The sequence below is a fragment of the Cupriavidus sp. 01L45 genome (genome assembly GCF_056399885.1).
Genome location: NZ_JBFTSG010000063.1, coordinates 1 through 55398 on the forward strand (window position 1 = coordinate 1; position 55398 = coordinate 55398).

At 65.1% G+C, this 55398-nt stretch carries 51 protein-coding genes, 1 tRNA gene, 1 rRNA gene and 3 pseudogenes; 20 read left to right on the top strand and 36 right to left on the bottom strand.

Annotated elements, in window-relative coordinates:
• Positions 1-573: pseudogene (locus AC1DT6_RS33235) on the top strand (hypothetical protein); the annotation flags it as partial.
• Between the two features lie 346 nt (positions 574-919).
• Complete coding sequence (locus AC1DT6_RS33240) at positions 920-1129, top strand: hypothetical protein (protein ID WP_441630729.1); 210 nt, start codon at positions 920-922, stop codon at positions 1127-1129.
• 18 nt (positions 1130-1147) lie between these two features.
• On the opposite strand, the gene tam is transcribed toward AC1DT6_RS33240, so the two are convergent.
• Positions 1148-1918: a trans-aconitate 2-methyltransferase gene (gene tam, locus AC1DT6_RS33245; protein ID WP_045239950.1), complete on the bottom strand. Its 771-nt coding sequence runs from the start codon at positions 1916-1918 to the stop codon at positions 1148-1150.
• 61 nt (positions 1919-1979) lie between these two features.
• Positions 1980-2279, bottom strand: a complete 300-nt coding sequence (locus AC1DT6_RS33250) for a hypothetical protein (RefSeq protein ID WP_441630731.1) — start codon at positions 2277-2279, stop codon at positions 1980-1982.
• Between the two features lie 104 nt (positions 2280-2383).
• Between AC1DT6_RS33250 and AC1DT6_RS33255 the strand changes: the two genes are divergently transcribed.
• Positions 2384-3298, top strand: a complete 915-nt coding sequence (locus tag AC1DT6_RS33255; protein ID WP_441630733.1) for a LysR family transcriptional regulator — start codon at positions 2384-2386, stop codon at positions 3296-3298.
• Positions 3299-3389: 91 nt separating this feature from the next.
• Positions 3390-4284 (top strand): annotated as a pseudogene (locus AC1DT6_RS33260) (methyl-accepting chemotaxis protein); the annotation flags it as partial.
• Between the two features lie 131 nt (positions 4285-4415).
• Here the strand turns inward: AC1DT6_RS33260 and AC1DT6_RS33265 are convergent.
• Positions 4416-5027 (bottom strand): hypothetical protein, encoded by a 612-nt coding sequence (locus AC1DT6_RS33265; RefSeq protein ID WP_441630734.1) that lies wholly within the window; start codon positions 5025-5027, stop codon positions 4416-4418.
• Here AC1DT6_RS33265 and AC1DT6_RS33270 point away from each other — a divergent pair.
• A complete protein-coding gene (locus tag AC1DT6_RS33270; protein ID WP_477115262.1) occupies positions 5026-5331 on the top strand; it encodes a LuxR C-terminal-related transcriptional regulator in 306 nt (101 codons plus the stop codon). The genes AC1DT6_RS33265 and AC1DT6_RS33270 overlap by 2 nt on opposite strands.
• A 425-nt stretch (positions 5332-5756) precedes the next feature.
• A complete protein-coding gene (locus AC1DT6_RS33275; protein ID WP_441630738.1) occupies positions 5757-7961 on the top strand; it encodes a TonB-dependent siderophore receptor in 2205 nt (734 codons plus the stop codon).
• Between the two features lie 83 nt (positions 7962-8044).
• Here the strand turns inward: AC1DT6_RS33275 and AC1DT6_RS33280 are convergent, their stop codons facing one another.
• The 4 genes from AC1DT6_RS33280 to AC1DT6_RS33295 form a co-directional block, all read right to left on the bottom strand.
• The gene (locus tag AC1DT6_RS33280; protein ID WP_441630740.1) at positions 8045-8368 is read right to left on the bottom strand and encodes an FmdB family zinc ribbon protein; all 324 of its coding nucleotides are present in this window, start codon (positions 8366-8368) and stop codon (positions 8045-8047) included.
• A 115-nt stretch (positions 8369-8483) separates the two neighbouring features.
• On the bottom strand, positions 8484-9716 hold the full coding sequence (fmdA, locus tag AC1DT6_RS33285; protein WP_035873612.1) for a formamidase: 1233 nt from the start codon (positions 9714-9716) through the stop codon (positions 8484-8486).
• Positions 9717-9833: 117 nt separating this feature from the next.
• Complete coding sequence (locus AC1DT6_RS33290) at positions 9834-10346, bottom strand: AmiS/UreI family transporter (RefSeq protein ID WP_035873613.1); 513 nt, start codon at positions 10344-10346, stop codon at positions 9834-9836.
• Positions 10347-10648: 302 nt separating this feature from the next.
• Positions 10649-11842, bottom strand: a complete 1194-nt coding sequence (locus AC1DT6_RS33295) for a LuxR C-terminal-related transcriptional regulator (RefSeq protein ID WP_477111498.1) — start codon at positions 11840-11842, stop codon at positions 10649-10651.
• Positions 11843-12150: 308 nt separating this feature from the next.
• On the opposite strand from AC1DT6_RS33295, the gene AC1DT6_RS33300 reads away from it, so the two are divergent.
• Positions 12151-14901 carry an ATP-binding protein gene (locus AC1DT6_RS33300; protein WP_441630745.1) on the top strand — a complete coding sequence of 917 codons (2751 nt, stop codon included), beginning with the start codon at positions 12151-12153 and terminating at the stop codon, positions 14899-14901.
• The gene (locus AC1DT6_RS33305; protein WP_441630747.1) at positions 14898-16208 is read left to right on the top strand and encodes an EAL domain-containing response regulator; all 1311 of its coding nucleotides are present in this window, start codon (positions 14898-14900) and stop codon (positions 16206-16208) included. Before AC1DT6_RS33300 ends, AC1DT6_RS33305 begins: the two co-directional genes overlap by 4 nt.
• A gap of 380 nt (positions 16209-16588) precedes the next feature.
• Here the strand turns inward: AC1DT6_RS33305 and AC1DT6_RS33310 are convergent, their stop codons facing one another.
• On the bottom strand, positions 16589-17020 hold the full coding sequence (locus tag AC1DT6_RS33310) for an RNA ligase family protein (protein WP_477104230.1): 432 nt from the start codon (positions 17018-17020) through the stop codon (positions 16589-16591).
• Between AC1DT6_RS33310 and AC1DT6_RS33315 the strand changes: the two genes are divergently transcribed.
• A complete protein-coding gene (locus AC1DT6_RS33315) occupies positions 17014-17955 on the top strand; it encodes an energy transducer TonB (protein ID WP_441630751.1) in 942 nt (313 codons plus the stop codon). The genes AC1DT6_RS33310 and AC1DT6_RS33315 overlap by 7 nt on opposite strands.
• A 119-nt stretch (positions 17956-18074) precedes the next feature.
• The gene (locus AC1DT6_RS33320) at positions 18075-18443 is read left to right on the top strand and encodes a hypothetical protein (protein ID WP_441630753.1); all 369 of its coding nucleotides are present in this window, start codon (positions 18075-18077) and stop codon (positions 18441-18443) included.
• A 151-nt stretch (positions 18444-18594) separates the two neighbouring features.
• Here AC1DT6_RS33320 and clpB read toward each other — a convergent pair whose 3' ends face one another.
• From clpB to AC1DT6_RS33375, 11 genes are all read right to left on the bottom strand, one after another.
• Entirely contained in the window at positions 18595-21183 is a 2589-nt protein-coding gene (gene clpB / locus AC1DT6_RS33325; RefSeq protein ID WP_441630755.1) for an ATP-dependent chaperone ClpB, read from the bottom strand.
• A gap of 199 nt (positions 21184-21382) precedes the next feature.
• Positions 21383-22300, bottom strand: a complete 918-nt coding sequence (locus AC1DT6_RS33330; RefSeq protein ID WP_441630757.1) for a MaoC/PaaZ C-terminal domain-containing protein — start codon at positions 22298-22300, stop codon at positions 21383-21385.
• The gene (locus AC1DT6_RS33335; protein WP_441630759.1) at positions 22300-24465 is read right to left on the bottom strand and encodes a D-(-)-3-hydroxybutyrate oligomer hydrolase; all 2166 of its coding nucleotides are present in this window, start codon (positions 24463-24465) and stop codon (positions 22300-22302) included. The genes AC1DT6_RS33330 and AC1DT6_RS33335 overlap by 1 nt, the downstream gene beginning before the upstream one ends.
• A 113-nt stretch (positions 24466-24578) precedes the next feature.
• Positions 24579-26126, bottom strand: coding sequence for an acyl-CoA synthetase (locus tag AC1DT6_RS33340; RefSeq protein ID WP_441630761.1), 1548 nt, complete (start codon positions 26124-26126; stop codon positions 24579-24581).
• 92 nt (positions 26127-26218) lie between these two features.
• Positions 26219-27295: a branched-chain amino acid ABC transporter permease gene (locus tag AC1DT6_RS33345; RefSeq protein WP_035872314.1), complete on the bottom strand. Its 1077-nt coding sequence runs from the start codon at positions 27293-27295 to the stop codon at positions 26219-26221.
• 15 nt (positions 27296-27310) lie between these two features.
• Positions 27311-28342 (bottom strand): branched-chain amino acid ABC transporter permease, encoded by a 1032-nt coding sequence (locus AC1DT6_RS33350; RefSeq protein ID WP_045239967.1) that lies wholly within the window; start codon positions 28340-28342, stop codon positions 27311-27313.
• Positions 28343-28440: 98 nt separating this feature from the next.
• On the bottom strand, positions 28441-29178 hold the full coding sequence (locus tag AC1DT6_RS33355) for an ABC transporter ATP-binding protein (RefSeq protein WP_035872323.1): 738 nt from the start codon (positions 29176-29178) through the stop codon (positions 28441-28443).
• A complete protein-coding gene (locus AC1DT6_RS33360) occupies positions 29171-30016 on the bottom strand; it encodes an ABC transporter ATP-binding protein (RefSeq protein ID WP_477115263.1) in 846 nt (281 codons plus the stop codon). The genes AC1DT6_RS33355 and AC1DT6_RS33360 overlap by 8 nt, the downstream gene beginning before the upstream one ends.
• A complete protein-coding gene (locus tag AC1DT6_RS33365; protein ID WP_035872326.1) occupies positions 30016-31200 on the bottom strand; it encodes a substrate-binding domain-containing protein in 1185 nt (394 codons plus the stop codon). The genes AC1DT6_RS33360 and AC1DT6_RS33365 overlap by 1 nt, the downstream gene beginning before the upstream one ends.
• 112 nt (positions 31201-31312) lie before the next feature.
• Positions 31313-32092 (bottom strand): enoyl-CoA hydratase/isomerase family protein, encoded by a 780-nt coding sequence (locus tag AC1DT6_RS33370; protein ID WP_441630767.1) that lies wholly within the window; start codon positions 32090-32092, stop codon positions 31313-31315.
• Positions 32089-32694, bottom strand: coding sequence for a TetR/AcrR family transcriptional regulator (locus AC1DT6_RS33375; protein WP_006161576.1), 606 nt, complete (start codon positions 32692-32694; stop codon positions 32089-32091). Before AC1DT6_RS33375 ends, AC1DT6_RS33370 begins: the two co-directional genes overlap by 4 nt.
• A 232-nt stretch (positions 32695-32926) precedes the next feature.
• On the opposite strand from AC1DT6_RS33375, the gene AC1DT6_RS33380 reads away from it, so the two are divergent.
• Positions 32927-33835, top strand: coding sequence for an alpha/beta fold hydrolase (locus AC1DT6_RS33380; RefSeq protein ID WP_441630769.1), 909 nt, complete (start codon positions 32927-32929; stop codon positions 33833-33835).
• Between the two features lie 10 nt (positions 33836-33845).
• On the opposite strand, the gene crcB is transcribed toward AC1DT6_RS33380, so the two are convergent.
• The 7 genes from crcB to AC1DT6_RS33415 form a co-directional block, all read right to left on the bottom strand.
• Positions 33846-34226 (bottom strand): fluoride efflux transporter CrcB, encoded by a 381-nt coding sequence (gene crcB, locus AC1DT6_RS33385; protein WP_441630771.1) that lies wholly within the window; start codon positions 34224-34226, stop codon positions 33846-33848.
• Positions 34226-34756 (bottom strand): molybdopterin synthase catalytic subunit MoaE, encoded by a 531-nt coding sequence (gene moaE / locus AC1DT6_RS33390; RefSeq protein ID WP_441630773.1) that lies wholly within the window; start codon positions 34754-34756, stop codon positions 34226-34228. The genes crcB and moaE overlap by 1 nt, the downstream gene beginning before the upstream one ends.
• 1 nt (position 34757) lies before the next feature.
• Positions 34758-35015 (bottom strand): molybdopterin converting factor subunit 1, encoded by a 258-nt coding sequence (moaD, locus tag AC1DT6_RS33395; protein WP_035872339.1) that lies wholly within the window; start codon positions 35013-35015, stop codon positions 34758-34760.
• A 14-nt stretch (positions 35016-35029) separates the two neighbouring features.
• Positions 35030-36271, bottom strand: a complete 1242-nt coding sequence (locus AC1DT6_RS33400; protein ID WP_441630776.1) for a molybdopterin molybdotransferase MoeA — start codon at positions 36269-36271, stop codon at positions 35030-35032.
• Between the two features lie 189 nt (positions 36272-36460).
• Positions 36461-37909, bottom strand: a complete 1449-nt coding sequence (gene thrC, locus AC1DT6_RS33405) for a threonine synthase (RefSeq protein WP_441630778.1) — start codon at positions 37907-37909, stop codon at positions 36461-36463.
• 8 nt (positions 37910-37917) lie between these two features.
• Positions 37918-39228 carry a homoserine dehydrogenase gene (locus tag AC1DT6_RS33410; protein WP_441630780.1) on the bottom strand — a complete coding sequence of 437 codons (1311 nt, stop codon included), beginning with the start codon at positions 39226-39228 and terminating at the stop codon, positions 37918-37920.
• A 64-nt stretch (positions 39229-39292) separates the two neighbouring features.
• Positions 39293-40525, bottom strand: a complete 1233-nt coding sequence (locus tag AC1DT6_RS33415) for a pyridoxal phosphate-dependent aminotransferase (RefSeq protein ID WP_477115264.1) — start codon at positions 40523-40525, stop codon at positions 39293-39295.
• A 315-nt stretch (positions 40526-40840) separates the two neighbouring features.
• On the opposite strand from AC1DT6_RS33415, the gene AC1DT6_RS33420 reads away from it, so the two are divergent.
• From AC1DT6_RS33420 to AC1DT6_RS33440, 5 genes are all read left to right on the top strand, one after another.
• Positions 40841-41221 carry an Mth938-like domain-containing protein gene (locus AC1DT6_RS33420; RefSeq protein WP_035872350.1) on the top strand — a complete coding sequence of 127 codons (381 nt, stop codon included), beginning with the start codon at positions 40841-40843 and terminating at the stop codon, positions 41219-41221.
• 143 nt (positions 41222-41364) lie between these two features.
• A complete protein-coding gene (locus AC1DT6_RS33425; protein ID WP_035872353.1) occupies positions 41365-41826 on the top strand; it encodes a peroxiredoxin in 462 nt (153 codons plus the stop codon).
• A 382-nt stretch (positions 41827-42208) separates the two neighbouring features.
• Positions 42209-43933, top strand: a complete 1725-nt coding sequence (locus AC1DT6_RS33430) for a PhoH family protein (RefSeq protein ID WP_441630785.1) — start codon at positions 42209-42211, stop codon at positions 43931-43933.
• Between the two features lie 167 nt (positions 43934-44100).
• Positions 44101-44583 (top strand): hypothetical protein, encoded by a 483-nt coding sequence (locus tag AC1DT6_RS33435; protein ID WP_477115265.1) that lies wholly within the window; start codon positions 44101-44103, stop codon positions 44581-44583.
• 71 nt (positions 44584-44654) lie between these two features.
• The gene (locus AC1DT6_RS33440) at positions 44655-45314 is read left to right on the top strand and encodes a C40 family peptidase (protein WP_477115266.1); all 660 of its coding nucleotides are present in this window, start codon (positions 44655-44657) and stop codon (positions 45312-45314) included.
• Positions 45315-45402: 88 nt separating this feature from the next.
• Here AC1DT6_RS33440 and AC1DT6_RS33445 read toward each other — a convergent pair whose 3' ends face one another.
• The 8 genes from AC1DT6_RS33445 to AC1DT6_RS33480 form a co-directional block, all read right to left on the bottom strand.
• Positions 45403-46413, bottom strand: a complete 1011-nt coding sequence (locus AC1DT6_RS33445) for an inorganic phosphate transporter (RefSeq protein WP_045239979.1) — start codon at positions 46411-46413, stop codon at positions 45403-45405.
• A 13-nt stretch (positions 46414-46426) separates the two neighbouring features.
• Entirely contained in the window at positions 46427-47053 is a 627-nt protein-coding gene (locus AC1DT6_RS33450) for a DUF47 domain-containing protein (RefSeq protein ID WP_035872371.1), read from the bottom strand.
• 211 nt (positions 47054-47264) lie between these two features.
• The gene (locus AC1DT6_RS33455) at positions 47265-48656 is read right to left on the bottom strand and encodes a replicative DNA helicase (protein WP_035872375.1); all 1392 of its coding nucleotides are present in this window, start codon (positions 48654-48656) and stop codon (positions 47265-47267) included.
• A gap of 241 nt (positions 48657-48897) precedes the next feature.
• Positions 48898-49350: a 50S ribosomal protein L9 gene (rplI, locus tag AC1DT6_RS33460; RefSeq protein WP_441630790.1), complete on the bottom strand. Its 453-nt coding sequence runs from the start codon at positions 49348-49350 to the stop codon at positions 48898-48900.
• A 31-nt stretch (positions 49351-49381) separates the two neighbouring features.
• Positions 49382-49660 (bottom strand): 30S ribosomal protein S18, encoded by a 279-nt coding sequence (rpsR, locus tag AC1DT6_RS33465; RefSeq protein WP_006163606.1) that lies wholly within the window; start codon positions 49658-49660, stop codon positions 49382-49384.
• A 3-nt stretch (positions 49661-49663) separates the two neighbouring features.
• Positions 49664-49963, bottom strand: coding sequence for a primosomal replication protein N (gene priB / locus AC1DT6_RS33470; protein WP_017228959.1), 300 nt, complete (start codon positions 49961-49963; stop codon positions 49664-49666).
• 74 nt (positions 49964-50037) lie between these two features.
• Positions 50038-50412: a 30S ribosomal protein S6 gene (rpsF, locus tag AC1DT6_RS33475; protein ID WP_006163598.1), complete on the bottom strand. Its 375-nt coding sequence runs from the start codon at positions 50410-50412 to the stop codon at positions 50038-50040.
• A 101-nt stretch (positions 50413-50513) separates the two neighbouring features.
• The gene (locus tag AC1DT6_RS33480; protein WP_441630792.1) at positions 50514-51512 is read right to left on the bottom strand and encodes an asparaginase; all 999 of its coding nucleotides are present in this window, start codon (positions 51510-51512) and stop codon (positions 50514-50516) included.
• Between the two features lie 224 nt (positions 51513-51736).
• Between AC1DT6_RS33480 and lexA the strand changes: the two genes are divergently transcribed.
• The 3 genes from lexA (at position 51737) to AC1DT6_RS33495 (ending at position 52915) form a co-directional block, all read left to right on the top strand.
• Positions 51737-52393, top strand: a complete 657-nt coding sequence (gene lexA, locus AC1DT6_RS33485) for a transcriptional repressor LexA (RefSeq protein WP_477115267.1) — start codon at positions 51737-51739, stop codon at positions 52391-52393.
• Positions 52394-52502: 109 nt separating this feature from the next.
• Entirely contained in the window at positions 52503-52670 is a 168-nt protein-coding gene (locus AC1DT6_RS33490) for a hypothetical protein (protein WP_200876818.1), read from the top strand.
• A 169-nt stretch (positions 52671-52839) separates the two neighbouring features.
• Positions 52840-52915, top strand: a tRNA-His gene (locus tag AC1DT6_RS33495).
• Positions 52916-53113: 198 nt separating this feature from the next.
• On the opposite strand, the gene AC1DT6_RS33500 is transcribed toward AC1DT6_RS33495, so the two are convergent.
• Positions 53114-53389 (bottom strand): hypothetical protein, encoded by a 276-nt coding sequence (locus tag AC1DT6_RS33500; RefSeq protein WP_441630795.1) that lies wholly within the window; start codon positions 53387-53389, stop codon positions 53114-53116.
• A 783-nt stretch (positions 53390-54172) separates the two neighbouring features.
• Here AC1DT6_RS33500 and AC1DT6_RS33505 point away from each other — a divergent pair.
• Positions 54173-55113, top strand: a pseudogene (locus AC1DT6_RS33505) (DUF808 domain-containing protein).
• Between the two features lie 199 nt (positions 55114-55312).
• Here the strand turns inward: AC1DT6_RS33505 and rrf are convergent.
• Positions 55313-55398 (bottom strand): 5S ribosomal RNA (gene rrf, locus AC1DT6_RS33510); the annotation flags it as partial.

Sequence of the window (55398 nt, forward strand, 5' to 3'; positions counted from 1 at the left end):
AAGGGCGACCTGGTGCTGGTGCGATACCGGGCCGCGCCCCATCATCGTTCCCCTTATGGGGATCGCAACCCGCTCATGCTGTCGCCCCAGGAGCGTGCCGGGGCCAACCTGATGCAGGTACTCGCCGCCAATATGGCCAAAGCGTTGACGCCGTTTGAGACCGCTGCGATGTCGCACTTTGAAGATCCTGTGCCGCCGCCGGATGGCTGCCATGCGCTGTTCGAGGACCACATGCATGACTCGCTGGCGGGCTTCTACATGGCAGGGGCCGTGACCGAGCTCGATCGCAACACGGCCATCGAGAATGTGTGCCGCAAGCATGCGGCCAACCGGCCGCTCAGCGGGTTCGAGCTGAAGATCTACAAGGAAAACCGGGCCTGGATCGACCGCCGGATGACGCCGCCGGAGGTTGACCAGGGGCCGAATTGCAAGGCCGAGATTGGCGCCGTCTTCCCGGTGCAGACCGATGCGGATGTCGGAGACCTGCGCGACTGGGTGATCGTGAGCCAGACCAACACGCGGCGGGAGGGCGGTGGCTACCTGCGGGACCGAGCCATCTTTAGCGAGCTGTAACGGGGACCAGTCCCGGCCGGCGCGGCAGGCACCCATTTTTTGAATGGTGTTCGGCACCGATTGGCGAACAATGTGCCGACCGGGTTGCCGTGACCGGAGCACGGTCTGTTAAATGCGGGCGTCATCGCCGAGGATCGAGGTATTGGGCACGAGCCGATCGTGTCCATCTATTCGATCAGGAAAATGATCGGCGGACTAGTCAAAGCCAACGCCAGCAAACCGGCGAAGTCACGCCAGCGCCAGTAACCTAACGGCATGCCTTCAGCTGCCGCCGCCGATATGCGGTCTGCCAGGGTCTATATTCCTTGGGCAACATGCGCCAACCGCAACCGGAGCGCAGACGCTGTTGGTTGCCGTCCCGGTTCTCGTGTTCGCGTTCCTCGCTGCGATGTCGGCGACCGGCTACGCGTGGCTGGATTGGCGGACTTACACGGTCGTCATGCCTGTCACGGTGCATGAGGATATCGTCGATGTGCCTTCGTCCGCTTTGGTTGATGAAAAACCGATCGTAGTCCTCGCTCCAGCTACCAAATGCAAGCTGACAGCGGGCCGCTGAAGCCCGCCTGTTTCACCGCTAACGTGTCGCCACGATAAAGAACCTCGGGAACGGCAGCAGCACGGAGCCGTCCGCCATCGGCGGATAGGCTCGCGCCACTTCCGCCGTATAGCGCTCCAGGTAGGCCGCCCGCTCCGCTTCGTCCAGCGGATCCAGGAACGGGCGCAGGCCGGTACCCTTGAACCACTCCACGATCGCGGCCGGGCCATCCGCCAGCGCGTGATGGTAAGTGGTGTGCCACACATCGACCGTGGCACAGTGCGCGCGCAACAGCGCGTAGTACCAGGCCGCGCCCGGCAGTGCGGTGCGCGCCTGCGCGGCGGCGGCCAGCTTGCCGGCCCACGGGCCGTCGGCGGCGACGTCGCGCATCAGGCGGTGCGCCGGCGTGTCCAGCGTGTCCGGCACCTGGATCGCCAGGCTGCCGCCCGGCGCCAGCTTGGCGGCGAGCGCGGGCAGCAGGCGCGCGTGGTCGGGCAGCCATTGCAGCACGGCGTTGGCGAGGATCACATCGTAGGGTCCCGGGTCGTCCCAGGTTTCGATGCTGCTGACTTCGAACTTCAGCTCCGGCAGCCGCTTGCGCGCGGCCTCGACCATGTCGGCCGAGCTGTCCAGCCCGGTCACGCGGGCGCCGGGAAAGCACGCGGCCAGCACCTCGGTCGAGTTGCCCGGGCCGCAGCCGATATCCACCGCCACGCGCGGCTCGCGCCCTGGCACGGCGGCCAGCAGGTCCCGGACCGGACGGGTCCGTTCGTTCTCGAATTTCACGTACTGCCTGGCTGACCAAGTCATTGCTGCTCCTTTGCGGGTTCGGTTCCGGTGCTTGGTGAATGCGTCGATACGCTGGCGTTCTTCACGCCGATGGCGGCCTCGCCCGGCGCAGCACGGCCTTGCCCTTCGCGGTGAGCAGGACCACAGCCTGCGCGCGCGGCACGCCCGCCGCGCACTCCATGTCGACCAGGCCGGCCGCGTTCGCGTCCTCCCACGCGGAAAGCCGCGGGCAGGAAGTGCGCCATGCCTCCATGGTGTCGGCATAGGTGCGCGGCCCGGCTGCCAGCCAGGCCAGGAATTCCAGCAGATTGCCTGCATGCGACGCGGCAGGCAAACCGGCATCCCCGGCCTGATCCTGCCCTCCAACCCTGTCTTGCTGCATGGCCGTGCTCCAGCGCGATGCGATTCACGCCGTCAGCATAGGCCCGAACTGCTATGATTTCCAATGCATCCTGAGTACAAAATCCATACCCTGAGAGTATCGCAATGATCGAGCTACGCCGGCTGCGCGCCTTCGTCGCGTTGGCCGAAGAAGGACACGTCACCCGCGCCGCCGAGCGCCTGGGCATGCAGCAACCGCCGCTCACGCGCTTGTTGCGCGGCCTGGAGGCCGAACTCGGCGTATTGCTGATGCGGCGCCTGCCGCGTGGTGTGCGGCCTACCGAGGCCGGGCTGGCGTTGCTGGAGGAAGCCCGCGCGGTGCTGGCGCGAGCCGAAGGCGTGGCCGAGGTGGTGCGCCGTGCCGCGGCCGGGGAGCAAGGGCGGCTCGCCGTCGGCTTCACCAGTTCCGCCGCCTCGCACCCTTTCGTCCCCGCCGTGCTGCGCAGGTTTCGCGAGAGCGTGCCGGGCGTTGCCGTCACGCTGGAGGAAGCCGGCACCAGCGAACTGGTGGACGCGATCCTGCATGAGCGGCTCGACGCGGCCTTCGTGCGCTCGCCGGTGGGCAGCACCACCGGGCTGTTGCTCGATGCCGTGCTGGAGGAGCCGATGCTGGCCGCGCTGCCGGCCGGGCACCCGCTGGCAGCGGATGCCGGCGCCTTGCCGCTATCGGCGCTGGCGCGCGAGCCGTTCATCCTCTACCGCCGCCCGGCCGGGCCGGGGCTGTACGACGCCATCCTGACCGCATGCCGCGCGGCGGGCTTCAGCCCGCTGGTGGCGCAGGAAGCGCCGCGCCTGCCCGCCACGCTGAGCCTGGTGGCGGCAGGCCTTGGTGTTTCTGTGGTACCCGCCTCCATGCGCCGCCTGGGCGGCGACGACATCGCCTACCGCGCGCTTGCCGGCAGCCCGTCGCTGACTGCCCCGCTGCACCTGGCGATGCGCCAGGCCAACCTGCCGGCAGCCGTCATGCGCTTGCGCGCGCTGGTGTACGAGATGCTGCCGCCGGAAGGGCCGGCCGCGTGAAGACCGGCATCATGGCCTGATTCGCGGGCATCCCTGATCTGCCCGGCAGACAACAGGCCCTGAAGAGCGGATTTCCGGTGCTCCGGCGCTGGTACACCAGCCCTCCGTAAGCGCCTTTCCGCCATCGCGGACGGCTACCGCGGGCGATCTGAGCCGGCCGGTCGAAATCCGCTCGCAAGATGAGATGGGCCAGCTTCTGTCGGGCATCTCCCAGATGCAGGACGGCCTGGCGCAAACCGTGCTGTCGGTACGCACCGGCAGCGAAACGATCGCGGCGGCAACCAGGCAAATCGCCGCGGGCAACGTCAACCTGTCATCGCGCACCGAGCAGCAGGCCGCCTCGCTCGAAGCAACCGCGGCCAGCATGGAAGAGCTGACCACCACCGTGAAGCAGAACGCCGATAACGCGCGCCAGGCCACGGTGCTGTCGGCAACAGCAACGCAAACCGCCAACCACGGCGGCGAAGTGATCCGCAACGCGGTCGCGACCATGGGCGAGATCAACGAAAGCTCCACCCGCATTGCCGACATCATCAGCATCATCGAGGGCATCGCCTTCGAGACCAATATCCTGGCGCTGAATGCGGCTGTGGAAGCGGCTCGCGCGGGCGAACAGGGGCGCGGCTTTGCCGTCGTCGCCGGCGAGGTGCGCACTCATGGGCGAGATCTCCGCCGCATCGGTCGAACAGAACAGCGGCATCGACCACGTCGCGCACGCGGTGAGCCAGATGGACGAAGTGACGCAACAGAACGCCTCGCTGGTCGAGGAGGCGGCAGCCGCCGCGCAATCGCTGGAGGAGCAAGCCAGCAGGTTGAAGGACACGGTGGCCGTCTTCAGGCTGGGCAACCAGGCCGTGGCCAGCGCCGCCAGCCGCGCGCCCGCGCCGAAGGCCGTCACTGTCTCGCCGCGGGGGGTTGCGCCGCGTGCAAGCGCTGCGGCTGCGCCGGCGGCATCCTCATCGGCTTCGGACTGGTCGTCCTTCTGAAGCCGATGCACGCTCGCCCGCGTCAGTGCCTGGCCAGTTCCCATGCGCTGCGCGACCGCCTGGCGTTCGCGGCAAGCCAGCCGCGCAAGGTGCGCGGGTACCTGAATGCGCGTCCGGATCAGTCCGGCGACCTAGTTCTCGCCGGCCACAAGCGACTTCGTGATCCGTTCGAGCACTGGCAGCCATGTGCCGCGCCCCGCGTCGCGGCAGGCCAGGATCAGCAGAAGCTCCTGGTCTGGCGTATAGATGTCGAAGTGCTGCACGTAAATCGTGCCCTGGTCGCCGCTTCGAGTGTAACTGATGGCAATGGCAGGCCAGCCGCCAACCGTCTCAAGTCGCGGACTGGTGATCGACAGCAATTGCCTGCCGGACTTCCTGAGCGAATCCCGGATCAAGCGTTCGAAGCCTGCGCCGAACGCCTTGAGCATGTCCTCATCGAATTTGCGCACCTGCCTGAACGAAACGCCCGGCGGCTGAATCGAGTTGATCACGACGGCTGCATACGGGCCACTGGGGTTCGACACGGCGTGAAGGAGGTTCAGCCGGTCCCCCCCCGATGCATGGCGCGTGATGTCGGTCGCGGCATCGAGCGTCACCTCGCGGCCCCGGCTTTGCGCCTCCGACAACAGCGTCCATCCCTTCGGCAACTGAATCTCAACGTGCCGCGGGAGCTTGACGGGCAATAGCGCTACGTCCTCGCCGCCCAGCCCGGACGCGGAATACGCGAGCACGCAGGCAAGCATGCCTGCCTGGATGAGCCTGCTGCAAAACCGTGCCATTCGGCCCCCTCCGCTCGCGACGCGTTGGTCTCGCAAGGCAATTCTAGGCCATGCCAGCGACGGCCGGTTCCGCGGTTTCAGGGAACACCGGGCGTCCCCGGACGCCAAGGTGCTTTCCGGCCTCGTCGCCGGACAGTCGCCCGCTGAATTCGCCGTGCAGAACGGCGTATCCGAGAACACGGTCCGCAAGCAGGTCGCCTCCCTGAAGTTCAAGATGAACGGCAGCCGGAGCGTGGAACTCGTAAGGCTCGCGCTCATGCACCGTTAATCGCGCTGGCGACGGCCACCGCCTCGCCAGACACGCCCCCTTCCGCCTCGTCGATGCCTCGTACCGAGGTCAGGCTTCGGCAACCGGGGGCGACGCGGCCATCCTTGCTCCACCTCCCCCTGCGCAGCGCGATCGCCTGCCTATCCCGCTGACGCGGCAAGTGGCGGTCTGCCGCCGCGCTGCGTCTCGCGCGCGTTTTCCGCTTCCACTTCAAGGGAGCCCGGGGCGCGCGCAGGCCCGCGCCGGTAAGCCAATGCGGCCGGCAGGCCAATAACCCTGTCGCGCTATCACCTTTGTATTCTTTTCGACACATTCAGTTACAATGCAAACGATATTGATAATGATTTGTATTTCTATTTATAAAGCAACAGGCCAACGGTTTCCCGCCATCTCCCCGGCCGTCTCGAAACATCCTGAAAATACCGATGAACCTGAACATGCCGAAGCGCGCCGCACTCCGCCAACCCCGCCGGAGGCGCCACACCGTTTCCCTGACCACCGTGGCATTGAGCCTCCAGGCCATCGGTACGGCCTTCGCCCAGGCGCCGGCGGCCCAGCCGTCAGTTGGCAAGGCGGATGCAGCGGAGCTGCCAGCGGTGACGGTGCGGGCCAGCAACGCCGACGAAACGCCGACCGGCCCGGTGCACGGGTTCGTGGCCAAACGCAGCGCGACAGCGACCAAGACCGACACTCCCTTGATGGAAACGCCGCAGTCCATCTCCGTGATCACCCGCGACCGCATCGAAGCGCAAGGCGCCCAGTCGGTGCAGCAGGCGCTGGGTTACAGCGCCGGCGTCTATGCCGGCCCGTATGGCAATGACAACCGGGGCGACTGGGGCAAGTTCCGCGGTACGGACTTCACGCAATACCAGGACGGTTTGCTCAACCAGGTCGGCTTCTATAACAACGTGCGCACCGACGTCTACGGGCTGGAACGCATCGACGTGCTGCGCGGCCCGTCGTCGATGCTGTTTGGCCAGGGCGCGGTCGGAGGGATCCTGAACCTTGTCAGCAAGCGCCCGCAGGCCGAAGCCGCCCGCGAGATCGGCGTGCAGTTCGGCAACTACAACCGCAAGCAGGTCCAGGCCGACCTGACCGGGCCGCTGGATGCCGACGGCAAGTGGCTGTACCGGCTGGTGGCCCTTGCGCGCGACAGCGATACCCAGGTCGACTACGTCAAGGACAACCGCTACCTGATCGCGCCCTCCCTCACATTCCGGCCCAGTGCCGACACGTCGTTCACTTTGCTTGCCAACTTCCAGCGAGATGAAAGCGGCACGTCGGTGGGCTTCTATCCCTGGCGCGGGACGCTGTACTCCAACCCGGCGGGCCAGATTCCCGATCACCTGTTCAGCAGCGAACCGGGCTTCGACCGGTACACCGCCGAACAGGCCTCCGTCGGCTACCAGTTCGAGCACAAGGCGAGCGACACCTGGACGGTGCGCCAGAACCTGCGCTATTCGCACAGCACGGTCGACTACCGCAGCATCTATGCGGCGGGCTTTACCGGCGCGACGCATGGCTGGGTGCCGGGCAGCGATACGCTGATGCGCCGCACGGTCTACCTGAACCAGCCCACGCTGAACGCATTTGCCATCGATAACCAGGCACAGGCGACATTCCGGACGGGCAGCATCGGCCATCGGCTGCTCACCGGCCTGGACTACCAGCACGCCGAGATTACCGGCCGCACCGGCGTGGGCGGCACCGCCGCGCCGCTCAACGTATTCAATCCCGTCTACGGCAACTTCGTCGCGCCGGCATCGACACGCGATCTCAACCCCAGCACACAGGCGCAGACCGGCATCTACCTCCAGGACCAGCTCTCCTGGAACAAGTGGCTGCTGATGCTTGGCCTGCGCTACGACTGGTCGCGCGCATCGCAGGACAACACGCCGTCGGCCTCGCGCGACGACAACGAACTGACTAAGCGATTCGGCCTGATGTACCAGTCCGACATGGGCCTGAATCCATACGTGAGCTACTCGGAATCCTTCCAGGGCCTCGCCGGTTTCAACAAGGCCAACCAGGCCTTCAAGCCGCTGCGCGGCTCCCAGTGGGAGGCCGGGATCAAGTACCAGCCGCCGGGCAAGAACGCCATGCTGACCGTGGCCGCCTTCGACATGCGGGAAAAGAACCGCAAGACCGCCGGCGTGGTCAACGGCATGCCGGACACCGTGCAGGTGGGCGAGGCGCGTACGCGCGGCATTGAAGTGGAAGCCACGGCCTCGCTGTCGAACCGGCTCGACGTGATTGCCAGCTACACCTACCTGGACGCCCGCGTGACCGAAGGCAGCGCCGCCGAAATCGACAAGCGCCTGGCCAGCACGCCGTCGAACATGGCCTCGCTGTGGGCAACCTACAAGTTCAACCTGTTCGAACTGCCGGGCTTCGCCGCCGGCGGCGGCGTGCGCTATGTCGGCCCGAGCTACGACGGCACGGACCAGAACAAGGTCAGCGGCGTGACGCTGTTCGATGCCATGCTCGCCTATGACCATGGCCCGCTACGCGTCGCGCTCAACCTGACCAACCTGTTCGACAAGCAATACGTCACCACTTGCCTGGCACGTGGCGACTGCTACTTCGGCGCGCGGCGGACCGTTGTGGGCAGCGTGACCTACCGCTTCTGAATCCGGCCGCGGGGGTGCCAGGCCGCGCGCTTGCTGCCTTCCTTCGATCCGTGCCTTGCGTAGCCCGTCGCCAGATGGCGTCGCTAATGGCTGATCATCCAGGGCCGCGTGCCGGGAAAGGACTTGGCGCCGTCCGGCTTGCCGGCCAGCCGGGCACTCCCCCCCGAGCAGCCGCAGCCGGGCCCGTGGCGGTGCCCCTGCGAACTGACCGGCGCATGGGCGCTGCGCTCGTTACCGGCATGCGCGGCACGCCGGGCCGACGGCATCAGCGCCAGCATCGTCGCCGTGACCATGCGCGGCGCTTCCTGGCCGCAGCCGGGACACGCCTGAGGCGCATCGCGATCGTCGATGCGCCGCACCGCGCTGAAGGTGCCGCAATCCACGCACGCGTATTCATAAATGGGCATTCAGGTCTCCGCTCGGTTGGAACCGGCCGGCGCGGTCCGTGCGAATACGGGAATCCGCGCCGGCCGCCGGTTGCTTCAGATCGCTTCACATCGACCCGGCGCTCGTCAGGCTACGTCAGGCCAGGTCGGGTGAGAGGAGCACATCGGCACCTCCCTTGATATGCACAGTGGGTCCATTGGCCTCCGGCCGGATATCGAAGTCGAAGATCTGCGTCGGTATCCATAGCGTGGCGCAGGAGTTGGGTATGTCCACGACGCCACTGATATGCCCCTGCACAGGCGCCGTGCCCAGGATGGCGTAGGCCTGCGCGCGCGAGTAGCCGAACTTGGTCAGGTATTCGATCGCGTTCAGGCAGGCCTGCCGGTAGGCGACGTTGACATCCAGGTAGTGCTGCTTGCCGCTTTCATCGACCGAGATCCCCTCGAAGATCAGGTAGTCGTTGTAGGTCGGCGTGATCGGGCTGGGCTTGAAGATGGGATTCTTGATGCCGTACTTCGCCATCCCCCCCTTGATCACGTTCACCCGCATGTGCACCCACCCCGCCATCTCGATGGCGCCGCAGAAGGTAATCTCGCCGTCGCCCTGGCTGAAGTGAAGATCGCCCACCGACAGCCCCGCGCCATCCACATACACCGGGAAATACACCCGCGAGCCGCGCGACAGGTCCTTGATATCGCAGTTGCCACCGTGCTCACGCGGTGGCACCGTGCGCGCGCCCTCTGCCGCCGCCCGTTTCGCGCCGTCGCCCTGGAGCTTGCCCATGTGCGCGGTCGCGGCGAACGGCGGGTTGGCCAGCGGCGGCACGCGGTCCGGGTCGGTCTTGATCAGGCCTACCTCGCGTTCGTTCCAGGTCTGCAGCAGCTTGGGATCGGGCAGGCAACCGATCAGCCCCGGGTGGATCAGCCCCGCGAACTGCACGCCGGGCACGTGGCGCGACGTGGTGTAGACGCCGTGGAAATCCCAGATGGACTTCTGCGCCTGCGGGAAATGGTCCGTCAGGAAGCCACCGCCGTTCTTCTTCGAGAAGAAGCCGTTGAAGCCCCACTGGCTCTCCTGCTTGGCGCCCACGTCGAGCAGGTCGACCACCAGCAGGTCCCCCGGCCCGACGCCATGCACGCCCACCGGCCCGGACAGGAAGTGGACGATCGACAGGTCGATGTCCCGCACGTCGTCCGCGGACTCGTTGTTCTTGATGAAACCGCCGGTCCAGTCGTAGGTTTCCAGGATGAACTCGTCGCCGGGATTGACCCAGCAGGCCATCGGGATATCCGGGTGCCAGCGGTTGTGCACCTTCTCGTTCTCGTACGCCGACTGCGCGAGATCGACCTTGATAAGGGTATCTGCCATTTGCCTGTCTCCTTGGTGTGGATCCGGTCAATCGCCGGATTGCGGCCGTGAAACCATGCAGCCGTGGTGGCTGCCTGAACCCGCTTCGTCGTGCGCGATTACGCGCCCCGTTGCTGTCTATTTGAATGACTCGCTCAGCAGCAGATAGCCCGGCAGCCAGCCGGTCGCGATGCCTGCCAGGACCGTGGCGAAACCGGTGAACTTCAGGATGGGGCGCTGCATCGCGAGCAACAGGAAATACAGGAACCACAGCACGCCCCAACCGACCCAGCACCAGGCGAACCAGGTGTCCCAGACGGAGTTCGCGTTGCGCAGCGCGTCGATGGCGACGGGAATCACCGTGACCGAGACGAACAGGCTGAACCAGCCAAGGCCGCGCCCGTCGGCACCATTGAAGCGGTTGAGCGCAACCCACAGGTAGGTGAAGGTGAACAGCAGCGTCAGCGCGCCGGCCTTGATCGATGCGCTATCCGCCTCGCCGCCAAAAATGAGCCGCAGCGACACCAGCATCGTTACCCCGCCGGCGAAGATATTCACGACCCAGATCTCGCGGTCGCCAATTTTTCCGAGCAGCCAAAGGCCGTTCAGGCATAGCACTGCTCCGACGTACAGCAAGGTCAGGCCTAGCATGGCGTGTCTCCCCCGTAAGGTGGTCTTGTTTTATTGGGTGTTCGTGTTCGTGGCCCTGGCGCCGCGCGCTGCCGTGTGGCGACGGATCAACTATATGCTGGGCCGTGCTCATGCGAATCCCTCACGGCGAGGATTTCCGTCTCATCCGGCTGGGTGAGGCGAGTTCACCCAGGCGCATGAGGCAACGGCGCAAGCGGGATACGAAACACGCGTGTCGGTTCGCGCCGGGGAAGGATGGTGCGCCGCGCCAATGCGGGCCTGCGCGGACCCCGGCCCGCAAGGGTTTTGCCGCGTCCGGGCGCTCAGGCCGGCGGGCAGTGCTGGGCGTGCAAACGCACCAGTTCCATCTGGCCGTGCGTGTTGGTCTTCTGGAAGATTTGCTTGAGGTGGCTGCGCACCGTGTTATCGGAGACGTGCAGCACCTCGGCCAGGCTGGCGATCGAGTGGCCGGCAAAGACCAGCGCGTTGACCCGCGCCTGGGCCTCGCTCAGCTTGAACTGGCGCGCGAACAGGCAATCGTGGTGCGCGTGCTCCGTGCCCTGCCGGCGCGCGCTGACCACCACCACCGCGCGCTCCTCGCCCAGGCCGGTACGCAAGGACGCGTCGGCGGCCTGCAGCGTCAGTGTGGTGGGCAACGCAAATCCCGGCGCGCAGACCGACAGCACCTGGGTCGGCACCAGCGCGGCATGACCCGCGTGGGCATCGCGCATGTCGCCGGCACCGCGCGCCAGCCCGGCCAGCATCTCGCGCAAGGCACGGTGATCGGTGGGCATGACGGCGGCGAGATAGTCCCCGTCCCGGTACAGCCCGCTGCCCTGCCCGCACAGCGCCTGGGCACTGCGGTTGCAATAGACGATGCGTCCGTCCTGCTCCACCAGGAAGGTAGCGCTGGGATGGCCGTCGATGATGCGCATCAGCGCCTGGCTCAGGTCGGTGGCGCTGTGCCGTTGCCAGCGGTTCTCCAGCGACAGCGCCATATGCGCCAGCAGCCCGCGGAACTCGGTCTTTTCCTTTGCGCTGAATCGCCGCTGGTCTTCGCGCCGGTACAGCTCAAGGAAATAGACCACGTCTGCCTCGCGGGCGACGACCCCGCACAGGCGGTGCAGGTATTGATGGGGCCGCAGCAGCGCATGATAGAAGTCCGTCCTGACCAGGTCGCTGCTGCTGAGCATGTCGTCGCCGCCGATCACCTGCAGCGGCTGGTAGGCATTGCTGGAGAGAAACCAGGGATTGCGTGGCGAGTATTCCGCGAAGGTGCGGAAGAACGCCGCATCATCCGGCGCGCCGCACAGTACCGCTCCCTGTCCCCCAGCCAGGTGCCGCCGTGCCAGCACCGCCGTGCCCGCGGAGAACTGGTCGCGCAGCAGCGCGATGACACCGCGCAACCCTTCGTCGTCGCGCGCGGCGTGGATGCGGTAGACCAGCTCACCGTTCAGGGGATCGGCGCTATCGGCATTCTTGGCGGTCAACCGCGCGTCCTCCATGACTTCAGGCACAGTGGATTCGGGCAGCGCTCGGGTAAATGCCGTCTGCCCCGCTCTCTTCAAAATGAGGATTGCCGGCCAGTGTTTCCGCTGGAACCTCAAAAGTCAAGACGCGTGCGTCTGCTGCCGCGCAGCATTCCGGCCGTGCGCTATCGCTGCGTCCGTCCCCTCCCGCGCGTGGGATGCATGTCATTGCGCAGGGACAGGATTCAGTCAATAATCGAAGCGCTCGCTGCCAACCCTCCGCCTCGACTCGCATCCATTCGACCCCGATCGCATACGCTTCCCCGGACCCGCATCGCACCCGACGCCCCCACGCCATGCGCATCAAACGAGAATATCAATCCTGGGTCGCGAATGAAACGCTGGAGGATTACGCGCTGCGTTACGCGGCGCGCTCGTACCGGCGGTGGTCCCCGTTCACGCTGGCCAACACAGCCATCGGCGGCGTGTCCTTCCTGGCGCTCGAGGCGATAGGCGCCAGCATCACGCTTAGCTTCGGCTTCCAGAATGCGTTTCCGGCCATCCTGCTGGTCTGCCTGCTGATTTTCCTGATCGGCCTGCCCGTGGCCTACCACGCCAGCGTGGCCAATGTGGACATCGACCTGCTCACGCGCGGCGCGGGCTTCGGCTACGCCGGGTCCACCATCACCTCGCTGATCTACGCGTCCTTCACCTTTATCTTCTTCGCGCTGGAATCGGCCATCCTGGCCCAGGCGCTGACCATCGCCACCGGGCTGAACCTGACCCTGGGCTACCTGGTCTGCTCGCTGGTGATCGTGCCGATGGTGTTCTTCGGCGTCACGCTGATCAACAAGCTGCAGATGTGGACGCAGCCGCTGTGGGTGCTGCTGCTGGTGCTGCCGTTCGTCTATATCCTGCGCCACGATCCTGGCGTGCTGGCGCAATGGGCCGCCTTCACCGGGCGCGACGGCGCCTCGCCCGCCTTCAACGTGCTGGCCTTCGGCGCCGCCACCGGCGTGCTGTTCTCGCTGATGGGACAGATCGGCGAGCAGGTGGACTACCTGCGTTTCCTGCCTGAGCGCACCGCGCAGAACCGGTGGAGCTGGTGGAGCGCGCTGCTGCTGGCGGGACCCGGCTGGATCCTGATCGGCGGGCTCAAGGTGCTGGCGGGCAGCCTGCTGGCGGTACTGGCGGTGCAGGCCGGCCTGGCCACCGGCAAGGCCATGGAACCCATGCACATGTACGTGTGGGCGTACGGGCAGGTCTTCGACCAGCCCGAGTTGGTGATGGCGGTGGCGCTGCTGTTCGTGGTGGTCTCGCAGATCAAGATCAACGTGACCAATGCCTACGCGGGCTCGCTGGCCTGGTCCAATGTGTTCGTGCGGCTGGCGCACTACCATCCGGGCCGCGTGGTATGGCTGGTGTTCAACGTACTGATCGCGCTGCTGCTGACGCTGCTGGGCATCTTCAGCACGCTGGAGGCCGTGCTCAGCGTTTATTCCAACCTGGTGATCGCCTGGCTCGGCGCGCTGGCGGCCGACCTCGTCGTGCTCAAGCCCCTGGGCATCAGCCCGCGCCACATCGAATTCCGGCGAGCCTACCTGTACGCATTCAACCCGGTGGGCTGCGGCGCCATGCTGATCGCCTCAATGGCAGGCATCGGCGCTTACTCCGGCCTGCTCGGCCCCCTGGCGCAAGCCTATTCGGCCTTTATCGCGATGGGCGCCTCGTTCGCCAGCGCCATCCTGATCGCCTATGCGACCGGCGGCCGCTACTATATCGCGCGCCAGGAACCGCAGATCCGCGCCGCCAGCACCGACGAGCCGCTGCGCTGCTGCATCTGCGAGCGCGACTATGAAGCGCCGGACATGGCCCACTGCCCCTTCTACGAGGGGCCGATCTGCTCGCTGTGCTGCGGCCTGGACAACCATTGCCACGATGCCTGCAAGGCGCCCGGCGCCGCCGCGCAGACGCAGGCATCGCCGCGCGAGAGCAGCTTCCTGCGGATACTGCCTCCGCATTTCCTGCGCCGCCTGGTGCGTTTCCTCGGCCTGTTCGTGATCGCGTCGGCGGCCATGGGCGCGGTGTTCCTGCTGGCCTACCGGCTCCTCGGCGAGGGCGCCCCGCCGTCCGCCGGCGGGCTCGGGGACCTGCTGCTGCGCGTGTACTCGGCCACCCTGCCCCTGCTCGCATTCGGCGCGTGGTGGATCGTGCTGTCGCACGAGAGCCGCGAGCTGGCGCAAGCCGAACTGATGGAATCGCTGCGGCATCTCGAATCCGCGCGCAAGGACCTGGTGGAAGCCGGGAAGATGGCATCGCTGGGCGGACTGGTGGCGGGGGTCGCGCACGAGATCAATACGCCGGTGGGGATTACCGTCAGCGCCGCGTCCTACCTGCAGGACCGCACCAGCGCCACGCAGGCGCTGGTGGCAGGCGGCGGGCTGACGCCGGCGGAGCTGGAGCGCTACCTGTCGGACGCCGCGCAATCCGCCCGGCTGCTGTTGTCCAACGCCAACCGCGCGGCGGAGCTGGTGCAGAGTTTCAAGCAGATGGCGGTCGACCAGACCAGCGAAAAGCGGCGCAGCTTCGATCTCGGCGACTACATCCGCGAAACCGTGGTCAGCCTCGACCCCAGGCTGCGCGACACGCGCGTGGCGTTGCAGATCGACTGTCCGGCGGGCATCGCCATGACCGGCTACCCTGGCGCGATCGCCCAGATCCTCACCAACCTGATCATGAACTCGCTGGTGCACGCCTTCGGCGGCGGCGACACAGGCCCAGTCCGCGGCGCCATCCGCATCGCCGCGCGCCACGCGCCCGGCGACGAGGTGGTGATCCGCTACGCCGACAACGGTTGCGGCATACCGGACGCGCTGCACGAGAAGATCTTCGAACCCTTTTTCACTTCGCGCCGCGGCAAGGGCGGCAGCGGGCTGGGCCTGCACCTGGTCTACAACCTGGTTACGCAGCGCCTGGGCGGCACCATCGCGGTGGGCAACGGCGTCAGCCAGGATGGCGGAGGCATTGTCTTCACCATCCGGATGCCGAGAGTCACGCCCGCCACGAAGGCCACCATTCCGATCGCGTCCGTAAAGAGTCCGTCATGAACACCTCCTTGTCTGTGCCCCCGTGGCAGGTCCTGCTGGTCGACGACGATCCCGACGTGCACGAGATCACGCAGCTGGTGCTGGCGGACCTGACGTTTTCCGGCCGCGGGATCCAGTTCCACAGCGCCTACTCCGGCGAAGAATGCAAGGCGTACCTGGCCGCGCATCCGGACACGGCGCTGGTGCTGCTCGACGTGGTGATGGAAACCGATGACGCCGGCCTGGAGACGGTGCGCTACATCCGCGAGCAACTGCGCAACGCCGACCTGCAGATCGTGCTGCGCACCGGACATCCGGGCATGGCGCCGGAGCGCGAGGTCATCACCGGATACGAGATCAATGGCTACTTTCTCAAGACAGAACTGACAGCGCAGAAGCTGACGTCCGTCGTGATCGGCGGCCTGCGCACGTACCAGTATGTCAAGGCATTGCAGCAGGCCAATGCGCTGCAACCGGAGGGTGGCGTGTCCGCCGCCCGTCCATTGCCGGACCTCGCAAGCGCTGCGCCATCCGGCGGCCCGGGCGTGGAAGACGCCATAGAAGAGAGCTTGCGCGGCGGGCAGTACCGGCTGCAAGCGGTGTCCCAGTTCGACTTGAGTTCCGCCGCCATTGCTGCCATCGCACTACTGCCGGAGTGGCCGGTAGCGCGCGGCTGGATGCCGCATACCGAGATCGCCTGCCGAATCCGCCGGCCCGGCCTGATTACCGAAATCAACGCCGCGCTGCTGCGCCGCGCCTGCGAGCTTGCGCAAGCCTGGCACACCGACCCGCAAGCCGCCGTATCCAGCCCGACCCGCGTCAGCGTTCCCATCCTGCTGCCGCAGGTGGCCGGCGCGGAGGAATCCGCGCTGCTGGCCTTGCCGGAGCTGCTCAGGCAGTCCCTGCGCGAGACCGGCCAGCCCGGCAACCAGCTCGACCTGCAGCTACCCGGCATCCTGCTGGGCACGGCCACGGAAGCCGCCCGCCTCGCCTGCGCCCGGATCCAGGAGCAAGGCGCGGCGGTCACGCTGGCCGACGTGGGCAACACGCCGATCTCCCTCGAGAACCTGCAGCGCCTGTTGCCCGACCGGCTGCAGATTCCGCTTGGCTACGTGCGCAACGTGGCCACCGACGCCAGGCGCGCCGCCATCGCGCGAGCCGTGATCGCGCTGGCGCATACGCTCGGGATGCAGGTGCTGGCCAACGGGCTGGCCAGCACGGACGAGCTGCAGTTCTTCAAGTGGGAAGGCTGCGACCACGGGCAGGGAGACGTGCTGGGCACAGCGTGGGAGACGACGGCGTGGATGAAGGCGGCCGCGCGGAAGTAGGGATGGCACGGCAGGTTCCTGCCTGGGTTTTGGCCGCTGCCTGCCACCCACCCGGCCCGCAACGACAGGAGGGCCAACCTCTTCCACGACGTTCCACTGGGCGTTATGTCGCGGTAGGAATGCCCATTACTAGGCACCCCCCGCACAGATCCCGGCGTGCGCGATTCGCGCACCGGGCTCCTGCCTCGGGTGTTTGGCGGTGAACCGCACAACAGGCCAAGAATGAAGGACTCGGGCAGGTGGAAGCCAATCCCTTTCCAGTCGCTTGATCAAAGCCCACGTAGTGTTGTCCTTCTGGCTGCCGGTATCGTAGGTCACCGAGTGCGCCTCCACCGGGGACACCACCTCCCATCGATGCAACACTCTTTCGATGGCTGCATTTATGAGCGTGGTGTCCCGCGCGAGAGCGCCTGGATCGCCGTGGTGTCGAACTTGCCGTCTTGAAGCACGGGGACCGGCTCGACGCCGAGCAAGGCAAACCACTCCACCGTCTCTTCCGAACCGAGGCATACGTTCCGCGCGTTCCAGACCGAGAATCCCATGAAGAAGGAAGCCAGGTCCCGGTAACGGATCGAATGCGTCGCATCGATTACGCCACGGTGCGAAGGGGGCTGTGACTGCGCGCCGATCCCGGCATAATCTGCAGGAAATACAAAACGAGCCAATTCAATCCATGAACGACTGTCGCCGATGCAGTCACCCAGGCCCGGCCGTTCACCGGGGCGCTGGCGAACCGGAAGCGCTTCCCCACCGCGTTCCGGCCCCTGGGCTGATCGGGAGGCCTGCGATCTTGCCGGCGGTCTTGATGGCATTGGCACTCGCTTACAGCCACGACGGCCGGGCGGCGCCGCTGCGCGCGTTCACCATCGAGGACGTCGCGTCCGAAGCGAAGTCCCAGTGCTACACCGAATGGCCAGCCTATCCGGCGGAACTCGGCCGGGCCGGGATCCGCGGCCGCGCGTCGGTATCGATGTCCATCGCGGCAACAGGCAAGGTGGCGTCGGTGTCCATCAAGGTCAGTTCCGGCAACGCCATGCTCGACGGCCTGGCCCTGGCAAACCTGCGCAAGGCCGATTGCCAGCCGTTCTGGAGCGCCGAAACCGGGCAAGCCATCCCCGGCACCGCCGTGGTGCAGGTCAGTTTCCCGCCCGACAACGCCGACGTCCCGAGACGTCCCCAGCCAGAGCAGCTTGCGGTAGCCACCGAAGATAGGGTTGCGGAGCCGCCGCAGTTGTTCCCGCCTACCTACGATGAAGCCGTCACCGCGCTGATCCGCGCGTTCGATGTCGGCGCCATCCTTGCCGTCGGCCTGGACCAGGCGTTCGCAAGGCTGCCTGCGAAGATCGGACCGATCCCGAAAGACCGCTACGTGGAATGCACCCGTACGAAGCTCTCGCCCGATCTGGTGGAGAAGGCTGTCAGGCCTGCGCTGGCGGCGGAGATACAGGATCCCGGCCTGACGATGCGGCTGGCGCGCTTGCTCGGCTCTCCGATCGGGCGCAAGACCAAGGAAGCGGCGTTGTCGGGCAAGGCGCTGGCGGATGCGGGGATTACCGGGGCCGACCTGCTCGAGTTCAACCGGTATATGGAGAACCGGGACTTGAAAGCCTTTCTTGAAAACGGAGGCCTGCGCCGCATAAAGGATGCCGTCTCCCGCGTGATCGACGTGGAAAGCAAGGCGGCGGCGAACGCCTGCGTCAGGCAACTGATGCCGCTGTACCGCCTGAAGAACGAGCGTTCGGCGTGACCTCGCCTGGCACCCGCCGCATCCGAATCCCCGCGTGAAATATCGTTACAGTTGTATCCTGCGGCAAGGCAGCGGCAGGACTAAAGTCAGATCCTGCCTACTGCACGACGAGGATCGAAATGAGACATGGTTTCTTCTACGCGCTGGGTATCGGAGCGCTGGCCTGGGCGGCCTCCCAGCCCGCTCTGGCACGCGTCGATGTTGACCTGAATATCGGTGTGCCCGCGCCGGTGATCGTGGCGCCGGCACCCGTCTATGCCGCCCCGGCCTATCCGGCTCCGCCGCCCCCGGTGGTTTATCCGGCCCCGCCGCCTGGCTATGGGCCTCCCCCGGCCGTCTACGGACCGCCCCCCGCCTACGGCCCCCCGGTGGTGGTCGCACCCGCGGTGGTCATCGGGTGGCATGGGGACCGTTACTGGGACGGGCGCCGCTGGTGGGGACGCCGCGACTGGTACGCCTATCACCACCCCTACCCCTATCACCGCTAGCCGCCCGCGGCAGCCGGCGCTGCTTGTAGCACAGGCGCAACGGACCGGATGGAATTCTGTTAATTCTTATTACACGCAGGAAAACAAAAAGCCGCCCCGGCAAGGGGCGGCTTGTTTGTCTGGCATGAGCCTTGGTGGGCCTTGGTGAGCGTTAGTGGGCCTTCGTACCGATGACGAACTCTCCGTCCTGGTAATCCACCGGCACCACATCCTTGGCGGCAAACTTTCCCTCAAGGATGGCGCGCGCCACCGGGTTCTCGATCTGCTGCTGGATCGCGCGCTTGAGCGGACGCGCCCCGAACACCGGATCGTAGCCAGCGCTGGCGATCTTGGCGATGGCAGCCTCGCTCACCTCGAGCGTCATGTCCATGCGCGCCAGCCGTGCCGTCAGCCGCTCCAGCTGGATGCGGGCGATCGACTCGATATGTTGCTGGTCGAGCGAATGGAACACCACCACCTCGTCGATGCGGTTGAGGAACTCGGGCCGGAAATGCGTTTTCACTTCCTGCCACACCGCGCCCTTGACCGCCTCGTGCGGCTCGCCTGTCATCGCCTGGATGATGTGCGAACCCAGGTTGGAGGTCATCACGATCACCGTGTTCTTGAAGTCCACCGTGCGCCCCTGGCCGTCGGTCAGGCGGCCGTCGTCCAGTACCTGCAGCAGCACGTTGAACACGTCCGGGTGGGCCTTCTCGACTTCGTCAAGCAGGATCACGCTGTACGGCTTGCGGCGCACGGCCTCGGTCAGGTAGCCGCCTTCTTCATAGCCCACGTATCCCGGCGGCGCGCCGATCAGCCGGCTCACGCTGTGCTTCTCCATGAACTCGCTCATGTCGATGCGGATCAGGTGGTCCTGCGAATCGAACAGGAACTCGGCCAGCGCCTTGCACAGCTCGGTCTTGCCCACGCCGGTAGGACCGAGGAACAGGAACGAGCCGTAAGGCTTGTTCTCGTCCGACAGGCCGGCACGCGAGCGGCGGATGGCGTCCGACACCAGGCGCACGGCCTCGTCCTGGCCAACCACGCGGCGGTGCAGGTAGTCCTCCATCTTGATCAGCTTCTCGCGCTCGCCCTGCATCATCCTCGACACGGGGATGCCGGTCGCGCGGCTCACCACTTCGGCGATTTCCTCGGCGCCAACCTGCGTGCGCAGCAGCTTGTTGGGCTGCTTCTGCTCGCTGGCCTCGGCCGCGGTGGCGGCCTTCAGCTTGCCTTCGAGTTCGGGCAGCTTGCCATACTGCAGCTCGGCTACCTTGTCGAGCTTGCCCTCGCGCTGCAGGCGCGTGATCTCCAGGCGGATCTTGTCGATCTCTTCCTTGAGCGCGGCCGCGCCCTGGGCGGCACCCTTCTCGGCCTTCCAGATCTCTTCGAGGTCGGCGTACTCCTTTTCCAGGCGGCCGATTTCCTGCTCGATCAGTTCGAGACGCTTCTTGGAGGCTTCGTCGGTTTCCCGCTTGACCGCCTCGCGCTCGATCTTGAGCTGGATGGTGCGGCGCTCGAGCTTGTCCATCACCTCCGGCTTGGAGTCGATTTCCATCTTGATGCGCGCGCCGGCTTCGTCGATCAGGTCGATCGCCTTGTCGGGCAGGAAGCGATCGGTGATATAGCGGTGCGACAGCTCCGCCGCGGCGACGATGGCCGGGTCGGTGATCTCCACGCCGTGGTGCAGTTCATACTTCTCCTGCAAGCCGCGCAGGATGGCGATGGTGGCCTCCACGCTGGGCTCGTCGACCAGCACCTTCTGGAAGCGGCGCTCCAGCGCGGCATCCTTCTCGATGTACTTGCGGTATTCGTCCAGCGTGGTGGCGCCGATGCAGTGCAACTCGCCGCGCGCCAGCGCGGGCTTGAGCATATTGCCCGCGTCGATCGCGCCCTCGGCCTTGCCGGCGCCGACCATGGTGTGCAGTTCGTCGATAAAAACGATGGTCTGGCCCTCGTCCTTGGCGATGTCCGACAGCACCGCCTTGAGCCGTTCCTCGAACTCGCCGCGGTACTTGGCGCCGGCCAGCAGGCCCGCCATGTCAAGCACCAGCACGCGCTTGTTCTTCAGGCTTTCCGGCACCTCGCCATTGACGATGCGCTGGGCCAGGCCTTCCACAATGGCGGTCTTGCCCACGCCCGGCTCGCCGATCAGCACAGGATTGTTCTTGGTGCGGCGCTGCAGGATCTGGATGGCGCGGCGGATTTCGTCGTCGCGGCCGATCACGGGGTCGAGCTTGCCGATACGGGCGCGCTCGGTGAGGTCCACGGTGTACTTCTTGAGTGCCTCGCGCTGGGTCTCGGCGTCGGCGCTGTTGACCGAATCGCCGCCGCGCACGGCTTCGATGGCGGTCTCGAGCGACTTGCGCGCCAGGCCGTTCTCGCGGGCGATGCGGCCGGCCTCGCCCTTATCGTCAGCCACGGCGAGCAGGAACAGTTCGCTGGCGATGAACTGGTCGCCACGCTTGATGGCTTCCTTCTCGGTGGCGTTGAAGAGCGCGTTAAGCTCGCGCCCGACCTGGACCTCACTGGTGCCCTGAACCTGCGGCAAGCGCTTGATGGCGGCATCGAGCGCGGTGGTCAGGCCGCCGACGTTGACGCCGGCGCGCGACAGCAGCGCGCGTGCGGCGCCGTCGTTCTGCGCAAGCAGAGCGCGCAGCACGTGCAGCGGGTCGATATATTGGTTGTCGTTGCCGATCGCCAGGCTCTGGGCATCAGCCAGCGCTTCCTGGAATCGGGTAGTCAGTTTGTCAAGTCGCATTTAGGAGCCCTCTTTTTCGGATGAGTGCCCGATGCGGAAGGCGGGGCGTCTGCGCCCCGGCCTGCCGATCCCGTCGCACGGGCCGGACACTGGATGTCTGATCGAAAGATAAGGCTTTGCGCCTACATTTCAAGGCCTGACTGCACGGCCATTGATGTGGCGCAGGAAATACGTTGCGACCTGTTCCCTCCCGCGCATTTCACGCGGCCGCGAGCGCCCGCTTGTCTTCCAGGTTGCGCACCAGCACCAGGGCTTCGCCGGCCAGCACCACGCGGCCATCGTCCCCGGTGACGACGGTGGCCAGGTTGACCAGATCCTTGTCGCCGCGCAGGCGCACGATCCGCACCGAGGCGGTCAGCAATTCGCCCAGCCGCGCCGGCGACCGCAGCCGCAGCGACTGTTTCATCCAGCCGGTGCCGCGGCCCGGCAAGCGCGTGCCCAGCAGGTCCGAGAACATGCCGGCCAGCAGGGGCAGCGGCACGATGGCACCCCCGAAGCCGCGGCTGCGGGCAAATACCGGGTCGGTATAGAAGGCGTTGCCATCGTCGGTCAACGACACGTATTCATCGATATCGCCGGCGCTGAAACTGCGTACCGCCGAAGCCTCCTGGCCGACGCTAAGGTGATAGAGCCTCCGGTCGCCGTCCACCGCGGCGGCAAGGCGCCCGGCGTCGTCCGCCTCGTCAAGCGGCGCCTGCGCCAGCGTTTCGGCACTTGCGTCGACCAGCAGGATCGCATCTCCCTGTGCCGTAATCTGCTCATCGGTAGCTGCCGTTCGCATGCGGCCACGCTGCATGCAGCGGATCTCGGTGTCCAGGGCGATACGGTCCTGGCCGGGCGTGTCGTTCAGCACCAGCACGGCCGCCACGCCGTCGCCGACGAAGGTGGGACGAGGAAACATCAGCGTCTGCCCGATCGGCAGGACCGGCCTGGGGTTGCTGCGCCGCATCTGCGCGCACAGCAGCGAAAACAGGAACATGCCGTGCGCCACGGTCGCGCCGAAATGCGTCGTCCTGGCGAACCGCGGGTCGCAGTGAATGGGATTGTCGTCGCGCGAGAGCGAAGCGAAGCGGTCGAAATCTTCTTGCGTCAGGACGCGCGTGCGGGATGCCTTCATCAGTTGGGTACCTCTACGGTGCTGCCGATGACCGTAATCCGGTCCGCATTGGCCGGGGTGGCGGCAAACGGCGGCAAGTTGGTGGGCAGGATGGTGGGCGCCGGCGACAAAATGCCACCGCGCGCGATCGTGCGCACCACCTGCGAGGGCGGCAGCGCGGTGCCGGTGGTGAGGTTGGCGTAGACCGCGTCGAGCGCCCGGTTCAGGTAGACGTGGAGCGGGATATAGCGATTGTCATAGCCCGCTACCGCGCCGATGAAACTGTCGAAGTGCTGGCCGTTCGTGACTTCCATATAGGAGAGATTGCTGGCGCTGCCCTCCTTGAGCCGGTTGTAGCCGAGATAGGGCCGCGAGGTATGGTTGACCGGCAGCAGCGCATCGCTGCGGCCATGCACGATGATGGCCGGCTTGCCATGCAGGTCGCCCGAGCGCAGCGTCTGCGCCAGCCCGGCCTGCAGCGCCTGGGCCTGGGTGCCGGTGCCGGTCAGCAGTGCGCGCAGGCAGCGGGCGCCATCGAGGTTGGCATCGGCCAGGCTTGTGCCGGGCGATCTGGAATAGAGGTCGCGCAGCGGCCCGCCGGGGTTGTTGTCGTTGATCAGTTGCACGCCGGCCGCCGGCGGCACGCCATTGCCCGTCGAATACAACACATTGAGCGTGGCCGGCGCGATTGTCGCCGGCGTCAGCACCGCCGTCCCGGTGGCGGCAAAGCTGTAGCCGCACAGACGGTCGGCCACGGCGGCACGCGCCAGCGCGTTGGCGAATGTCACGGATACCGCACTGGCCACCTCAAAAAGGGCAAGCGACGGATGGAGCGCGTCGGAATCCGACTCCCAGCCGGCATCATGCAGCTTCTGCAACGCATCGGCAGCCCGGCTGGCCCCGTCGGCCCCGCTGACCAGCCCGGCATTGGCCAGCGACTGGCAGCGGTTGAGCGCCGGTTGCACGAGCCCGACGGCGGGCAACGCATACAAGGCCACGCCCGGCGCATTCACCAGCGCGGTCGCCTGCGAGGTGCAAAGTTGCATCAGGTTGGCCGTGGTGGTGTAGTCATACAGCACGAGCCCCGACTTGCTGACCGGCACCCCACCACGCGTGACGATCACCCCGGTGTTGGCGGGCAGGTTGAGATTCGGCTCGGCCACCGCCACGCCGTCGATCAGGCCCTGGGTATCCTGCTCCGCCGCGGCGACGGCCGCGCCACCGCCATTGGAGACGCTGGACGCGATGACAACGATCTTGTCGGGGCCGAAGCTGCGCTGGCGCGTGCCATCGGAGGCCACCGTGCCAAACCGGTCATTGATGGCCCAGATCGCGAATTCGGCGGCCTGCAGCGTGAAGGTGCCCCAGTCCTTCTCGGGATTGCGCTGCGAATGGGCGTGCTTGAACGCGAGCCGGTGCGGCGCCAGCGCATTGAAGGCGGCCAGGCTGGTATTCGGGAACGGGGCGGCGAACTGCGCGCTGGTGCCGGCGGCGGTACGGTTGGCTCGCGTGCCGTCGATCAGCGGCACGGTGTCGGTATCCAGGTCGTGCGGCGCGGCGCCGGTGCCCTTGTCCGTATAGGCGACGGCGCAGCCGCGCTTGAGCGCCCACTCGCCAGTGGAAATCGCGCCGTAGACGCCCCGCGAGCCGGACGAGGTGGCCGTGATCAGGCAGGGCTTGGCCACGTTGAAACTGTCGGGAATCTGCACCAGCATCGTCACGTTCTGCTGGCCGCTGCCATCGTCCGAGAAGGCCAGGTACTCGCGCCCGGCGACCTTCCCCTGCCCGCTGGTGACATTGCCCTGCGCGTCCACGTTGGGGCCATACAGGCTGCCATAGCCACCGCCCACCGTGATATCCACCAGCGCGCGGTAGTTGGTATAGATGGCATAGCGGCGCAACTCGGCCGCCGTGGGCGCCGCGGGGTTCAGCGGCACCGGCGCCGTGGCCGAGCCCAGGCCGTCCTTGCCAAGACCGGCGGTGAGCAGGTCGTCGGTGTTGCCGTCGTAGGTCGTAATCGTTACCGCACCGATATTCGCGGGCTTGGGATTGGGATTGGGATTGCCGTTGTTCGCATTGTTGTCGCTCGAGCCGCATGCCACCAGCAGCAGGCCTGCCGCGCCTGCCAGCGCCAGGCGCCCTCCGCGTCCGCACCTACCGCCATGTCCTGCAAGTCCGCGCAACATGTTGACCCCCTTTTGCATGCTTGATCTATCGGAACGCAATACAGAAACGAGAATTTCACAAGACAGCAACTGCATGACATCGAACTGGGCCGCGACAGGCGCTGGCCGCCGCCTCATTGCGCCTGGAAACGCGCGCGCAACTTGTGTTTTTCCACCTTGCCGGACGGCGTGCGCGGCAGCGCCTCGATGATCCGGACATGGCGCGGCACCTTGTAGCCTGCCAGCGCCGCGCGGCAATACGCGAGCACCCCTTCAGCATCGAGCGCCACGCCTGGCCTGGCCACCACCAGGGCCATGCCGACTTCGCCCCAGCGCGCGTCCGGCACGCCGATGACGGCCGCCTCGGACACCCCGGCAAGCTGGAACAGCACGTTTTCCACTTCGGCGGGATAGACGTTCTCGCCACCGGAAATAAACATGTCCTTGGCGCGGTCGACGATGTAGTAATCGCCCTCCTCGTCCATGTAGGCGATGTCGCCCGAATGCAGCCAGCCGCCGCGAATGGCGGCATCGGTGGCCTGCGGCAGGTTCCAGTAGCCGGGCGTGACGCCCGGCCCCTTGATCAGCAACTCGCCGCGCTCGCCGGGCGCCACGTCGCGGCCGTGCGCATCCACCACCCGCGTCAGCATCGAGCCCACCGGCTTGCCGATGGTGCCGATCTTGCGGCGCGCAGTGGCTTCGTCGCAGACAAACACGGTGGGACCGGTCTCGGTCATGCCGAAGCCGAAGCAGATCGTCACGCCCTTGGCCAGGTAGGCCTCCAGCAGAGGCCGAGGCACCGCCGAGCCGCCCGCGGACATATTGCGCACCCGCGAAAAGTCCGCCGCCGCGAAGCCGGCATGCTGGCTCAGGAAGAGATAGACCGCGGGCACGGCAAAGAACATGGTGATGCCTTCGCCGGCGCTGGCATCGAGCTTGCCCAGCGTGACCGCGGCGTCGAACTGCCGCATGATATGCACGGTGCCGCCGGCATGGAGCACCGGGTTGGCGTACAGGTTCAGCCCGCCCGTATGGAAGAACGGCAGCACATTGAGGAACACGTCGTCGCGCGTGATCTTGTTGGCCAGCATGGCGTTGACGGCATTGAAGAAGACCATGCCATAGGTCTGTATCACGCCCTTGGGACGGCCGGTGGTGCCCGAGGTATATAGCAGGTGCCAGACCTCGTGCTCGTCGCGGCAAGGCATCTCGATGATGCGGCCCGAACTGCCGGCCAGCATCGCTTCATACTCCATCCAGCCTCCCGGCACATCGGCGCTCTCGTCGTCGGCCAGGTGCAGGACCGCGCGCAGGGGCAGCGCACTGCTCAAGTCCGCAGCGGTAGCCAGGAAGCCATCGCCGGCCACCAGCACGTCGGGCGCGCAGTCGCGCAGGATGGGCAACAATTCCGCCGCAGGCAGGCGCCAGTTCAGGCAGACCATCACCATGCCGGCCTTGGCGCAGCCGTAAAGCATCTCGAAATAATCGGAGCTGTTGTGGGCCAGCACGGCCACGCGGGCGCCAGGCGCCAGCTGCAACCGCTCGCCCAGGTACTCGGCGAAGCGGCTGGCACGTTCGTCGAACTGCCGGTAGGTCACCTTGCGGCCGCTCTCCACGTCGACCAGCGCCACCTTGTCCGGCGTGTGCAGGGCGTTCTTGTGCAGCCAGTCGACTACATACATGGTCCCGGATCTCCGCTGTTAGGTGTCTTTGTTATAGCGCTTCTTATCGTGCTTGTTAACACTTGCCGCATGGTCCGGCATGTCGAAAAGCCCTACGACGCCACCTCGTGCTCCGAGCGATCGCCGCGCAGGCGGCCAACGATGCCTTGCGGGAAGTAGTACACGCTGAGGATGAACAGCAGGCCGAGCCATAAGAGCCAGCGGTCCGGATGCAGCAGCCCCGAGAGCAGCGGCACGGCCGTGGTGGCCTCGCTGGCCAGCTTCATCACATCCTGCAGGTAGGTTTGCGCCACCAGGAACAGCGTAGTGCCGATGATGGCGCCGTACAGCGTGCCCATGCCGCCGATCACCACGATCAGCAGGATGTCGACCATGATCTCGAACGACAACGAAGTATCGGGCCCGTTGTAGCGCAGCCAGAGCGCCATCAGCACGCCGGCCAGCGTGGCGAACCCGGCCGACAGCACGGTGGACACGGTCCGGTACACCACGGTGCGGTAGCCGATCGCCTCGGCGCGGAAATCGTTCTCGCGGATCGCCTGCAGCACCCGGCCGAACGGCGAGTTGACCACGCGCAACAGCAGCAGGAACAGCACCAGCGCGCCGGCGAACACGAAGTAGTAGGAGAACAGCTTGCCGTTGAGCGGCACGCCGAACCACTCGGCGTCTCCCAGGGTAAAGCCTGGCGTGAAGACTTCCGGCACCTTGAAGGTGATGCCATCCTCGCCGCCGGTCCATTCAGACAACTGAGATACCAGCGTGGCGAAGGCGGTCGCCACCGCCAGCGTGATCATGGCGAAGAAGATGGCCCTGACCCGCAGCGAGAACAGCCCGATCAGGAAGGCCAGCGCCATCGACACCGCCAGCGCGCCCAGCGTGCCGAGCGCCAGCGCGCCCCACCCCGGATCGAGCCGCGACATGGCGATCGCCACACCATAGCCGCCGATGCCGAAGAACATGGTATGGGCAAAGGAGACGATGCCGGTATAGCCGAGCAGCAGGTCGTAGCTGGCCACCAGCACCACGAAGATGCAGATCTTGGCCGCCATATTGAGCGCGCGCGCGCCGGGAAACAGGAACGGCGCGCAGGCCAGCGCCAGCAGCATCGCCACCAGGATGACGGTGAGCACGCGGCTTCTTGGCAGGTCGCCGGAAAGCAATCGGATCATGGTTTTCCTCGGCGCTCAGCGCTTGGCTACCGGGTACAGGCCCTGCGGACGCCACAGCAGGATCATTACCATCAGCAGGATGTTCGAGAACAGCGCTACCTTGGGAAACAGGAAGCCGGTGTAGTTGGCCATCAGCCCGACCAGCAAGGCGCCGACGAAGCAGCCGGTGGTGGAGCCGAGCCCGCCGATGATGATGACGATGAAGATCAGCACATTGACCTGGGCGCCGATGGCGGCGGTGATGTTCTGCTGGTACAGGCCCCACAGCACGCCGCCCATCCCGGCCAGGCCGGCACCCACCACGAACACGCCGATAAACAGGCGCCGGATACGGTAGCCGAGTGACTCGACCATCTCGCGGTTCTCCACGCCGGCGCGGATCAACAGGCCAATGCGGGTACGGTTGAGCACCAGCACCATGGAGACGAAGATCACCAGCCCGAGCACCACGGCGATCAGCCGGTATTTTTCGATCGCCGCATCGCCCAGCAAGACCGCGCCGCGGAAGGTGGTGGGCACCTGCAGCGCGATGGTTTCGGCGCCCCAGATGGCCTTGATCAGTTGCTCCGCCACGATCATGCCGCCCATGGTGATCAGGATCTGCTTCAGGTGCTGGCCGTAGACCGGGCGCACCACGATGCGCTCGAACAGGAAGCCGATCGCTCCCGCCGCCACCATCGCCGCTCCGATGGCGAGGCCGAACACGGCCAGGTTGAGCGCCAGGCTGTCGGCCTCCACCCAGGCGCCCAGCGGCAGCAGCACCGACGCCGCCACGTAGGCGCCCAGCGCGATAAACGCGCCGTGGCCGAAGTTGAGGACGTCCATCAGGCCGAACACCAGCGTCAGCCCCGAGGACACCACGAACACGATCATGCCCATGGCAAGGCCGGCAATGGTCAGGGTGAGCCAGGTCGAGCCACTGCCGATCAGGGGATAGGCCAGCAGCATCAGCAGCGGGGCCAGCGCCAGCGGCGTCCAGTCGAGCCGGACCTTGGGCAGGTCGGCCGGCGCCGCCGGCGTGGTGGGTAAGGAGCTTGTACTCGTCATTGTCTCGGTCCTGACGATTCTTGTTTGATTGCGTGAAGGCCTTGACGGCCCGCCACGGGCGGCGGCACTTGCCACCGCGCTTCATGCCGCGACCGACGCTACTGATGCGCCGCCAGCGACAAACCCAGCAGCCGCTGCTGCAAGGCCTCGTCCCCTGCCAGCTCAGCCATGTTGCCCGTATGCACCACGCGCCCGTCGTCCATCACGGCGACCGTATCCCCCACCGACCTGGCCATGTGGAAGTTCTGCTCCACCAGCAGGATCGACACGTCTGTCTGCTTGAGCTCGCGGAAGACCGTGATCATGTTCTGGATGATGGCCGGCGCCAGGCCCTTGGTCGGCTCGTCGACGATCAGCAGCTTGCGCGGCTCGATAATGGCCCGCGCCACCGACAGCATCTGCTTCTGCCCGCCGGACAACACGCCGGCTCGCTGGTGCCAGAAAATCTTCAGCGCGGGAAACATGCGGAATACCCAATCCAGCCGCTGCCCGTCGATGGCGCCGCTGCGCGCGGCCAGGCGCATGTTCTCGGCCACGGTCAGCTCGGAGAACACGCTCATGTTCTCCGGCACGTAGGCGATGCCGGCCTGCGCGATGGCGGGCGTGCCGCGGCGGGTAATATCCGCGCCGTCGAACGCGATGCGCCCCTCGCTGGCCTGCCAGAGATTCATGATGGTGCGCAGCGTGGTGGTCTTGCCGGCGCCATTGCGCCCGAGCAGCATCGTCACGCCGCCGCGCGGCACCGAAAAGCTCACGCCGTGCAGGATGTGATATGGCCCGATATGCGTCTGCACGCCATCCAGGCGCAGGATGGGCGTTGCCGGTCCGTCAGCCATGTCTGCCCTCCCCCTGCACGCCGTCGTCGGCGGCGCCGATCCCGAGATAAGCCTGTTGCACGATCGGCGAGGCGATCACCTCGGCCGGGTCACCGTCCGCCATCAGGTTGCCGTTATGCAGCACGATGATCCGGTCGGCCAGCGAGCGCACCACATCCATCTTGTGTTCCACCAGCAGCACCGTCTTGCTCCTGTCGCGCTTGATCTCCTGGATCAGGTCCAGGATGACGGGCACTTCGTCCACGCTCATGCCGGCGGTCGGCTCGTCGAACATGAAGATGCGCGGTTGCAGCGCCAGCAGGATGCCCACCTCCAGCTTGCGCTGGTTGCCGTGCGGCAGCGAGGCAACAGGCAAATGGCGCTTGTCGGCCATGGCCACGCGTTCAAGACAGCGCTCCGCCTCGGCGCGTACCGCGCGGTTGCCGCTCCACACGGACCACAGGTCCAGTCCGATGCGTTGCCGCGCCTRCACCGCCAGCCGCACATTCTCGAACACCGACAGGTTCGGGAACAGGCTGGTCAGCTGGAAGGCCCGGCCAATGCCGCGCGCCGCCTTGTGTGGTACCGGCAGCCGCGTCACATCCTCGCCGCCAAGCAGGATCTGCCCGGCGGTGGGTGGCAACTGGCCCGAGATCAGGTTGAAATAGGTGGTCTTGCCGGCCCCGTTGGGGCCGACGATGCAGGTCAGCTCGCCCGGTCGGAACGCGCATGACACCGCATTGACCGCCACATGCCCGCCAAAGCGGATGGTGAGGCCGCGCGTCTCTAGCGCGGGCGGCTCCGCCACCGCCCGCGAGAGCGCCGCCGTGGTATCGATGGAAGAGGCGCCCACCGTCATCACCGCTTGTTGCGGATCGGCACGTTCATCTCCTCCGGCTTGATCTCGCGGATCAGCTCGGGCACGCCCCAGGCGAACGCCGGATCAACCTTGATCTTGAAGTGATACATCGACTGCAGGGCCTGGTGGTCTTCCTTGCGGAACGTCATCTTGCCCTTGGGCGTCTCGAACGACATGCCCTCCATCGCGCCGATCAGCTTCTCGGTATTGGTGTCGCCATTGGTCTTCTTGAGCGCCTCGACCAGCGCGATGCCGGCCGACATACCGCCCGCGGTAAAGAAGTCAGGCGGCGACTTGAACTTGGTGTAGTGGTTGGATACCAGCCACTCGTTGGCCTTGTTCTTGGGAATGCCGAAGTAGTAGTACGTCGCGCCTTCCATGCCGGGGAAATTCTTGTAGTTGCTCATGGCGGGCAGGATATTGCCGCCCGTGGCAATCTCGATGCCGTAGCGCTTGGGGTCGAGGTCGGCGATCTTGAACGGATTGCCGGCGCCGGCCCAGATGATGAAGATGATCTTGCGGCCCGGCTTGTCCTTGAGCGAATCAAAGAGCCGCTGGGCGCCGGCCGTGAAGTCCGTGGTGTTGGTGGGCAGGTATTCCTCGTGAACGATCTTGGCGTTCTTGAGCGCGCCTTTGAAAGCCTTCACGCCATCGCGGCCGAAGGCGTAGTCCTGCGCCAGCGTGGCGATCTGCACGCCGGGCTTGTCCAGCGCTACCGCGTTGGAGATGGCGTCCTGCGACGAGTTGCGGCCTGTGCGGAAGATATAGCGGTTCCACTTCTCGCCGGTGATCGAATCCGCCACGGCGGGCTCGACCAGCAGGATCTTCTTGTATTCCTCGGCCACCGGCAGCATCGCCAGCGCGGTGCCGGAAGACGTGGGTCCCACCGCGATGTCCGCGCGATCATCGCTATAGGCCGCGGCAAGCTGGGCCTTGGCGACGTCGGGCTTGCCCTGGGTATCCTTCTCCAGCACCACCAGCTTGTTGCCGTTGACCATCATGGTGCCGTTGGTGGCATAGTCCAGCCCCATCATCAGCCCGGTCTGGGTCTGCTTGGCGTAGGCTTCCAGCGCCCCTGTCTTGTCGTAGACGTGGGCAATGCGGATGTCCTTGGCAAAGGTACCGCCGGCGGCCAGCAGGCCGGCCAGCGCGAACGCGGCTGCGGCTTGGTGCTTGAGTTGCATGCTGTGTCTCCTCTTTGGGTTTCTCTGTTTCTCTTATTGTTGCAAGTAGAGATGCTGCTCGATAACTGCTGATCGCGGCGATTGACCGTGGCCGCCCTATTGCTCCGCTCCTTCAGCCCGCATCCGCGCCGCCCAGGAAGCGGCGCATGCCGGCGGCGGCCTCGGCGCGCGTCACCTGCGCCACAAACGCCGCGCGCTCTCGCTCGAGGCCGTGCGCCAGGACCTCAGGGTCCCAGCGCAGCAGCGCGCGCGTACTCGCCACGCTGCCGGCTACCTTGTCCTTCAGTCCGGCCGCCAGTGACAGCGCCATGGCCTCGGCTTCGCCGGAAGGCGCRAGATGCGTGACCATGCCCAGCGAGGCGGCTTGTCCCGCGGTCAACGTCGTGTTCTCAAGCTGGATCGCGCACGCCCTTGCGGCACCAATCATCTGGGGCAGCATGGCGGTCCAGCCGCCGTCCGGGCTGAAGCCCACCACCGTGTAGTACGGCGCAATGCGCGCGCCCTCGCCCAGCACCGTCATATCGCAGGCGAGCGCCAGGCCCAGCGCGCCGCCGGTCAGCCAGCCCTCCACCGCTGCGATCACCGGGCAACGCAGCGCCGCCAGGCGCAGGATGGCGGCGTTCAGCAGGCCAAGCAGCCGGTGCGCATACTGTTCCAGTTCAGCGCTTTGTGGCGGGAAAGCGGCAAAGGCACCCACGTCGCCGCCCGTGGAAAACGACCGGCCGGCATGGCCGAGCACCACGGCGCGGACGTCCGGATCGGCCTCCACGCGTTCAAGCGCCGCCAGCAAGTCCTCCAGCAACCCTGGCACCAGGCTGTTGTGGCGCTCGGCGCGGTTGAGCCGCAGCACTGCCGTGCTGCCGCTACGCTCGACCAGTACCAGCGCGCTCATCGTGCGGCCAATCCGTGAGAGATCATGTCGAAGGCGGTATCGACCACCTTGTCCATCGACGCCGGCCGCTTCCACAGCGCGTAGCGCATACCGAGGAAATTGCTGATGCCGATCAGGCACCACGCCCGCACTTCGGCATCGCCCGGCGAAATCTCGCCTTGCTCCTCGGCCTTGCCCAGGCGCCGGCTGTAGACGTCGGCGAAGACCTGGAAATAACTGCTGTAGATGGTCTCGTCGACCGAGTAGGAATCGAGCACGATGCGGTACAGGTTCTTGTGGCGCGACACGAAGGAAAGGAAAGCCTTGAGCCCGAGCCGCTCGGCCTCGATCTGCGTTTGCGCCGGCCCCACGTGCTTGCGCAAGTGGGCGCGCACCAGCTCCAGCATGTGCTGCACCAGCGCGCGGAAGATGTCTTCCTTGTCCTTGAAGTAGAGGTAGAAGGTGCCCATCGCCACCTCGGCTTCCTGCGTGATCTCGGAGATCGAAGCCACGTAGTAGCCCTTCTCTCCGAATACTTTTTCAGCGGCGCGCAGCAGTGCTTCGCGGGTCTTCTGGCCGCGTGCGGTCTTGGGCTGGCTTACGCCGGATTCGGTAAGGGACATCGGGGCTCCGCGGTGGCCGGTCGGGCCGGAATCTCGGCAGCTATATTGCGGTCTTGCACCGCGGCAACTGCCCGCTCCGGCCGACCTCAAAACATGATAGCTGATTCATGTTTCATGATATAAAGTTAGCCATCCGAATGTCAATACATCGCTTACCCGGAGCCCTGCCACCCATCCGGGGAACATGGGCACGCCGCCTGGCAGGCCAACACATCGACTGGAACCATCGCCATTGGATGCTTCTCACACGGCGCCCCATGCCACGCAAGCCGAGCCAGCCGGCCTGGCTCCGGCCTTCGCCGTCCACGCCGCCAGCGCGGCCCGGCCAGGCTGGCGGGAGACGGGCAGCGGGCAAGCGTTGCTGCTCCTGCACGGGTGGTCGCTATCCGGCGAAGCCTTCGACGGCCAGCGCGCGCTGGCGCGACTCGGCTATCGCGTAATCGCCCCCGACCACGCCGGACACGGCTTGTCTGCTGCGCTGCCGCATGCGGGGCAAGCCAGCATTGCGCGGCTGGCCGCGGATGCGGCAGCGCTGATCGGGCACCTGGGCCTGCGGGACGTCGTGGTGGTCGGATGGTCGATGGGGGCGATGGTGGCCTGGGAACTGATGCGCGGCCATCCCGCGCTGCCGCTGGCCGCCGTCGGCGCCATCGACATGACGCCGCGCCTGGTCGGAGACGCGGAATGGCCGCACGGCCTGCACGGATGCTACGACAGGGTCCAGGCCGCAAGAATGGCCATGCACGTGCGCAAGGACTGGCCCAGCCTGATCGATTCGGTGCGCGCCGGACTCTGGTCCGCCGGCAGCGAACCCGATGCGGCGCAATCAGGCCGCATCACCGGCATCATGCGGCAGTGCGCGCCGGACGCGCTCGCCGCGCTGTGGGAAGACATGGCGCGCCAGGACTATCGCCCGGCGTTGCGCCAGGCTCGCCTTCCCTTATTCCACCTGGTCGGGCAGCACAGCCGACTCTACGCGCCGGCCGTGGGCCTGGCCACACTGGCACTGCAACCGGCCGCGCGCCTTGCCACCGTCGATGGCACCGGCCATGCCCCACATATCGAGCGGCCGGCGGCCTTCAACACAGCCTTGCTTGGGATGCTTGACTGGCCTGGCTTGCCCGCTGCACCGGCGCCATGAGCCGCTACCTTCAGGCCAGCAGCCGGTAGGTCCACAAGCCCAGCGCGGTCAGCAGCAGCGAGCCGCCAAGATGCGCAGCCAGGTGAACCGCCGCCCAGCCATAGTCGCCCGCCATCAGGTTGGCGACAACCTCGCTGGAAAAGGTGGAAAAGGTCGTCAGGCCCCCCAGGAAGCCGGTCACGGCCAGAAGGCGCCATTCGGGCGACAGATCCGCGTGCGCGCCAAAGAATCCTGCCGCCAGGCCGATGAGGTAACCGCCCACCAGGTTGGCCGTCAGCGTGCCATAGGGCAGCGCCGGGTTGGCCGCATTCCACAGGACCGAGAACACCCACCGCAGCCAGGCCCCCATCGCGGCACCGACCCCGACCGCAATAAAACCGAGCCCGCCCATCAGTGCTTGATGCCCGTGTCTTCCGCCTGCACCGGGGTGGCGCTGCCTTCCGGCGCCTCCCCGCTGGCATTCAGCGAGCGAATGCCCCAGCGCGCCAGCGCGGACTCATCGGTCACCCGCGCGTCGACCCAGCGCTCGCCCTCCGGCGTCTGTTCCTTTTTCCAGAACGGCGCTTCGGACTTGAGGTAATCCATGATGAACTCGCAGGCGGCAAACGCATTGCCGCGATGCGCGGAGGCCACCGCCACCAGCACGATCTGGTCCAGCGGCAGCAGGGGTCCGACCCGATGCACGATGGTGACGCCGAGCAGTTCCCAGCGCTCACGCGCAACGGCTTCGATCCGCGCCAACGCCTTTTCGGTCATGCCGGGATAGTGCTCCAGTTCCATCGCGCTGACCGGGCTGCCGTCGTTCATGTCGCGCACGGTGCCGACGAAACTGGCCACCGCGCCCACGCCCGGCTGGCCGTGGCGCAATGCCGCCACCTCCGCGCCCAGGTCGAAATCCTCGCGCTGCACTCTAACGCTCATGTCAGCCTCCGGTCACCGGCGGGAAAAACGCCACTTCGCAGCCGTCGGCCAGCATGCTGTCCGCGCTCGCCACCTCATGGTCCACGGCCATGCGCAAGGCCCGGCCTTCAGCCAGCACCTCGGCCCATGCGCCGCCGCGGGCGCCCAGCCACCGCCGCAGGTCCGCAACGGTGGCCACCGCCGGGGGCACCTCGACCCGTTCCTGTCCCAGGCCCAACTGCTCGCGCACGCTGGCAAAAAAACGCAACTCGATATGCATGGCGGTCTCGCTCCTCATGCCAGCAGGCCGTCGAAAGCGATGTACTGCACGGTGTCGCCCCGCGCGATCGCTTGGTTGGGCGGATTGTCGACCAGGCCGTCGCCCCACACGGTGGAGGTCAGCACCCCCGAACTCTGGTTGGGAAACAGGTCGAGCCCGCCAGCCTGGTTGACGCGCACGCGCAGGAATTCATTGCGGCGGTCGCCCTTGGGCAGGTCGAAATCGGCGCGCAGCGGCAGCCGGCGCGGCAACACGTTCTGCACGCCCTGCAGCCGCAGGATAAAGGGCCGCACGAAGAGCAGGAACGTCACGAAGCTGGAGACCGGATTGCCCGGCAGGCCCAGGAAATAGGCCGGCGCCTGATCGCCGCGCGCTACCTCGCCGAAGGCCAGCGGCTTGCCCGGCTTGATGGCGATCTGCCACAGGTTGAGCCGCCCTTCCGCCTCCACGGCCGGCTTGATGTGGTCTTCCTCGCCCACAGAGACGCCGCCGGACGTGATGATCAGGTCATGCCCATCGGCGGCCCGGCGCAGGGTGTCGCGCGTGGCGGCCAGGGTATCGGGCACGATGCCGAAATCGCTGACCTCGCACCCCAGGTTTTCCAGTAGTCCGCGCAGCGTGAAGCGGTTGGAGTTGTAGATGGCACCGGGCTTGAGGGGCTCGCCCGGCATGGCCAGTTCGTCGCCGGTGAAGAACACCGCCACCTTGACGCGCCGCACAACGTCCAGCGCCGCCTGCCCTACCGAGGCGGCCAGCCCCAGCGCCTGCGGCGTGAGCCGCGTGCCGGCTGGCAGGATCACGCTGCCGGCGCGGATGTCCTCGCCGGCCCGGCGGATCCACTCGCCCGGTTGCGGCGCGTGATTGACGATCACATCGTTGCCTTCCGCCACGCACTGTTCCTGCATCACCACCGCATCCGCCCCCGGCGGGATCAGGCCACCGGTGAAGATGCGGGCAGCCGTGCCGGCCGCCAGCGCCGTGCCGACATGGCCGGCGGGAATGCGCTGGGCCACCCGCAGCCGCGCGCCCGGCGCGGCCACGTCGGCACTTCGCATGGCGTAGCCGTCCATCGACGTATTGTCGGCCGGCGGCACGTCCAGCGTGCTAGATACCGGCGCGGCCAGCACGCGCCCGTTGGCGTCCAGCGTGGCGATGCGCTCGGCTTCGGCGATCGGGCTGGCGCCGGCCAGCAAGGCTTCGAGAGCCTCGGCCATGGTCAGCATGGGGGGACGGGGGGGCGCGGCAGCTTGGGTCATGACGGGAACAGGTAGGTAAGTCAGCGTGAGACAGCAAACCCATGGCCATCCATCCGCCATGGGAAACGGCCCGCGTACCGCCGCCGATACATCCGGGGCAATGCGAGGGCCGTGCGATTCAGCTCGGCAAGTCTGATTGTAGCGAGTTGGCGCGCAGGCGGCAGGAACGCCGCCTGCACGGGCTGGCGCCTACAGGCCCGTGTGGCCGGCGATATAAGCCTTGATCCGCTCCACCTCGGCCGGCATCACCTCGAAGCGCTGCGGCAGGTTTTCGATGCCTTCAAAGCTGGCCGGACGCTCCGGCTCGTGGCCAAGCGCCTCGCGGATGGTGTCGGCGAACTTGGCCGGCAACGCGGTTTCCAGCACCAGCATCGGCACGCCGGGCGTGAGATGCTCGCGCGCGACCTTGATGCCGTCGGCGGTATGGGTGTCGATGGTGATGCCGTAACGCCCCGACAGGTCGCGGATGGTGGCAACGCGGTCCTCGTGCGTGCTGCGGCCCGAGACAAAGCCGAAGGCGCGGATGCGCTCGAATTCCGGCGTGCCGGACAGGTCGAAGCCACCCTTGGTGTCGATGTCGTCGCGGAACATCGTCGCCAGCTTGCCGGCGTCGCGGCCCAGCAGGTCGAACACGAAGCGCTCGAAGTTCGAAGCCTTCGAGATGTCCATGCTCGGGCTGGAGGTGTGATACGTCTCGGCCGACTTGCGCACGCGGTAGGTGCCCGTGCGGAAGAACTCGTCGAGCACGTCGTTCTCGTTGGTCGCGACCACCAGCTTGTCGATCGGCAGGCCCATCATGCGCGCGATATGGCCGGCGCAGACGTTGCCGAAATTGCCGGACGGCACGCAGAACGACACCTTCTGGCCGGGGCCGTCGGTAGCCAGCAGCCACCCCTTGAAGTAATACACCACCTGGGCCACCACGCGCGCCCAGTTGATCGAGTTGACCGTGCCGATCTTCTGGCGGGCCTTGTAGTCGAGATCGTTGGAGACCGCCTTGACAATGTCCTGGCAGTCGTCGAACACACCTTCGACCGCCAGGTTGAAGATGTTCGGGTCCTGCAGGCTGAACATCTGCGCGGTCTGGAACGCGCTCATCTTGCGGTGCGGGCTGAGCATGAACACGCGGATGCCGCGCTTGCCGCGCATGGCGTATTCCGCCGCGCTGCCGGTGTCGCCGGAGGTGGCGCCGAGGATGTTCAGCTCCTGCCCGGCGCGCGCCAGCGCGTACTCGAACAGGTTGCCGAGCAGCTGCATGGCCATGTCCTTGAAGGCCAGCGTGGGACCGTTGGACAGGCCCAGCAGTTGCAGCGGCGCGCCACCCTCTGCGCCCAGCGTGCGCAGCGGCGTGATATCCGCGGTATTGTCGCCGGGGCGGGCGTTGCAGTACACCTCGGCGGTGTAGGTCTTGCGCGTCAGCGCACGCAGGTCCTCAGCCGGGATGTCGTCGCAGAAGCGGTACAGCACTTCAAAGGCGAGATCGGCGTACGACAGCTTGCGCCAGGCCTCCAGCTCGTCGGCCGTGACCTGCGGGTACTCCTGCGGCAGGTACAGGCCGCCGTCCGGCGCCAGGCCGCCCAGCAGGATCTCGGAGAAGGTTTGCGGCATCTCATGGCCGCGCGTCGACTGGTATTTCATCGGTGCGTTCAGTTCAGTTCTTCCATGCGCAGGCGCGTGACGGCCGACAGCACGGTCGGCAGCGCTTCGATCTTGGCGATGGCGGCGTTGACCTGCTTCTCCAGGGTGAGGTGCGACAGCATGATGATGTCGGTCTGCGGCTCGCCTTCACGCGATTCCTTCTGCAGCATGGCATCGATGGAAATGCCGGCGTCGGCCAGGATGCGGGTGATGTCGGCCAGCACGCCGGTCTCGTCCGCCACGCGCATGCGCAGGTAGTACGAGCTGGTGACCTCCTCGATCGGCAGCACCGGCACGCTGGACAGCTCATCCGGCTGGAACGCCAGGTGAGGCACGCGGTGCTCGGGATCGGCGGTGTGCAGGCGGGTCACGTCGACCAGATCGGCGATCACGGCCGAGGCGGTCGGCTCGGCGCCGGCGCCCTTGCCGTAGTACAGCGTGGCGCCCACGGCGTCGCCCTGCACCAGCACGGCGTTCATGGCGCCTTCCACATTGGCGATCAGGCGCTTGGCCGGCACCAGCGTCGGGTGCACGCGCAACTCGATGCCGTTTTCGCGGCGGCGCGTCAGGCCCAGCAGCTTGATGCGGTAGCCCAGCTCTTCGGCGTAGCGGATATCCACGGCCGACAGCTTGGTGATGCCCTCCACATAGGCCTTGTCGAACTGCACCGGCATGCCGAAGGCGATCGAGCTCATCAGCGTGATCTTGTGAGCCGCGTCGATGCCTTCGATGTCGAAGGTCGGGTCGGCCTCGGCATAGCCCAGCGCCTGGGCCTGCTTGAGCACGGTGTCGAAGTCCAGGCCCTTGTCGCGCATTTCCGACAGGATGAAGTTGGTGGTGCCGTTGATGATGCCGGCGATCCACTCGATGCGGTTGGCGGTCAGGCCTTCGCGCAGCGCCTTGATGATGGGGATGCCGCCGGCCACAGCGGCTTCGAAGGCGACGATCACGCCCTTCTTGCGCGCGGCCTCGAAGATCTCGTTGCCATGCACGGCCAGCAGCGCCTTGTTGGCGGTGACCACGTGCTTGCCGTTCGCGATGGCCTTGAGCACCAGTTCGCGGGCAATCCCATAGCCGCCGATCAACTCGATCACGATGTCGATCTCGGGACGGGTGACGACTTCGTTGGCGTCCGCCACCACCTCGACCTGCCCACCGGTCAGCTCGCGGGCGCGCTCGGTGTTGAGGTCGGCCACCATGGCAATCTCGATGCCGCGCCCGGCGCGGCGGCGGATTTCCTCCTGGTTACGTTGCAGCACGTTGAACGTGCCGCTACCGACGGTACCGATGCCAAGCAGGCCTACTTTGATGGGATTCATGGACGATCTGACTCTGAGTTGCTGAAAAATGAATGACGCCGCAAACGGACCGGTTCAGGGCCGCTCAGGCCGCGTGGCCGTGGCGCTTGCGATATGCCTCGAGGAAACGGCCAACGCGGCCGATGGCCTCGCGCAGGTCTTCCTCGTGCGGCAGGAACACGATACGGAAATGGTCGGGCTTGCCCCAGTTGAAGCCCGTACCCTGCACCAGCRGTACCTTGGACTCCTGCAGCAGTTCGTAGATGAACTCCTGGTCGTCCTGGATCGGGTACATCGACAGGTCGAGCTTGGGGAACAGGTAAAGCGCGGCCTTGGGCTTGACGCAGGTGACGCCGGGAATCTGCGTGATCAGTTCATGGGCAATATCGCGCTGGCGGCGCAGGCGCCCGCCTTCGTTCACCAGGTCGTTGATGCTCTGGTAGCCGCCCAGCGCGGTCTGGATGGCCCACTGGCCGGGCACATTGGCGCACAGGCGCATCGAGGACAGCATGTTCAGCCCCTCGATATAGTCCAGGGCGGGCCGCTTGTCGCCCGACACCACCATCCAGCCGGACCGGTAGCCGCACGAGCGGTAGTTCTTCGACAAGCCGTTGAACGTGACGGTCAGCACATCGGTCGACAGCGAGGCGATCGAGGTGTGGGTATGGCCGTCGTACAGCACCTTGTCGTAGATCTCGTCCGCGAAGATGATCAGCCCATGCTCGCGCGCGATCGTCACGATGCTCTTGAGCAGTTCGTCCGAGTACAGCGCGCCGGTGGGGTTGTTGGGGTTGATGACGACGATCGCCTTGGTATTCGGCGTGATCTTGGCCCGGATATCGTCGAGATCGGGCATCCATTCATTGGCCTCGTCGCACACATAGTGCACCGGGGTGCCCCCCGAGAGGCTCACGGCGGCCGTCCAAAGCGGGTAATCCGGCGCCGGCACCAGCACTTCGTCGCCGCTGTTGAGCAGCGCGTTCATCGACATCACGATCAGTTCCGAGGCGCCGTTGCCGACGTAGATATCGTCCAGGCCAACGCCCTCGATGTTCTTCTGCTGCGTGTAGTGCATGATCGCCTTGCGCGCGGCGAAGATGCCCTTGGAATCCGAGTAGGCTGCCGAGTTGGGCAGGTTGCGCATCATGTCCTGCTGGATCTCTTCCGGCGCGTCGAAGCCGAACACGGCCAGGTTGCCGATGTTCAGCTTGATGATCTTGTGGCCTTCCTCTTCCATCTGCTTGGCCTTCTCCAGCACCGGGCCGCGGATGTCATAGCAAACATTGTTGAGCTTATTGGATTTCTGGATCGGTTTCACGGCGATGTCGGCAGGAGGCAAGCGCCGCCGGCTGGCGGCGGCAATCTAGGGAATCTGGGTGGGAAAGGAGCGGCCCGTTGTGCGCATCCGCTGCGATGCAACGCAAAACGTGGCAGGCAGGAAGGCAAAAGCTATAATTTATCGGATTATGACAGACTTCGGCAGGGATTCTTGCATTGCAGCGTACGGCGCCGTCACCCGGCCCCCGCGACGGCAACCCCCTCCCGACCTGCCCCAAAATGCTCTCAACCCGCCTTGCGCGGCCCGGCCGGGTGCCGGACGGCCGCCCAAGGCAGCGCCCGATAAGGTTTGCCCTTGAAACTCCACGCTGACCAGCCCAATGCTCTCAATACGGTGACGTCCTACGGACCGGGCTATATCGACATCAATATGGTGCGCTACACGGAATCCGTGCTGGTCATGCCCGAGGGCGAGATCCGGCCCTGGCCGGTGCAGCGCTTCGAAGACCTGGAGCCGGCGCATTTCGAAGGCCTGCTGGCGCACTCGCCCGAGGTGGTGCTGCTTGGCACCGGCAACCGCCTGCGCTTCCCCCACCCCCGCCTGACCGCGTCCCTGGCGCGCCTGCATGTGGGCGTAGACGCGATGGATCTCCAGGCCGCCTGCCGCACCTACAATATCCTGATGGCTGAAGGCCGCAAGGTGGCGGCCATCCTGCTGCTGGAAGACCCGGCCTGAGTCCGCCGCGCCGCCTGCCGGGCGGTGCCGCAAGTTAAGTCCGCGCCACGCTTGAAGTTTCCGGGCCCGCCCCCATCTGCCGCCACCATGGTGGCAGCACTCATGCAGCCGCCCCCTTCCTGCCCCTCCCAGGAGCCATAAGAATGACAGTCAGTCTCAGCAAGCCCGTACCCGATTTCAGCGCGCCCGCCACCGGCGGCACGTTCAGCCTTGCCGACCAGCGCGGCAAAACCGTCGTCCTGTATTTCTATCCCAAGGACAACACGCCGGGTTGCACCACCGAAGCCATGAACTTCCGCGACCAGCATGACGATTTCGTCAAGGCCGGCACCGTGGTCTTCGGCATCTCGCGCGACAGCCTGAAGTCGCACGAGAACTTCAAGGCCAAGCTGGAACTGCCGTTTGAGCTGATCTCCGATGGCGATGAAGCCGTCTGCCATCTGTTCGATGTCATCAAGATGAAGAAAATGTATGGCAAGGAAGTGCGCGGCATCGAGCGCAGCACCTTTATCATCGACGGCAAGGGCATCCTGCGGCACGCCATGCGCGGCATCAAGGTCCCCAACCACGTCGACGAAGTCCTGCAGATCGTCCGCGCGCTCTGATTCGGGCGGTTGCCGGGCCATTCCCTGGCCCTGGCGGACGGCATGTTTAATGCGCCGCAGCAACACCCTCGCAAGTCGTCTCGGCCAGCGATTGCAAAACAGAAAACGTTCGGATACATTGACCTTTAATGAGTTCAGATTCCGGATGCCACGCTGCTTCATCGTCCCGGCCCAGGCGCTTCCTGCCACAGGCCGGTAGCGGACCTGCCGTGTCTCCGGTCCGAAAAAAAGCCGCCAAACCTGCCCCCCAGGTCTGGCGGCTTTTTTGTTTGTACTGCCCCCACGCACAGGACACGATCGGCAAGTCCGCGGCGCCAAGCGGCCGCGCCAGTGTCCTGCGCCGTTTTCCAGCCGTCTTCTCCCCCTGAAAGGAAAGCCAAGCATGCCGCTGCCGACCATGCCCGCCAAGCCTGCCCAATTGCTTGACCCGAGCGAATTCGCCCCGGTGACCAAGCTGACCAAGGCCAAATCAGCGTCGCAGGGTAAGAAACCTGTGCCGGCGCTGGAGCGTGTGGCCTTGCTGGAAACCGGAAATAGCCAAGCGGAAGGCGCGCCGGCCGTGGTGGCCCGCGCCAGCGGTTCGACGCGAGCGCGCACCAAGGAAGCGCCTCCGTCCTCGCTGAAGTCCGTACCGCCGCTGGCCGCCGTACCCTCGGCGCCCGCCAAGCCAGTACCGAGCACCACCAATCGCCGCGCACAAAAACACGTTGGTCCCAGCAAGCTGTTCGTGCTGGACACCAATGTGCTAATGCACGACCCGTCCTCGCTGTTCCGCTTCGAAGAGCACGACGTCTATCTGCCGATGATGACGCTCGAGGAGCTGGACAACCACAAGAAGGGCATGAGCGAAGTTGCCCGTAACGCGCGCACCGTCAGCCGCACGCTGGACGCGCTGGTGGGCGGCACCGACGGCGTGCTCGACGAGGGCTTGCCGCTGGCCAAGCTGGGCAACCGCGACGCGCAAGGCAAGCTGTTCCTGCAGACCAAGCTCAACGAGATCAAGCTGCCCGACGGCCTGCCGCAGGGCAAGGCCGACAACCAGATCCTGGGCGTGGTCAGCGCGTTGCAGCAGCAATTCCCGGAGCGCCAGGTCGTGCTGGTGTCGAAAGACATCAACATGCGCATCAAGGCGCGCGCCCTGGGCCTGCCCGCCGAGGATTACTTCAACGACCAGGTCCTCGAGGACAAGGACCTGCTCTACTCGGGCGTGATGCTGCTGCCCAACGACTTCTGGGCCAAGCATGGCAAGGGCGTGGAAAGCTGGCAGGACCCGAAGTCCGGCGCGATGTTCTATCGCCTGACGGGCCCGCTGGTGCCCTCCTTCCTGGTCAACCAGTTCGTCTACATGGAGCCCAGCGACGGCAGCCTGCCGCTGTACGCCCAGGTCAAGGAAATCAACGGCAAGACAGCGCTGCTGCAGACGCTCAAGGATTACACGCACCACAAGAACAATGTGTGGAGCGTGACCGCGCGCAACCGCGAGCAGAACTTCGCACTCAACCTGCTGATGCATCCGGAGATCGACTTCGTCACGCTGCTGGGCCAGGCCGGTACCGGCAAGACCTTGCTGGCGCTGGCCGCGGGCCTGGAGCAGGTGCTCGACCAGAAGCTGTACAACGAGATCATCGTCACCCGCGCCACCGTGCCGGTCGGCGAGGACATCGGCTTCCTGCCGGGCACCGAGGAAGAAAAGATGCAGCCCTGGATGGGCGCCTTCGACGACAACCTGGAAGTGCTGCAAAAGAGCGACGACAGTGCCGGCGAGTGGGGCCGCGCCGCCACCCAGGAACTGATCCGCTCGCGCATCAAGGTCAAGAGCATGAACTTCATGCGCGGACGCACCTTCGTCAACAAGTTCGTCATCATCGATGAGGCGCAGAACCTGACGCCAAAGCAGATGAAGACGCTGGTAACGCGTGCCGGCCCCGGCACCAAGATCATCTGCCTGGGCAATATCGCGCAGATCGACACGCCTTACCTGACCGAAGGCTCGTCCGGTCTCACTTACGTGGTAGACCGGTTCAAGGGGTGGAGCCACAGTGGCCATGTCACGCTGGCGCGCGGCGAACGCTCGCGCCTGGCCGATCATGCCGCGGACGTCCTGTAAAGGCCACCGACCGGAAGCCCATGTAGGACCATACCCGGCAGATTTGTCTGCCGGCTTGGCCTAGCATCAAAGCATCCGGAGCGCCCGCCATATCGGCACCTCGCGTGCCGGCGAATGGCGGGCGCTTTTTTTGCCCCCTCCGGCTTGTTGAATCGATGGAGACATTGATGGACAACCACCTGCACCACCATCTGGCTTGCGCCCGCAAGTACATGCCCCTACAGCTATCACGACCATTGCGGCCATTGCGGCCATTGCGCCTGGCACTCGCCGGCAGCATCGTGATTGCCGCATTTTCATGGCTATCGGCTCCCGCGCTGGCTGCCGACGAAATGGTGATCCGCACCATGGGCCCGGTCAGCTATGTTTGCGGCGGTATCGCCGCGGACGAACAGCAACAACTGGCCGCGCAACAAAAGAACTTCAATATGGGCGTCCTGTTCACCCAGGGCGAGCGCGGCGAATATGTCGCCGATGTGGCCGTACGCATGACGCGAGAAGGCCACGAAGTGGCCAGCTTCACGGCATCGGGCCCGAAGTGCCTGATAAAGGCCCCGCAAGGCAGCTACAATATCGAAGCGACTTATAAGGGTCAGGCCAAGTCGATAACCGTCAGTACTGGCACATACAACGCACAGTTGCGCTGGTAGGCCCACGGGCGGCAGCTTCGCTGCCTGCCCGCCACTGGCGCGGCACCTGACCCGGGACCGGACCGAGAAGGATGCCACCGCGCCAGATAGCCCATACCGGAAGACCCGCGCCTTTGCTGGCCGGCGTCTTCGACAGCGCCCGCCTGCCCGCGCTTTGCACCGCTGCGCTGCTGCTTGCCGCCTGCGCCTCTGCTCCGCCGACGCGGCCCGGCGCCCAGTCCCGGGCATCGGCCCCGCCCATGGTCGATCCCAGCGCCGGGCTCGAAGAAGTGTCCATCCAGGCCATGTCCCTGGTTGGCACGCCCTATCGCTACGGCGGCAATACGCCTGACTCCGGCTTCGACTGCAGCGGCCTGGTGCGCTATGTCGTGCTGCGCGCCGCCAACGTCAACTTGCCGCGCACCACCGAAGCCATGGGCGATCGCGGAGTCGCGCTGGAGCGCAGCCAGGTGGCATCGGGCGACCTGGTTTTCTTCAATACCACGGGCCGCGCCAATTCGCATGTCGGCATCTATGTCGGGCAGRACCGCTTTGTCCATGCACCCTCCACCGGCGGCACGGTGCGCCTTGAGGACATGAGCAAATCCTATTGGGCCTCCCGCTACAACGGTGCCCGACGGGTCGCGACAGGGTTTACGCCGCCGCCGGCTGCCTCACCGGCGCCGCAGCCATCGGTTGTGCCGCCGGTGCCGGTGGACGACGACCCCATCGCCGCATTCGCCAATCGCTGACGGCATACGCTCTCCCGCACCGCAACAAACAAAAAGCCAGGCATTGCGCCTGGCTTTTTGCATTCTTGTCGAAGAGGTGTCCGATCGCTCAGAGCACGTGCCGGCCGATCCACCACGCGATGGCTGCCATGAAGGCAGAAGCCGGAATGGTCAGCACCCAGGCCCAGACGATGTTGCCCGCCACGCCCCAGCGCACCGCCGACATCTTCTGCACCGAACCCACGCCGACGATGGCGCCCGTGATGGTGTGCGTGGTCGACACCGGCACGCCCAGCGCCGAAGCGATGAACAGCGTGATCGCGCCACCGGTCTCCGCGCAAAAGCCGCCTACCGGCTTGAGCTTGGTAATCTTCTGGCCCATGGTACGCACGATGCGCCAGCCACCGAACATGGTACCCATGCCGATCGCCACGTAGCAGGAAACGATGACCCAGACCGGCGGCTCCGCGCCGCCCTGCGCCACGTGACCGCTGGCGATCAGCAACATCCAGATGATGCCGATGGTCTTTTGCGCGTCATTGCCTCCGTGGCCCAGGCTGTAGAGCGAGGCCGAGATCAGCTGCAGCCTGCGGAACCAGCGGTCCACCCGCGACGGCGGCGTGCGAAAGAACGTCCAGGCCACGATCACCATCATCAGCGAACCGAGCAGGAAACCCAGCAGCGGTGAGATCACGATAAAGGCCACGGTCTTGAGCAAGCCACCACCAACCAGCGCACCGGTGCCGCTCTTGGCCACCGCGGCGCCAACCAGGCCGCCGATCAGCGCGTGCGAGGACGACGAGGGAATGCCGTAGTACCAGGTGATCAGGTTCCAGGCAATGGCACCCATCAGGGCGCCGAAGATGACATAGTGATCGACAATATTGACGTCGATCGTGCCGGTTCCCACCGTGGCCGCCACCTTGAGGTGGAAGATAAAGATAGCCACCACGTTGCACATGGCGGCCATCGCCACCGCATGGTGCGGCTTGAGCACGCCCGTCGACACCACCGTGGCAATCGAGTTGGCGGCATCGTGGAAGCCGTTCATGAAATCGAACAGCAAGGCGAGCGCCACCAGCAGGGCGATCACCCACAAGCTCATTTGTATGGTCTGCATTCCGATGTGTGCCTCAGGCGTTTTCCAGGACGATGCCTTCGATGATGTTGGCAACGTCCTCGCACTTGTCGGTGATGGTTTCCAGTTGCTCGTAGATGGCCTTCAGCTTGATCAGGCGCTTGACGTCCGTCTCGTCGCGGAACAGCTTGGACATCGCCGCGCGCATTACGCGATCGGCCTCGGACTCGAGCTGGTCGATCTGCTGTGCCGTCTTCAGGATCGCGCTGGCATTGCTCATGTCTTCAAGCAGGCCGACCGCGATCTTGACCTGGTCGCAGCACTGCACGCAGATGGCGGCGAGCTTGCGCGCCTCGTCCGTCAGGCTGGTCACGTCGTACAGCGAGATGGTTTCCGCCACGTCTTCCATCAGGTCGAGGATATCGTCCATGGTGGTGATGAGCTTGTGAATCTCGTCGCGGTCCAGCGGCGTGATGAAGGTCTTGTGCAGCAGGTCGATCGTGTCGTGCGTAATGCGATCAGCCTTCTTTTCAGTGGCCTGCACGCGGCGCGCATGCGCCTCGGCATTGGGCAGATCGTTGACCAGCACCTCCAGCTCGCGGGCGGCGGTCACCGCGCAATCGGCATGCTGGTTGAAGTATTCGAAGAACTTGCCCTCGGTGGGCATGAATCGGCCGAACATGGAATGTTCCTTGTCGAAGCGCGGGGGCGCCGCGGGTTATTGCTGAATGAGGCAGGTACGCATTGCATGACAGCCGCCCTGGGGCGGCTGTCATCAAAACGCAATATTTTACAGGGTTGTGGAGCGAAGCCGGAGGACTTTGACAAGCGGCATGGACAATCCACCATCGCAGCCGAGCCACGATGCCCGGCAAGCCGCGCCAGGACAGGCTTCAGGTATCGTTATCGAAGAAAGCGGGGCCGCCGCTGAAGTTGTCAAACTTCGTGAATTGACCCAAGAAAGTCAGGCGCACGGTCCCGATGGGGCCGTTACGCTGTTTACCGATAATAATTTCGGCCGTGCCCTTGTCCTGCGAATCCGGGTTGTAGACCTCATCACGGTAAATAAACAGGATCACGTCGGCATCCTGTTCGATAGCGCCGGATTCACGCAAGTCGGACATCACCGGGCGCTTGTTGGGCCGCTGCTCAAGGCTTCGGTTCAGCTGCGAGAGCGCGATCACCGGACAGTTGAGTTCCTTGGCCAGCCCCTTGAGCGAACGCGAGATTTCCGAGATTTCGGTCGCGCGGTTTTCACCGCCGCCCGAACCCGACATCAACTGCAAATAGTCGATGATGATCAGGCCAAGCTGGCCGCACTGGCGCGCCAGCCGCCGCGAGCGGGCCCGCAGTTCCATCGAGCTCAGCGCCGGGGTTTCGTCGATGAACAACTGGGCATCGTTCATGCGCTGGATGGCATGTGTAAGCCGTGGCCAGTCCTCGTCGAGCAGGCGGCCAGTACGCAGGCGGTGCTGGTCCAGGCGGCCGACCGAGCCAAGCATACGCATGGCCAGCTGTGTGCCGGCCATTTCCATCGAGAACACCGCCACGGGCAGGCCCTGCTCCACCGCCACGTGCTCGCCGATATTCAGCGAGAAGGCGGTCTTACCCATCGAGGGGCGCCCGGCAACGATGATCAGGTCGCCCGCCTGCATGCCGCTGGTCATGCGGTCCAGATCGATGAATCCCGTCGGCACGCCCGTCACGTCGGTACTCGAGTCACGGTGGTACAACTCGTCGATGCGCTCCACCACCTGCGTCAGCAGCGGCTGGATCTCCTGGAAGCCCTTCTGCCCGCGCGAGCCCTCCTCGGCAATGGCGAACACCTTTGATTCGGCTTCGTCGAGCAGTTCCCGCACTTCGCGCCCCTTGGGGGCGAAGGCCGCACTGGCGATATCGTCGGCCGCGGTGACCAGCTTGCGCAGCACCGAACGCTCGCGCACGATTTCCGCATAGCGGCGGATATTGGCAGCACTAGGTGTGTTCTGCGCCAGCGAATTCAGATAGGCCAGCCCGCCCACCTCCTCCGCCTTGCCAGCGACCTGAAGCGTCTCGTAGACAGTGATGACGTCGGCGGGCTTGGTGGCGGCGATCAACCGGGAGATGCTCTGGAAGATCATCCGGTGATCGAAGCGGTAGAAGTCCGCTTCGGACAGGAAATCGGCGATACGGTCCCAGGCGGCATTGTCCAGCAGCAAGCCACCCAGCACCGATTGCTCGGCCTCGATGGAGTGCGGTGGAACCTTGAGATTATCTAGTTGGGGGTCTGCGACGGGCGCGTTCATGGGAAGGGATTATAACGGTCGCCGCCAGACAGCCGGGGGAGAATTCGCAGCCGGTTGTTACCGCGTCCGGCCAAGTGACGGCGGGACAACCAGCCCTGTGGCAATGATGCAAACGAGGGTAGCGGCCAAACAAAAAGGCAGGAGCAAAACGCTCCTGCCTTTTTGTTTGGTCAAGCCCGATACCGGCAACCGGCCCTGCCAGCCCAACAGGCACAAGCGGGACCGGTAGCGAGATCAGTGCTTAGACGTGTTCGCCCAGGACGGAAACCGTCACGTCGACCAGCACGTCGGTATGCAGCGAAACGCTGACCGGATGGTCGCCGACGATCTTCAGCGGGCCATTCGGCAGGCGCACTTGCGCCTTCTCAACCTTGAAGCCTTGACCAGCCAGCGCTTCGGCGATGTCGGCGTTGGTGACGGAACCGAACAGGCGGCCGTCCACACCCGACTTCTGGGTGATTTGCACGGTCAGGCCGTTCAGCTTTTCGCCTTCGCCCTGGGCCGCGGCCAGCTTCTCGGCAGCTGCCTTTTCCAGTTCAGCGCGCTTGACTTCAAACTCGCTGATAGCGGTCTGGGTAGCACGGCGGGCCTTCTTGTTCGGGATCAGGAAGTTACGGGCATAGCCGTCCTTCACGCGAACGATGTCACCCAGGTTGCCCAGATTGATGACTTTCTCAAGCAGAATAATTTGCATCGTGTTTTCTCCTTAACGGACCTAGGGCCGATCAGTTCTTGTGCAGGTCGGTGTAAGGCATCAGCGCGAGGAAACGCGCGCGCTTGATAGCCGTATCGAGCTGACGCTGATAGTGCGCCTTGGTGCCGGTCAGGCGGGCGGGGGTAATCTTGCCGTTGTCGCCGATGAAATCCTTCAGGGTGTCCAGATCCTTGTAGTCGATCTGTTCCACGCCAGCCACGGTGAAGCGGCAGAAGCGCTTGCGCTTGAACAGCGGGTTTTGCTGCTGGAAGCGCTTCTTGTTCTTGTTGTCACGTTTGACGAATGCCATGATTCAATCCTTTTCGAATGCTTTACATCCAGTGATGTGAAAGACGAGAGCCTTGCTGTTGCGGTGCTTGCGGGCCAGGAATCCTTCGCAGTCGAGCATCGCGCCGAGCGGAGTCCGCTCAAGCCGCTGGCCGATCTGACCGATTCCCATGGCGGCGATGGCGAATTCCACCTGCCTGGGCGTTTGCGCCTCGACCGTCTCGCCCGCGTACTGCAAGATGCAGTTGACAACGGGGACCCCGGCCGGGGTGTAACGCAAGGCATCGCGTTCCGCGAGCGTTGCGCAGAGCCTTAGCTGGTTCAACGCACTCTCCCGCACCGATGCCCGCACTTGCCGCCGCGGCGTTCAACGCCCACGGCAACCACAACAGTCCGCACTTAGGCGGCCTGGACTTCGCTGGTCTGTTGCGCGGCCTTGCGGGCTTCTTCGCGCTGCACTTCCTTCATCATCGGGGACGGTGCGGTTTCGGCCTTCTTGGTCTGAACGATGAGGTGGCGCAGCACCGCGTCGTTGAACTTGAACGCGTGTTCGAGTTCAGCCAGGGTTTCCTTGCCGCATTCGATGTTCAGGCAAACGTAGTGAGCCTTGGCCAGCTTCTGGATCATGTAGGCCATCTGACGGCGGCCCCAGTCTTCCACACGGTGGATCTGGCCTTCCTGCGACGTGACCAGCGTCTTGTAACGCTCGATCATGGCCGGAACTTGTTCGCTCTGGTCCGGATGGACGATAAATACGATTTCGTAATGACGCATTGACGCTCCTTTTGGATAAGCCGCCCGGGCGCCATGTCCGGTGCAGCAAGGTTGGATAGCCTTAAAGTATAGCGTGCTTTTGCCTTTTGGAGCAAGCCGCCTTAGTTTTCGGCGAAGAGCGCCTGCAACGCAGCGGGATCCGCAGCCAGTCCGGGCGTTGTCGCCAGGGCCAGCATCAGGAGCACGCGCGCCTTATATGGATTGAGATCGCCTGCAGAAACGAAGGCACCTGAAGCCGGTCGTGGAGGTGCCGGCATTGCCACATGCCCTGCCCCGGTGCGCGAGCTACGCACCACGGCCACTCCCGCCCCGGCCGCGTCCACCAGCGCATCGACCAGCGACTGGTGAACCGACCCGTTGCCTGCGGCCGCCACGACCAGCCCCGCCACACCTGCCTGCGCCAAAGCATCCACCACCAACCGGCCGGGCTCCGCGTAACTAGCAATAATCTCCACCTGCGGCCACTTGCACGGCACGGCCCAGGCCCGGTCCGGCAACAGCCGGGGCGCACGGACAAATCGCACGAGGTCGTCCTGCACGAACCCGATCGGGCCAGCCAGCGGCGACACAAAAGCGTTGACCGCTGACGTATGTCCCTTCACCACATCCCGCCCGGCATGGATTTCCTGATTAATCACCAGTAGCACGCCCTTGCCCGCCGCCCCGGCGCTGGCAGCCACCCGTACCGCGTCCAGCAGGTTCAAGGGACCATCGGCCGACAGGGAGGTCGAAGGCCGCATCGCCGCCGTCAGCACCACCGGCACCGTGCCCACCCATGCCAGATGCAGCAGCATTGCCGTCTCCTCCAGCGTATCGGTGCCATGGGTAATCACAATGCCCGCCACATCGGCCTGCGCAGACCAGAACGCAACGCGTTCAACCAACCGGGCCCAGAGGACGAACGACATGTCCTTGCTATCCACCTGCGCCACCTGCTCCGCCTCGACGCGGGCCACGGCACCGAGCGCCGGCACAGCATCAAGCAGCGCCGTCACAGGCACCGTGGCCGCCTGGTACTTCGCGCTGCTGGCAGCACTGGATGAAGAACCGGCAATGGTGCCACCGGTAGCAAGCACGACGACACGAGGCAGGAGGGACATGGCGAGATAGAGATCGAAAGCCAGAAAGGTTAAGCAGCGAGCGAAAAATTAGGCTGCAAGTGCCGCGAATTGTAACGCCCAGGCTCACGCCGCACGGCGCGGTGAGCCTCGCCTGACGCACCTGTCGATGCGCAAACTCCCAAAATTCCGCTTGCACTTCACTCGATACTGTATAAAATCACAGCATACTGTTTAAACATACAGTGCTTTCCAACACGGCGACCATGGCGACCCTGACACCGCGACAGCAGCAGATTTTCGATCTGATTCGCAGCAGCCTCCAGCACACGGGCTTTCCGCCCACACGCGCCGAGATCGCCGCCAAGTTCGGCTTCTCATCGCCCAATGCTGCCGAGGAACACCTGAGGGCTCTGGCCCGCAAGGGCGTAATCGAACTCACCCCCGGCGCCTCGCGCGGCATCCGGCTCAAGGTTTCGCGCAGCGACTCAGAACTACCAGACCAATTCTCGCTGCCAATGGCCGGCGTGATGCAACTGACGCTGCCCCTGGTCGGGCGCGTCGCGGCCGGTAGCCCGATCCTTGCCGCAGAACACATCGATCGCCAATACCAGGTCGACGCTTCGGTGTTCGACGTGCAACCTGACTACCTGCTCCGGGTACGTGGCCTGAGCATGCGGGCCGCCGGCATCCTCGATGGCGATCTGCTTGCGGTCAAGCGTGCCAGCGAGGCCCCGAACGGCAAGATCGTCGTTGCGCGACTGGGAGACGACGTCACCGTCAAACGCCTCAACCGCCGCGGCGACTCGATCGAACTCATTGCCGAGAATCCCGATTTCCCCAGCATCATCGTGCGCCCCGGCCGCGAAGAATTCTCTCTGGAAGGTATCGCCGTCGGCTTGATCCGACCCAGCGGCTTCTGACGAGTGCGGCTGAGGCGGGCAAGCCCGTATCACGCCGACGCCCGATTGTGCCAACGCCGCCCGCTAGTCGGGCACCGCTAACTGTTGTTGCAAGTCACCAGGTGTAGCCATGCTGCCAGCCAACCGCCTCTCCGCCCGCCGCCCCGTCAAGCCCGTACCATTCCGCCAATCCAAAGGCGTGCGTATCTACCAGGGTGCGCAACGACGCACCATGGTGGGCAGCATGGCAGCCATCTGCCGCATGCTTGAGCTGGAGGAGTCGGCCAAGCTTTCATAGGTGGGTTACGGCAGCACTCACTTGCGCGCGTCGCGGTAACCGACCTAACCGGCTGAAATCGCATAAGGCAGCGCAGAGAAAAAATTTGTGCAGAGTGCTAGCCATCCGCCTTTTGGTATTGTATGATCTTGTTCTTCGTTGCTCAGCAGCCAGCTGAGCAACCTCTACGGTGGCTGTAGCTCAGTTGGTAGAGTCCAGGATTGTGATTCCTGTCGTCGTGGGTTCGAGTCCCATCAGCCACCCCAAGAATTTGCCCTGCAAAACAGCGCCTTAACCAAGGCGCTGTTTTCATTTGTGCATCCCAAAGCCGGGTTCCATTCCCGCCATCCTCCCACGGTGGGAATACTTGCAACCGCCGGTGTCAGCACCACCGGCTCGATCTAGCCTGCTTCAGCATACCCCTCCCCCGTTTCTTCCACGCAGCGACCTCTCCCATCCCTTAGCTAGTCCGCAAGAGGGAATCCAAATTCGCCGCGCTCCAGATCTCGTTCAAATGCGACTGTCCACGAAATGCCGGTAGCTGCGGGATAGACTTGGACGTCTCCGCCCACTCGGGCGACAGTGATTTTCCGGGGGATATGACTCGCCCCGCTGCCTCGCGAAATGCCCTCTTCCTCGCTCACCTCGAAGTCTTCTCGAACAAATCCATGCCGCGCGCAGGCGGATTCAAAGTCGCCGCGTTCATTCACGGGCAATTCGTGGAACAGCTTTTGAACCATGGCTATCTCCCAGAGCCTGGCAAAATCCTAGCATGACGGCAAACCAGCGCGCATAGCCAGAAGCGCCAGGCATGAGCCTCATCGAGCGAATGAGAGTGCGGAATCAAAGTTCTACGAGGTGCCTAGATGCTCAGCGCCAGGAGCATCTCACACGATGGCGATTGCACAAGCGAACCTTGACCAAGCGATTTTGGACTCCGCTGAACATTATCGCCGGGCGATTGCCAACGCTTAACAGGCGCGTCTCCTGACTATCACGGCTACACCTGGGCCGACCGATAGCGGGGGGATCGTCAGCCACCGCAGGTCCGTTGAGTACCGCAGTAAGGCGCCTGGCAAAGCATCGTGCGACAGGTTCACAGTAAAAATCAGCCATCTCAAAAGCAAATCAGATCGAACTGCTCTTGCCTGGATCGCATACCCACTAGGTATGGCAGTTCGTCATCCAGCCATTCGATGGGCAAACTCGAATGGATGCGCTGCCCCTCCTGACGCAATTCGCGAGTTGGCTCCACTGCCACGACGCGACGCCCAAGCCGCGCAACAGGAATGACGCGACAAGCATTGATTTTAGATATTTCCCCTACGGCCGAGGAAGCGAACGGTTCTCGCTCGATTTTAGCCTGCAAGCTAACAGCCCACTGAAGGCGAACCGCCAGGATCGCCCCCAAATAGAGTGGGTATGGGATCAATCGCCGTCTTTCCATATGGCAATATCTTGCCATGCGGCCTTGATCACCTGAAGGGCCTCTCCTACTCAGCACCGACATGGGAGCTTGAAATATGGCCGGCACCAGCCTGCTTTTGTTGATCGACGACATCACCTCGATCCTTGACGATGTGGCAACCATGAGCAAGGTGGCTGCCAGGAAGACCGCTGGTGTCCTGGGCGACGATCTTGCCCTCAATGCGCAACAGGTCAGCGGCGTGAAAGCCGATCGCGAGTTGCCGGTTGTGTGGTCGGTTGCGGTGGGTTCTTTGCGCAACAAGGCGATTCTGGTACCGGCTGCGCTCGCAATCAGTGCTGCGACCCCTTGGGCGATCGTGCCACTGCTGATGGTGGGCGGCGCGTTCCTTTGCTACGAAGGATTTGAAAAGATCGCGCACCGCTTCATGCACGGAGAGTCACGGAGCGAAGTAGATCCTCCTGGCGAGCATCAGGCACAAGATCCTCCGACGGATTCAGCAATTGACGAGAAGGCGAAGATCCGCGGCGCGTGCGCACGGATTTCATCCTGTCCGCCGAGATCATCGTGATCTCACTGGGGACCGTCTCCGGCGCGCCGTTTGGTACGCAGGTGGCCGTGCTGTCCGCCATCGCCCTCGTCATGACAGTGGGTGTCTACGGGCTAGTGGCCGGCATCGTCAAGCTCGACGATGCCGGCCTGTATCTTAGTCAGAAAGCCTCCACCCTCGCGCGAGCCGTGGGCCGCGGGGTTCTTCGGCTGGCGCCTTGGCTAATGCGTATACTTTCCGTTGTGGGTACCGTGGCAATGTTCCTGGTTGGCGGCGGGATACTGGCACACGGATTTCCTGGCATGCATCGCCTGACGGAGGTAACAACGCAAATGCTTGGGGAAGTACCGTTGCTCGGCAGTGGACTGGAAATAGCGGCACCGATGCTGATCAATGCGATGATCGGTCTGCTGGCCGGGGCGTTGGTTACGATCGGCTTCACGGCAGTGAAGCGAGGAATGCGGGTTCTTCTGCCGTCATCGCGCTAACTTGCGACTGGACCTGTACCTTGTGCTGGCGATCGCGGACAAGAAGGTTTGCTTGAAGCAGGCTTTAATCGGCCTTTTCGCCACGAGCGGATCAGAGCGCTGTGCTTGTTTCGGCGCAAAACTCCGAAGGAGCAGCGTGAATCGCCGCCGCAAAAGCAAAACCCCCCAGTACTTTCGTACTGGGGGGTTTCAAGGGAGAGCCTGGCGATTACCTACTTTCACACGGGTATCCGCACTATCATCGGCGTGGAGTCGTTTCACGGTCCTGTTCGGGATGGGAAGGGG

Excerpts from the sequence above, each read along its gene's own strand:
- AC1DT6_RS33330 (WP_441630757.1), bottom strand. The coding sequence starts at position 22,300 with ATGAAGGCATCCCGCACGCGCGTCCTGACGCAAGAAGATTTCGACCGC.
- AC1DT6_RS33480 (WP_441630792.1), bottom strand. The coding sequence starts at position 51,512 with ATGTCCCTCCTGCCTCGTGTCGTCGTGCTTGCTACCGGTGGCACCATT.
- AC1DT6_RS33430 (WP_441630785.1), top strand. The coding sequence starts at position 42,209 with ATGCCGCTGCCGACCATGCCCGCCAAGCCTGCCCAATTGCTTGACCCG.
- AC1DT6_RS33350 (WP_045239967.1), bottom strand. The coding sequence starts at position 28,342 with ATGACGAGTACAAGCTCCTTACCCACCACGCCGGCGGCGCCGGCCGAC.
- tam (WP_045239950.1), bottom strand. The coding sequence starts at position 1,918 with ATGACTTGGTCAGCCAGGCAGTACGTGAAATTCGAGAACGAACGGACC.
- AC1DT6_RS33435 (WP_477115265.1), top strand. The coding sequence starts at position 44,101 with ATGGACAACCACCTGCACCACCATCTGGCTTGCGCCCGCAAGTACATG.
- AC1DT6_RS33300 (WP_441630745.1), top strand. The coding sequence starts at position 12,151 with ATGCGCATCAAACGAGAATATCAATCCTGGGTCGCGAATGAAACGCTG.
- AC1DT6_RS33290 (WP_035873613.1), bottom strand. The coding sequence starts at position 10,346 with ATGCTAGGCCTGACCTTGCTGTACGTCGGAGCAGTGCTATGCCTGAAC.
- thrC (WP_441630778.1), bottom strand. The coding sequence starts at position 37,909 with ATGAAATACCAGTCGACGCGCGGCCATGAGATGCCGCAAACCTTCTCC.
- rpsF (WP_006163598.1), bottom strand. The coding sequence starts at position 50,412 with ATGCGTCATTACGAAATCGTATTTATCGTCCATCCGGACCAGAGCGAA.
- AC1DT6_RS33275 (WP_441630738.1), top strand. The coding sequence starts at position 5,757 with ATGAACCTGAACATGCCGAAGCGCGCCGCACTCCGCCAACCCCGCCGG.
- AC1DT6_RS33400 (WP_441630776.1), bottom strand. The coding sequence starts at position 36,271 with ATGACCCAAGCTGCCGCGCCCCCCCGTCCCCCCATGCTGACCATGGCC.
- AC1DT6_RS33255 (WP_441630733.1), top strand. The coding sequence starts at position 2,384 with ATGATCGAGCTACGCCGGCTGCGCGCCTTCGTCGCGTTGGCCGAAGAA.
- AC1DT6_RS33250 (WP_441630731.1), bottom strand. The coding sequence starts at position 2,279 with ATGCAGCAAGACAGGGTTGGAGGGCAGGATCAGGCCGGGGATGCCGGT.
- AC1DT6_RS33335 (WP_441630759.1), bottom strand. The coding sequence starts at position 24,465 with ATGTTGCGCGGACTTGCAGGACATGGCGGTAGGTGCGGACGCGGAGGG.
- AC1DT6_RS33450 (WP_035872371.1), bottom strand. The coding sequence starts at position 47,053 with ATGTTCGGCCGATTCATGCCCACCGAGGGCAAGTTCTTCGAATACTTC.
- AC1DT6_RS33355 (WP_035872323.1), bottom strand. The coding sequence starts at position 29,178 with ATGGCTGACGGACCGGCAACGCCCATCCTGCGCCTGGATGGCGTGCAG.
- AC1DT6_RS33490 (WP_200876818.1), top strand. The coding sequence starts at position 52,503 with ATGCTGCCAGCCAACCGCCTCTCCGCCCGCCGCCCCGTCAAGCCCGTA.
- AC1DT6_RS33425 (WP_035872353.1), top strand. The coding sequence starts at position 41,365 with ATGACAGTCAGTCTCAGCAAGCCCGTACCCGATTTCAGCGCGCCCGCC.
- AC1DT6_RS33270 (WP_477115262.1), top strand. The coding sequence starts at position 5,026 with ATGCCTGCCTGGATGAGCCTGCTGCAAAACCGTGCCATTCGGCCCCCT.
- AC1DT6_RS33445 (WP_045239979.1), bottom strand. The coding sequence starts at position 46,413 with ATGCAGACCATACAAATGAGCTTGTGGGTGATCGCCCTGCTGGTGGCG.
- AC1DT6_RS33500 (WP_441630795.1), bottom strand. The coding sequence starts at position 53,389 with ATGGTTCAAAAGCTGTTCCACGAATTGCCCGTGAATGAACGCGGCGAC.
- AC1DT6_RS33265 (WP_441630734.1), bottom strand. The coding sequence starts at position 5,027 with ATGCTTGCCTGCGTGCTCGCGTATTCCGCGTCCGGGCTGGGCGGCGAG.
- AC1DT6_RS33345 (WP_035872314.1), bottom strand. The coding sequence starts at position 27,295 with ATGATCCGATTGCTTTCCGGCGACCTGCCAAGAAGCCGCGTGCTCACC.
- crcB (WP_441630771.1), bottom strand. The coding sequence starts at position 34,226 with ATGGGCGGGCTCGGTTTTATTGCGGTCGGGGTCGGTGCCGCGATGGGG.
- moaD (WP_035872339.1), bottom strand. The coding sequence starts at position 35,015 with ATGCATATCGAGTTGCGTTTTTTTGCCAGCGTGCGCGAGCAGTTGGGC.
- AC1DT6_RS33310 (WP_477104230.1), bottom strand. The coding sequence starts at position 17,020 with ATGCCATCAAGACCGCCGGCAAGATCGCAGGCCTCCCGATCAGCCCAG.
- AC1DT6_RS33410 (WP_441630780.1), bottom strand. The coding sequence starts at position 39,228 with ATGAATCCCATCAAAGTAGGCCTGCTTGGCATCGGTACCGTCGGTAGC.
- AC1DT6_RS33455 (WP_035872375.1), bottom strand. The coding sequence starts at position 48,656 with ATGAACGCGCCCGTCGCAGACCCCCAACTAGATAATCTCAAGGTTCCA.
- lexA (WP_477115267.1), top strand. The coding sequence starts at position 51,737 with ATGGCGACCCTGACACCGCGACAGCAGCAGATTTTCGATCTGATTCGC.
- AC1DT6_RS33365 (WP_035872326.1), bottom strand. The coding sequence starts at position 31,200 with ATGCAACTCAAGCACCAAGCCGCAGCCGCGTTCGCGCTGGCCGGCCTG.
- AC1DT6_RS33315 (WP_441630751.1), top strand. The coding sequence starts at position 17,014 with ATGGCATTGGCACTCGCTTACAGCCACGACGGCCGGGCGGCGCCGCTG.
- AC1DT6_RS33375 (WP_006161576.1), bottom strand. The coding sequence starts at position 32,694 with ATGTCCCTTACCGAATCCGGCGTAAGCCAGCCCAAGACCGCACGCGGC.
- rplI (WP_441630790.1), bottom strand. The coding sequence starts at position 49,350 with ATGCAAATTATTCTGCTTGAGAAAGTCATCAATCTGGGCAACCTGGGT.
- rpsR (WP_006163606.1), bottom strand. The coding sequence starts at position 49,660 with ATGGCATTCGTCAAACGTGACAACAAGAACAAGAAGCGCTTCCAGCAG.
- AC1DT6_RS33340 (WP_441630761.1), bottom strand. The coding sequence starts at position 26,126 with ATGTATGTAGTCGACTGGCTGCACAAGAACGCCCTGCACACGCCGGAC.
- AC1DT6_RS33320 (WP_441630753.1), top strand. The coding sequence starts at position 18,075 with ATGAGACATGGTTTCTTCTACGCGCTGGGTATCGGAGCGCTGGCCTGG.
- AC1DT6_RS33305 (WP_441630747.1), top strand. The coding sequence starts at position 14,898 with ATGAACACCTCCTTGTCTGTGCCCCCGTGGCAGGTCCTGCTGGTCGAC.
- fmdA (WP_035873612.1), bottom strand. The coding sequence starts at position 9,716 with ATGGCAGATACCCTTATCAAGGTCGATCTCGCGCAGTCGGCGTACGAG.
- clpB (WP_441630755.1), bottom strand. The coding sequence starts at position 21,183 with ATGCGACTTGACAAACTGACTACCCGATTCCAGGAAGCGCTGGCTGAT.
- AC1DT6_RS33280 (WP_441630740.1), bottom strand. The coding sequence starts at position 8,368 with ATGCCCATTTATGAATACGCGTGCGTGGATTGCGGCACCTTCAGCGCG.
- moaE (WP_441630773.1), bottom strand. The coding sequence starts at position 34,756 with ATGAGCGTTAGAGTGCAGCGCGAGGATTTCGACCTGGGCGCGGAGGTG.